The organism is Candidatus Bathyarchaeota archaeon, from assembly GCA_023131225.1.
GTDB lineage: Archaea > Thermoproteota > Bathyarchaeia > Bathyarchaeales > SOJC01 > JAGLZW01.
This window is the reverse complement of sequence record JAGLZW010000029.1, coordinates 1-57,346: the sequence shown is the minus strand read 5'-3', so window position 1 is coordinate 57,346 and position 57,346 is coordinate 1. Positions and strand designations below refer to the sequence as shown.

At 42.0% G+C, this 57,346-nt stretch carries 62 protein-coding genes; 35 read left to right on the top strand and 27 right to left on the bottom strand.

Translation table 11 applies throughout. The features are described from left to right. The first annotated feature begins 384 nt into the window (after positions 1-384). The gene (locus tag KAU88_07690) at positions 385-594 is read left to right on the top strand and encodes a hypothetical protein (GenBank protein MCK4478392.1); all 210 of its coding nucleotides are present in this window, start codon (positions 385-387) and stop codon (positions 592-594) included. 921 nt (positions 595-1,515) lie between these two features. Here KAU88_07690 and KAU88_07685 read toward each other — a convergent pair. The 3 genes from KAU88_07685 to KAU88_07675 all read right to left on the bottom strand — a co-directional run bounded on the left by KAU88_07685 (position 1,516) and on the right by KAU88_07675 (position 6,887). Continuing rightward, positions 1,516-2,013, bottom strand: a complete 498-nt coding sequence (locus KAU88_07685; GenBank protein MCK4478391.1) for a hypothetical protein — start codon at positions 2,011-2,013, stop codon at positions 1,516-1,518. 435 nt (positions 2,014-2,448) lie between these two features. Continuing rightward, entirely contained in the window at positions 2,449-2,811 is a 363-nt protein-coding gene (locus tag KAU88_07680) for a hypothetical protein (protein MCK4478390.1), read from the bottom strand. A 1,004-nt stretch (positions 2,812-3,815) separates the two neighbouring features. Further along, a complete protein-coding gene (locus KAU88_07675; GenBank protein ID MCK4478389.1) occupies positions 3,816-6,887 on the bottom strand; it encodes an N-6 DNA methylase in 3,072 nt (1,023 codons plus the stop codon). Positions 6,888-7,063: 176 nt separating this feature from the next. Here KAU88_07675 and KAU88_07670 point away from each other — a divergent pair, with 176 nt between their 5' ends. Both KAU88_07670 and KAU88_07665 read left to right on the top strand, forming a co-directional pair. Further along, positions 7,064-7,405 (top strand): hypothetical protein, encoded by a 342-nt coding sequence (locus KAU88_07670; protein MCK4478388.1) that lies wholly within the window; start codon positions 7,064-7,066, stop codon positions 7,403-7,405. A 14-nt stretch (positions 7,406-7,419) separates the two neighbouring features. Next, entirely contained in the window at positions 7,420-7,539 is a 120-nt protein-coding gene (locus KAU88_07665; protein ID MCK4478387.1) for a FeoB-associated Cys-rich membrane protein, read from the top strand. A gap of 99 nt (positions 7,540-7,638) precedes the next feature. On the opposite strand, the gene KAU88_07660 is transcribed toward KAU88_07665, so the two are convergent. Continuing rightward, entirely contained in the window at positions 7,639-8,322 is a 684-nt protein-coding gene (locus tag KAU88_07660; protein MCK4478386.1) for a hypothetical protein, read from the bottom strand. A 320-nt stretch (positions 8,323-8,642) separates the two neighbouring features. On the opposite strand from KAU88_07660, the gene KAU88_07655 reads away from it, so the two are divergent. The 7 genes from KAU88_07655 to cdhB all read left to right on the top strand — a co-directional run bounded on the left by KAU88_07655 (position 8,643) and on the right by cdhB (position 16,090). Next, entirely contained in the window at positions 8,643-9,308 is a 666-nt protein-coding gene (locus tag KAU88_07655; GenBank protein MCK4478385.1) for a hypothetical protein, read from the top strand. 59 nt (positions 9,309-9,367) lie between these two features. Beyond that, on the top strand, positions 9,368-9,640 hold the full coding sequence (locus tag KAU88_07650) for a hypothetical protein (GenBank protein ID MCK4478384.1): 273 nt from the start codon (positions 9,368-9,370) through the stop codon (positions 9,638-9,640). 690 nt (positions 9,641-10,330) lie between these two features. Beyond that, positions 10,331-11,179: a site-specific integrase gene (locus KAU88_07645; protein MCK4478383.1), complete on the top strand. Its 849-nt coding sequence runs from the start codon at positions 10,331-10,333 to the stop codon at positions 11,177-11,179. A gap of 39 nt (positions 11,180-11,218) precedes the next feature. Next, on the top strand, positions 11,219-11,998 hold the full coding sequence (locus KAU88_07640; GenBank protein ID MCK4478382.1) for a P-loop NTPase: 780 nt from the start codon (positions 11,219-11,221) through the stop codon (positions 11,996-11,998). A gap of 229 nt (positions 11,999-12,227) precedes the next feature. Beyond that, positions 12,228-12,989 carry an AAA family ATPase gene (locus KAU88_07635; protein ID MCK4478381.1) on the top strand — a complete coding sequence of 254 codons (762 nt, stop codon included), beginning with the start codon at positions 12,228-12,230 and terminating at the stop codon, positions 12,987-12,989. Positions 12,990-13,188: 199 nt separating this feature from the next. Then, complete coding sequence (gene cdhA / locus KAU88_07630; GenBank protein ID MCK4478380.1) at positions 13,189-15,543, top strand: CO dehydrogenase/acetyl-CoA synthase complex subunit epsilon; 2,355 nt, start codon at positions 13,189-13,191, stop codon at positions 15,541-15,543. A 1-nt stretch (position 15,544) separates the two neighbouring features. Continuing rightward, positions 15,545-16,090, top strand: a complete 546-nt coding sequence (gene cdhB, locus KAU88_07625; protein ID MCK4478379.1) for a CO dehydrogenase/acetyl-CoA synthase complex subunit epsilon — start codon at positions 15,545-15,547, stop codon at positions 16,088-16,090. Here the strand turns inward: cdhB and KAU88_07620 are convergent. The 6 genes from KAU88_07620 to KAU88_07595 form a co-directional block, all read right to left on the bottom strand. Beyond that, positions 16,076-16,858, bottom strand: a complete 783-nt coding sequence (locus tag KAU88_07620; protein ID MCK4478378.1) for a tyrosine-type recombinase/integrase — start codon at positions 16,856-16,858, stop codon at positions 16,076-16,078. The genes cdhB and KAU88_07620 overlap by 15 nt on opposite strands. A gap of 191 nt (positions 16,859-17,049) precedes the next feature. After that, a complete protein-coding gene (locus KAU88_07615) occupies positions 17,050-17,418 on the bottom strand; it encodes a hypothetical protein (protein ID MCK4478377.1) in 369 nt (122 codons plus the stop codon). Between the two features lie 8 nt (positions 17,419-17,426). Further along, positions 17,427-17,642 (bottom strand): hypothetical protein, encoded by a 216-nt coding sequence (locus tag KAU88_07610; protein ID MCK4478376.1) that lies wholly within the window; start codon positions 17,640-17,642, stop codon positions 17,427-17,429. A 1-nt stretch (position 17,643) separates the two neighbouring features. Then, positions 17,644-17,817 (bottom strand): hypothetical protein, encoded by a 174-nt coding sequence (locus tag KAU88_07605; GenBank protein MCK4478375.1) that lies wholly within the window; start codon positions 17,815-17,817, stop codon positions 17,644-17,646. A 16-nt stretch (positions 17,818-17,833) separates the two neighbouring features. After that, a complete protein-coding gene (locus KAU88_07600; GenBank protein ID MCK4478374.1) occupies positions 17,834-18,172 on the bottom strand; it encodes a hypothetical protein in 339 nt (112 codons plus the stop codon). Next, on the bottom strand, positions 18,169-18,873 hold the full coding sequence (locus tag KAU88_07595; protein ID MCK4478373.1) for a hypothetical protein: 705 nt from the start codon (positions 18,871-18,873) through the stop codon (positions 18,169-18,171). Before KAU88_07595 ends, KAU88_07600 begins: the two co-directional genes overlap by 4 nt. Positions 18,874-19,239: 366 nt before the next feature. Here KAU88_07595 and KAU88_07590 point away from each other — a divergent pair, with 366 nt between their 5' ends. Then, positions 19,240-19,644, top strand: coding sequence for a hypothetical protein (locus tag KAU88_07590; GenBank protein ID MCK4478372.1), 405 nt, complete (start codon positions 19,240-19,242; stop codon positions 19,642-19,644). A 12-nt stretch (positions 19,645-19,656) separates the two neighbouring features. Here KAU88_07590 and KAU88_07585 read toward each other — a convergent pair whose 3' ends face one another. From KAU88_07585 to KAU88_07575, 3 genes are read right to left on the bottom strand one after another with little or no spacing between them, the layout of a single operon-like run. Further along, positions 19,657-20,022: a hypothetical protein gene (locus KAU88_07585; GenBank protein MCK4478371.1), complete on the bottom strand. Its 366-nt coding sequence runs from the start codon at positions 20,020-20,022 to the stop codon at positions 19,657-19,659. Next, complete coding sequence (locus KAU88_07580; protein MCK4478370.1) at positions 20,012-20,476, bottom strand: hypothetical protein; 465 nt, start codon at positions 20,474-20,476, stop codon at positions 20,012-20,014. Before KAU88_07580 ends, KAU88_07585 begins: the two co-directional genes overlap by 11 nt. Continuing rightward, entirely contained in the window at positions 20,473-20,868 is a 396-nt protein-coding gene (locus tag KAU88_07575) for a hypothetical protein (protein MCK4478369.1), read from the bottom strand. The genes KAU88_07580 and KAU88_07575 overlap by 4 nt, the downstream gene beginning before the upstream one ends. Before the next feature lie 557 nt (positions 20,869-21,425). Here KAU88_07575 and KAU88_07570 point away from each other — a divergent pair. Together KAU88_07570 and KAU88_07565 are read left to right on the top strand one after the other, a co-directional pair. Further along, on the top strand, positions 21,426-21,908 hold the full coding sequence (locus tag KAU88_07570; GenBank protein ID MCK4478368.1) for a hypothetical protein: 483 nt from the start codon (positions 21,426-21,428) through the stop codon (positions 21,906-21,908). A gap of 206 nt (positions 21,909-22,114) precedes the next feature. Further along, a complete protein-coding gene (locus KAU88_07565) occupies positions 22,115-22,360 on the top strand; it encodes a hypothetical protein (GenBank protein MCK4478367.1) in 246 nt (81 codons plus the stop codon). Between the two features lie 529 nt (positions 22,361-22,889). On the opposite strand, the gene KAU88_07560 is transcribed toward KAU88_07565, so the two are convergent. After that, a complete protein-coding gene (locus KAU88_07560) occupies positions 22,890-23,480 on the bottom strand; it encodes a hypothetical protein (protein MCK4478366.1) in 591 nt (196 codons plus the stop codon). A gap of 101 nt (positions 23,481-23,581) precedes the next feature. Here KAU88_07560 and KAU88_07555 point away from each other — a divergent pair, with 101 nt between their 5' ends. From KAU88_07555 to KAU88_07520, 8 genes are all read left to right on the top strand, one after another. Beyond that, complete coding sequence (locus KAU88_07555; protein ID MCK4478365.1) at positions 23,582-24,982, top strand: AAA family ATPase; 1,401 nt, start codon at positions 23,582-23,584, stop codon at positions 24,980-24,982. 10 nt (positions 24,983-24,992) lie between these two features. Continuing rightward, a complete protein-coding gene (locus KAU88_07550) occupies positions 24,993-25,451 on the top strand; it encodes a hypothetical protein (protein MCK4478364.1) in 459 nt (152 codons plus the stop codon). Between the two features lie 150 nt (positions 25,452-25,601). Further along, a complete protein-coding gene (locus tag KAU88_07545; protein ID MCK4478363.1) occupies positions 25,602-26,606 on the top strand; it encodes a hypothetical protein in 1,005 nt (334 codons plus the stop codon). Positions 26,607-26,812: 206 nt separating this feature from the next. After that, complete coding sequence (locus KAU88_07540; protein MCK4478362.1) at positions 26,813-27,178, top strand: hypothetical protein; 366 nt, start codon at positions 26,813-26,815, stop codon at positions 27,176-27,178. Between the two features lie 273 nt (positions 27,179-27,451). After that, positions 27,452-28,825, top strand: a complete 1,374-nt coding sequence (cdhC, locus tag KAU88_07535) for a CO dehydrogenase/CO-methylating acetyl-CoA synthase complex subunit beta (GenBank protein MCK4478361.1) — start codon at positions 27,452-27,454, stop codon at positions 28,823-28,825. Beyond that, positions 28,822-30,072 (top strand): CO dehydrogenase/acetyl-CoA synthase subunit delta, encoded by a 1,251-nt coding sequence (cdhD, locus tag KAU88_07530; protein ID MCK4478360.1) that lies wholly within the window; start codon positions 28,822-28,824, stop codon positions 30,070-30,072. The genes cdhC and cdhD overlap by 4 nt, the downstream gene beginning before the upstream one ends. Positions 30,073-30,085: 13 nt before the next feature. Continuing rightward, positions 30,086-31,567, top strand: a complete 1,482-nt coding sequence (locus KAU88_07525) for an acetyl-CoA decarbonylase/synthase complex subunit gamma (protein MCK4478359.1) — start codon at positions 30,086-30,088, stop codon at positions 31,565-31,567. 110 nt (positions 31,568-31,677) lie between these two features. Continuing rightward, positions 31,678-31,914, top strand: a complete 237-nt coding sequence (locus KAU88_07520) for a phosphohydrolase (protein MCK4478358.1) — start codon at positions 31,678-31,680, stop codon at positions 31,912-31,914. 134 nt (positions 31,915-32,048) lie between these two features. Here KAU88_07520 and KAU88_07515 read toward each other — a convergent pair whose 3' ends face one another. From KAU88_07515 to KAU88_07495, 5 genes are all read right to left on the bottom strand, one after another. Further along, positions 32,049-33,890, bottom strand: a complete 1,842-nt coding sequence (locus KAU88_07515) for a DUF4445 domain-containing protein (protein MCK4478357.1) — start codon at positions 33,888-33,890, stop codon at positions 32,049-32,051. Between the two features lie 138 nt (positions 33,891-34,028). Then, positions 34,029-34,985 (bottom strand): radical SAM protein, encoded by a 957-nt coding sequence (locus KAU88_07510; GenBank protein MCK4478356.1) that lies wholly within the window; start codon positions 34,983-34,985, stop codon positions 34,029-34,031. A 246-nt stretch (positions 34,986-35,231) separates the two neighbouring features. Beyond that, complete coding sequence (locus KAU88_07505; protein MCK4478355.1) at positions 35,232-35,918, bottom strand: thymidylate synthase; 687 nt, start codon at positions 35,916-35,918, stop codon at positions 35,232-35,234. A gap of 62 nt (positions 35,919-35,980) precedes the next feature. Continuing rightward, positions 35,981-37,027, bottom strand: coding sequence for a Coenzyme F420 hydrogenase/dehydrogenase, beta subunit C-terminal domain (locus tag KAU88_07500; GenBank protein ID MCK4478354.1), 1,047 nt, complete (start codon positions 37,025-37,027; stop codon positions 35,981-35,983). 89 nt (positions 37,028-37,116) lie between these two features. Next, complete coding sequence (locus tag KAU88_07495) at positions 37,117-38,973, bottom strand: FAD-dependent oxidoreductase (protein ID MCK4478353.1); 1,857 nt, start codon at positions 38,971-38,973, stop codon at positions 37,117-37,119. A 426-nt stretch (positions 38,974-39,399) separates the two neighbouring features. Between KAU88_07495 and KAU88_07490 the strand changes: the two genes are divergently transcribed. The 3 genes from KAU88_07490 (at position 39,400) to KAU88_07480 (ending at position 41,951) form a co-directional block, all read left to right on the top strand. Next, positions 39,400-40,086, top strand: coding sequence for a methylenetetrahydrofolate reductase C-terminal domain-containing protein (locus KAU88_07490; GenBank protein MCK4478352.1), 687 nt, complete (start codon positions 39,400-39,402; stop codon positions 40,084-40,086). Continuing rightward, complete coding sequence (locus KAU88_07485; GenBank protein ID MCK4478351.1) at positions 40,083-40,997, top strand: methylenetetrahydrofolate reductase; 915 nt, start codon at positions 40,083-40,085, stop codon at positions 40,995-40,997. The genes KAU88_07490 and KAU88_07485 overlap by 4 nt, the downstream gene beginning before the upstream one ends. 120 nt (positions 40,998-41,117) lie before the next feature. After that, positions 41,118-41,951: a F420-dependent methylenetetrahydromethanopterin dehydrogenase gene (locus KAU88_07480; GenBank protein MCK4478350.1), complete on the top strand. Its 834-nt coding sequence runs from the start codon at positions 41,118-41,120 to the stop codon at positions 41,949-41,951. 173 nt (positions 41,952-42,124) lie between these two features. Here the strand turns inward: KAU88_07480 and KAU88_07475 are convergent, their stop codons facing one another. Continuing rightward, a complete protein-coding gene (locus tag KAU88_07475) occupies positions 42,125-42,442 on the bottom strand; it encodes a zinc ribbon domain-containing protein (protein ID MCK4478349.1) in 318 nt (105 codons plus the stop codon). A 118-nt stretch (positions 42,443-42,560) separates the two neighbouring features. Here KAU88_07475 and KAU88_07470 point away from each other — a divergent pair, with 118 nt between their 5' ends. Together KAU88_07470 and mobB are read left to right on the top strand one after the other, a co-directional pair. Further along, entirely contained in the window at positions 42,561-42,965 is a 405-nt protein-coding gene (locus KAU88_07470) for a CoA-binding protein (GenBank protein MCK4478348.1), read from the top strand. Positions 42,966-43,048: 83 nt separating this feature from the next. After that, the gene (mobB, locus tag KAU88_07465) at positions 43,049-43,846 is read left to right on the top strand and encodes a molybdopterin-guanine dinucleotide biosynthesis protein B (protein MCK4478347.1); all 798 of its coding nucleotides are present in this window, start codon (positions 43,049-43,051) and stop codon (positions 43,844-43,846) included. Positions 43,847-43,911: 65 nt separating this feature from the next. Here mobB and KAU88_07460 read toward each other — a convergent pair whose 3' ends face one another. Further along, positions 43,912-44,091: a hypothetical protein gene (locus tag KAU88_07460; protein ID MCK4478346.1), complete on the bottom strand. Its 180-nt coding sequence runs from the start codon at positions 44,089-44,091 to the stop codon at positions 43,912-43,914. 110 nt (positions 44,092-44,201) lie between these two features. On the opposite strand from KAU88_07460, the gene KAU88_07455 reads away from it, so the two are divergent. After that, positions 44,202-44,390, top strand: a complete 189-nt coding sequence (locus KAU88_07455; protein ID MCK4478345.1) for a 4Fe-4S binding protein — start codon at positions 44,202-44,204, stop codon at positions 44,388-44,390. Between the two features lie 39 nt (positions 44,391-44,429). Here the strand turns inward: KAU88_07455 and KAU88_07450 are convergent, their stop codons facing one another. Next, positions 44,430-45,014, bottom strand: a complete 585-nt coding sequence (locus KAU88_07450; GenBank protein MCK4478344.1) for a DUF1684 domain-containing protein — start codon at positions 45,012-45,014, stop codon at positions 44,430-44,432. Between the two features lie 358 nt (positions 45,015-45,372). On the opposite strand from KAU88_07450, the gene KAU88_07445 reads away from it, so the two are divergent. The 3 genes from KAU88_07445 (at position 45,373) to KAU88_07435 (ending at position 48,862) form a co-directional block, all read left to right on the top strand. After that, a complete protein-coding gene (locus KAU88_07445) occupies positions 45,373-48,072 on the top strand; it encodes a bifunctional acetate--CoA ligase family protein/GNAT family N-acetyltransferase (GenBank protein MCK4478343.1) in 2,700 nt (899 codons plus the stop codon). Positions 48,073-48,139: 67 nt separating this feature from the next. Further along, positions 48,140-48,403, top strand: a complete 264-nt coding sequence (locus tag KAU88_07440; GenBank protein ID MCK4478342.1) for a hypothetical protein — start codon at positions 48,140-48,142, stop codon at positions 48,401-48,403. 117 nt (positions 48,404-48,520) lie between these two features. Next, positions 48,521-48,862: a hypothetical protein gene (locus KAU88_07435; protein ID MCK4478341.1), complete on the top strand. Its 342-nt coding sequence runs from the start codon at positions 48,521-48,523 to the stop codon at positions 48,860-48,862. 235 nt (positions 48,863-49,097) lie between these two features. Here the strand turns inward: KAU88_07435 and KAU88_07430 are convergent, their stop codons facing one another. Further along, entirely contained in the window at positions 49,098-50,480 is a 1,383-nt protein-coding gene (locus KAU88_07430; GenBank protein ID MCK4478340.1) for an NAD(P)/FAD-dependent oxidoreductase, read from the bottom strand. 402 nt (positions 50,481-50,882) lie between these two features. Between KAU88_07430 and KAU88_07425 the strand changes: the two genes are divergently transcribed. Both KAU88_07425 and KAU88_07420 read left to right on the top strand, forming a co-directional pair. Beyond that, on the top strand, positions 50,883-51,176 hold the full coding sequence (locus KAU88_07425; GenBank protein MCK4478339.1) for a hypothetical protein: 294 nt from the start codon (positions 50,883-50,885) through the stop codon (positions 51,174-51,176). A gap of 2 nt (positions 51,177-51,178) precedes the next feature. Further along, positions 51,179-51,520: a ZIP family metal transporter gene (locus KAU88_07420; protein MCK4478338.1), complete on the top strand. Its 342-nt coding sequence runs from the start codon at positions 51,179-51,181 to the stop codon at positions 51,518-51,520. A 72-nt stretch (positions 51,521-51,592) separates the two neighbouring features. On the opposite strand, the gene feoB is transcribed toward KAU88_07420, so the two are convergent. The 3 genes from feoB to KAU88_07405 form a co-directional block, all read right to left on the bottom strand. Next, the gene (gene feoB / locus KAU88_07415) at positions 51,593-53,479 is read right to left on the bottom strand and encodes a ferrous iron transport protein B (protein ID MCK4478337.1); all 1,887 of its coding nucleotides are present in this window, start codon (positions 53,477-53,479) and stop codon (positions 51,593-51,595) included. Further along, on the bottom strand, positions 53,472-54,110 hold the full coding sequence (locus KAU88_07410; GenBank protein MCK4478336.1) for a FeoA domain-containing protein: 639 nt from the start codon (positions 54,108-54,110) through the stop codon (positions 53,472-53,474). The genes feoB and KAU88_07410 overlap by 8 nt, the downstream gene beginning before the upstream one ends. Positions 54,111-54,442: 332 nt before the next feature. Beyond that, positions 54,443-54,721, bottom strand: a complete 279-nt coding sequence (locus KAU88_07405) for a UPF0147 family protein (GenBank protein MCK4478335.1) — start codon at positions 54,719-54,721, stop codon at positions 54,443-54,445. Between the two features lie 79 nt (positions 54,722-54,800). Here KAU88_07405 and KAU88_07400 point away from each other — a divergent pair, with 79 nt between their 5' ends. Beyond that, positions 54,801-55,157 carry a hypothetical protein gene (locus KAU88_07400; protein ID MCK4478334.1) on the top strand — a complete coding sequence of 119 codons (357 nt, stop codon included), beginning with the start codon at positions 54,801-54,803 and terminating at the stop codon, positions 55,155-55,157. Beyond that, positions 55,158-55,694 carry a hypothetical protein gene (locus tag KAU88_07395; GenBank protein MCK4478333.1) on the top strand — a complete coding sequence of 179 codons (537 nt, stop codon included), beginning with the start codon at positions 55,158-55,160 and terminating at the stop codon, positions 55,692-55,694. On the opposite strand, the gene KAU88_07390 is transcribed toward KAU88_07395, so the two are convergent. Then, complete coding sequence (locus KAU88_07390; GenBank protein ID MCK4478332.1) at positions 55,691-56,299, bottom strand: dTMP kinase; 609 nt, start codon at positions 56,297-56,299, stop codon at positions 55,691-55,693. The genes KAU88_07395 and KAU88_07390 overlap by 4 nt on opposite strands. 91 nt (positions 56,300-56,390) lie before the next feature. Here KAU88_07390 and KAU88_07385 point away from each other — a divergent pair. Then, the coding region (locus tag KAU88_07385) for an HD domain-containing protein (protein MCK4478331.1) at positions 56,391-57,346 on the top strand (956 nt) is incomplete at its 3' end.

Genomic DNA, 57,346 nt, shown 5'->3' with positions numbered 1-57,346 from the left:
CCCCCCCCCCCCCGATGGACAAAAGCTTATCCAATGAGTCTGTTGGATGCAGCCTAAAGAGTGAGCGATGAATTAGGTCTCCATGAGTGAGGATAAGTGAATAGAAAATTTTTTAAATAAAATAGAAACAGGAGATGTTTAAAATGTTAAAAAAGTCTTTCTTCTTCATTGTCTTTGGTATAAGTTTCTTCTTAGCCTGTGTATTTATAGCATTGACTCTTCACAGTGCTATTACTCAAGATCTACCTTTATTGATAGTAGGCTTAACAGCATTCTTTGCAATGGTATTAAGTGGATCAATCGCATATAATTTTTTGGAAGTATAGAATATGAAAATAAGAGTATAGGAAAAGGAAATAACGTGTGATTAGCTGTGTGACTTGAATGGCGGATCCAAAACCCGCGTTCGCGTTGCTTGTTGTTGTAGGCTTAGTTTCTCTCTTCTGCTGGGTTGCGTTGCCACCAGTGATGAGAAGTGCCACAGTCATTCATGGCAACATAGCGTTTCAAATATCCCTCTATGCTCTGTTGGGTTTTCCTCTCGTGTTGTTAGGATTGATTGGGCTTGTCCTGCTTGTGAAGAATAGAGAGTAACGTTGTCGTTTGGCAACGTCGCGGGAGAATAACCTTTACGTTTGTCCATGTCACAATTATCAAAGTTGTCACAGTATAACATTTATTCATAATATTCTAAATAGAGAGAGAAAAGGGGTCGTTTATGCTTCAATACCCATTCAGTTCACACTAAAGCGTTTACTAAGAACCAAACCAATGGTAAACAATGGTGTTTCTACTTGTCAAACTATGGTTTGCCAAAATTATTTACCAAAAGGATAGTTTTGGTAACAAGCATCCTCTCTCTCTTCTCCATCTAGAAGAGTATAAATTAATGTTATACATTAACCGTTTTAACAGCTTTAACAGTGTTAGGTTCATTATCTTTCTTCTGCTTTCCCTTCCACTTCTTAGTAGGGTGCATATTGGGAAGTGAACGGTTGTTTGTGCATAGAAGAGCCTTTCTCTTCCTTCATTTAAGATACTATAAATAAATGTTATAGTTCAACTAGTTCAACAGGTTCAACATACAAACCTCTGGTCTGTATGCTGACGAAAAAACTCTAACGTTAGAAAAAAGAAGAGGTAAAATGAAAGTTAACACCGTTAAAATTGATGAAAATCTTGTTTACTGGAACACGATTCCAATGATCGCGAGAGGAACATTTCATTCTGAGATTTCGCTTGATTCGTTGTGTCACTTTAGACCTTTTCCATGCTCCTCCATGTGGCAATCTGGACATAGGAAAGCAGAAAGCAAAGGAAAAATGCATGCGCTACTATGATGTAAAAGCATGGGAAACTGTAAAAAAAGTGCCCTATTTCCAGGCTTCTATTAGGATTTCTTTGGAGAACATGGTTTCTTTAGAAATTTGCGTCTTTTATCGCTGTTGTACCCTGTCTTTCCGTGCTTATTAGCCTGGCAACATAGCGCACGCGTGGCTGGCTTAAGATTACTTCCTAATCGAAGTGTATCTGTCCCTCATACCATAGATCCGGGTCCCCAGGAATTTTTATGTCCGATCGCCATCCTGGTCCTCCCCATGTTCCTTGCCCACGGAGATCCGCCAGACCGCCTTCGCCGTTGATGATCACCCACTGACCATACCAATCCTCACCCAATGGCTTCTTACCAACAAGCTGGATAACCAGGGTGCCCGATTCGCCGTTCACAATACCAGTAAAAGTACTTCGAAGCCATACGTTCCAAAAGCCCGCCGAGGAAAACACCTCTACTCTGAAGAAAGCCTCCGCAGTTCCTTCGAAGTCTCCCATCCAGTCCTCCCACTCTATTGCGTAAAGGAACAGGTTGCCATCAGCCTCCCTCATCTCTTCGACAGAAAATGTGTAGTTAACAGTTCCTGACACGGTTGTAGGTGGCGTTGCATGCACTGGGGTCGATAGCGTGAGAAACGCAACAATGCACGTCAGAAGCGCTGCTGATAACATCTTTTTCATTTTATCACCTCCCCTCTTTCAAAATTATACTATTTAGGAATGTATGGTGACCACATTTAAAATTTGTGAAAGAATCTTCTATATTGAATTTCTTTGCATATTACGTGCAGATATGTGCATTTTTGATACGTCGTGCACGAGACAGACAAGTAAACCACGCGCGTTCCCGTTAGGCTGATGTTAGTGAAATGTCACGATTGCATGCATAATTCATGCGCATTTTCCCCTGGTTTCACAACCAACTCCCCTTCGTCAAAATAATTATACAACATCAAGAATATTTCTGTTTCAACTATACAAAAGTTACGAGCTATTTTTAAAATATGCCGAAAGATCTATTCTTTGTCGACAAAAACAATGAACGGGTATCCCTTATTTTTCTTGTGTAAAGTTTCTAACGTTAGAAAAAAGAAGGGGTTTATTGGCGAAAAACCCCTACTCTTGTATTTGCTTCTTTAACTCTTTTACAACTTCACAGAAAATAACGTTAGCCGTTACATTAATCACAGGTATTTTTGCATTTATGTCTTCTATTGGTATTACGTTCTTGTATTGCGGCATTAAAGCCCACGTCACCAAAGTCCAATGTATTTTACCTTCAAGTTGCTCCCTAACAACTTCTCTAGTCGGTGGCATACTTTGAGAATTGAAAGCCACCCCCTCCGCCCATCTTAGTGGTGATGCAAGCCCTCCAGGTTGGACACCCAAGCTTTGGTTCTTTATCAGATCTTCTAGAGAGTAGCGAAGTGATTCGTGAATTATCACTTCTTCCCACGGTTTGAAAGTAATTTTCACCAAGTTTGATACGCTCTCTTGTTTTTAAGTGCTCTGAAAACTTAACATTTGTGCCAAATTTGTAGAAAAAAGAAAAACCACTAATACTCCGATAAATTCCCCCTTTTCTATTTTCCCTATCCCACAATTTTTTTAAACAACTGATTAAGTTTTCAGAAATCAGATTATAAAAATAAAGGTTTCGTAATCTGTATACTATGACTGGTAGTAGTTAATGGGTATTCAAGTTTCCTTTTAGGATGTCTTGGGTTTCAGCAACCTTACACCAGAGGTGGCAATTAAGCCGATTCCTACTATCCCTATCACAATTGCCCAACCAGTATTGTTCTCTCCCAAAATATTTCCTTCAAACATCAAAAAGGCACCAATCAAGCACAATGAGATTCCTAACACAAACGAAACATATTTCCAATGCATTTATGATACCCTCTCCTTTCTAACTAGCATCTCGTTACCTGACTTCAGTTTTTATGACTTGTGGAAGAAACTTCTAGTTATCATATTTAGGAGAGCTTTCTTCCGCATTTTGGACAAGCCGCAGGATATTCTTTCATGCTGACTCCGCATAGAAAGCATATGCAGATGTTGCACTGGAGACAATGCCAATTAGCTCCAGTGATTCTTCGTCCACAAAGATAACAAGGCCTGGTCAAACACGCATCAGACATAGTATCCTCTTTTCACAAGAGGGTATTTAGAGACTTTGAAGCAACGACAAATAGCAAAGCAGAGAGAAGAGTGAAACAGATTTTAGTTCAAGAAGCCATGCATGACTAAATGCTCAAGTTAATAAATACAAAGATATTTCGTTGCAAACTATCGTACCAGCCGTAAATTTGCCCGTGCAAGACTGGAAAAAAGAGCTAATGGCTACTCCAGAAGAGTTCTCAACCCTTAAGAAAACATCTCATGCCACAAACGTCCACATTCTGCCCACAACGAGATGCAAGAAAGAAAGGAGAAAGATACCAGCTTTTGCTTTCTTGATGCACCTGCAAGTCATCCTTTTATTGCGTATAATCTCCTAAATTCTTGTTGCTTTCTTTGAACTCTATGATGTCCTCTTCAACATTTGGGTATAACTTATCTATTTCATCCTGAATTTCAATTGTTCTCGCAAGTGCAGTTGCCACCCTACAATAATGCTTTATGTCTTCAAGTGATAGTTTTCTTCCTTTTCTATCTTTAAGCCATTTGTATAGAATTTGATAGTCCCCTATCTGGTATTCCCAAACACCCTTTTCGATTCCTTCAAAATATTGTTTCTCATTGATGTAAATCAAGCCTTTCTCTTCATTGTACATCGGTCTCTTCACAGAATTATCTCCTTTACCTTGAAACTTAGCAATTGGGTTGCGTAGTTCTTCAGATTTTAGCAGGTGTAAATCTATCAATTTCTTGCCCAGTTTTGCTATTTTAGTGAACACTTTAGAGTTAGTCGTAAAAGGTATCCTGGGAAACTCAATTTTGAGATATTCCCCAAATTTACTCCTGTAAAGGACAGAATGTAAGACAGCGTAAACATAGAAGAAAATTTCTTCAGGTTGGATTTCTTTTCCGAAAGACTCGCTAATCTTTTGGATTATACTTGTTCTTACATTTGCTCTACGATTATGCGAATTGACGCTCGGATAGAGATATAGTGGAAAGACGAACCCTGCTCCTCTATTGCTAATAAAAAGTCTTCTATCTGACAATTTGTCTACAGCGAAAACATAGTTGTAGATTTTCACAAAATCATACAAATATTGTCTCATCACCACCAAGCCCAAATTGTCATTCAGGAAATGCCTCATTATTTGATATCTATCCCTATCAATTATTTCTGGGCGGTAGCAGATGTATCTCTCGTCAAATGGACGATATGAATAGGGTAAGATATCTTCGCTCCAGTCCTGGTTTCTTGACGATTGTCTGGTGGTTTCAATGTTGAAATCATCTGTGTTTCTCAGAGCCAAAATCTTGGTTACCTCTTCATCTGAAAAGTTCCCAGTGAACACTTTCATTCTATTTTCTATTTCCTTTTTGAGAAAACCCACAACAAAGTGGTCCCTGTGAGTTGTTACACCACTGCTATGTCTCTGAAAGATTTTAACAATTGGAACAAACTTTTTGTATTCTTCTTCTGGAAATCTCCTTCCCTCAAAGAAATAGTAAGGATGGGCGGGAAAAATCTCTGTCCATTCGGTTGTGTTTACATCGTAGTTTTCCAGGTAATTGTATTTATCTTTCCTCAGACCCCAGACATCTTTGTGGAAAACCCTTCCCATTTTCTTATTTTCATCGAACTTGACAAATAAAGCAATGGTGACTCCTTGTTGGATATCAAACACATTCTCATCTTTGCCACCATTGGGTGCTTTCTCCCTAATTCTTGAAGAACCGTGCAGATTGAGCACGTAGACCTCGTCAAATGTCTCAAGGAGTTCCTTTCTCATTCCTCTATGTATAATTCCTGTTAGATACGAATTGTTAGAGATGTAGCCAATTACCCCCTTTCCATTTTTTTCGATTTTCCAGTGAGCAAAACGGATGAATTTTATGTAATCATCTGAAAGAGGTTGGATATTTTTTTCATCACGAACATCTTCTTTGTAAAGTTCCATCTCCTTTTCAATGAATTCAGACTTGTTGGCAGAACTAACAGAGTAGGGTGGATTTCCCAGAATGCATAAGATAGGAGTTCTCTTCTTCACTTCTCCTGCTTTTCTGCTTTCCTCAGCCAACGATGCCATTCCAGGCAACGAAGTTTGCTCAATATCCTCTAATTCCAGGGTATTGGTTAGATAGAATCTCACATCTTCATCCTGTATTCTATGCCCTAACTCCTCAAGCAGGAATGATATCTTTACGTGTCCAATAGCATAAGGAGCAATCATTAATTCAAAAGCATAAAAATTCTTCATTATGTGTTCTTTGATGAATCCTTCTTTTCCTCCTTCTCCATATTTTGATGTGAACTCGTTAACCGCTTGCTTGATTGCTTCTGCTATAAACGTGAGTGTCCCAGCTGCAGGGTCTAAAATTGTTACATTACCGTTTGCCAAACCATCTGCCAAACCAAACTTTTCTTTTAGAATTAAATCAAGTGAGCGAACTATGTAGGAGACAATTGGCTTGGGAGTGTAATATACGCCTCTTCTTTCTCTTTCTGCGGGATCATACTCTGCTAAGAAAGTCTCGTAGAAATGAAAAACTGGGTCTTCTCCTTTTTTGTTGTGGTAATACTCTGAAAATATTTTCTTTACATCAACATTTGCTAACACGTTTGAGATTTCATCAACAATCCACTCTAACTGAGGAGGCAAATCTCCCAAAGAGATAAACTCAAACATCTCTCTTAATATCCCTATTGAACGGGGAATGTCATAAACTGCAAGTCTTCTATTGAAATCTCCTTCACAACGCATTCGGGAAGCAAAGAGACCATATGTAATTGTCTGCGAATACAAGTCCGCAAACTGTTCCTTTGTTAATCCCCTAATGAGATATCTCTGGAATGCTTCGTAAAAACCAATTATTTTCCCAATTCCGTTCTTTTCTGCCTCTCTTAATTCTTCAGCAATTACCTCGTCTCGTAGAAATCGGGTTCTTTTTGCCAACTCCACTGCAAGGGGTTGAGCTGACGTAATGCTTGGAAAAGAGAAAGAGAAGAATTTCTCTAATAGGTTCTCAAAAGCCTCTTCATTTGTAACTGATGGAATACCTTTCAAAGTATGGATTGCTATAGGGTCAGCAATTCTTACTTTATCAACAAGAGAGCTACCTCTATAGAACCTGAACTCAAAAAAATTTGTTAGTATGAAATTTGGGAATGTGGTTCTGTAGCGTTTCACTTGTTCTGTCTTTTCAACATCATCAAGGTTTTTGTCTGGTGTTTTTGCTTCTACATATCCTACGATTTTTTGCCTTCCATCCCATACTCTAAAGTCTGGATTGCCTGCATCTGTTTTCTTGGGTTGAGAAGTAACACGAATTTCCTTTTTACGTTTGGAAATCGCAAAGTCACTTAACAAAGTTTCTAGTGCAGAGTAGTAGCTTTCTTCTCTCGCATCACCTTGCCTTGCCACTTTTAACATTTTTCGGAGATACCGAATAAGCGTTTTCTAAGCCTCCACAGACAATAAGACTATCTTCAGATAGGTTATTTGTTTTCTTGTAGTTAAAAATGAAGTTCTGCATGCATGAAGTTAATCCAATTCTGCAAGTAAAAAAGAGTTATATTTATAATTTATTATAGGAGAGAGAGAGACAAGTGAAAGCGAAAAAGGCATACATTCTCCTCATCGCCCTAATAGTCATAGTTGCCTTACTTGTCTTCTTCAAGTTTTATTCCCCCTCACGCGCCTCTGTTGATATGAGACAACAAATAAAAAATGAACTAAGCAACGGTTACTCCATCCGAGAATATGACTGGGGTGTTTGGTCTAAAACAGCTAGAGACTCAGGGCTGATCCTTACCAAAATGGACAGTTGGGAACAATTTAAAGAAAGCTGGAAGCAAAACCCCTATGGAATTGTCATAATGTTAGACGAGCAAAACCATGTTGTGTGGTTCAAGCCATATTACAACCAAGCGATTTATTATCAATACTAGAAAGGTGAAAGTGTTTGAGCTTTAACGACCTATCGCCCAGCTACGTCATCGGCAATGTTATAGGGTACATACTAATTGCAGTAGCTATATTTTATGTGGCTCGTTGGCTCTACCGCAAAAAAAAGAGGGGTTAGCTGTTTCTTCCCTTGCTAATGAGAATCATAGCCATGACCCCCATCACGCAAAGCAGAGCATGCATACCAAGTAAAATAGGGACAAGCGTCATCAAAAAATTAACGGACACTTCGAACGAAGCTGAGAAGCTTTCTATATGCATCTATCTTATTTTCAGCGTCCTTCCTCTGTAACCTTGCATCTTTTAATTTGGCAGTGTACCACTTCAGAATCGCGCTTTTCTTTCCAGAGTTCCTTACTAGTCTTTTAAGTTCTATAGGATCTAACGCTTTGTCAAATCGTTTCCAGAGAGCTTGCTCAAAAAAAGAGCTAAAAAGGTTAACAACGTATTCTTTGTTGAAATGCTGAAAGTTTATTTTCATGCGTAACTCGAACATAGCATCTATAAAGCTAGAAACGATAGCAGCTCTAGATCCCTCCGCTTTCATAATCCTTTGAATAGCTTGCAGTTTAGCAGAATAAAACAGTCTCATAAGTCCGTTTTCTATATCTTTATCTTTAAGGTGATCATTCACAAGCAGGTACACTAAGCCTTTAATAGTTACATCCCATCTTTGCCCTTTTCTTTTATCAGGAGACCCATCCTTTTTAACAGCTTCTTCAGGTAAACGAACAATCATTCCAACAGCTTCAAGTTTCTTTACTTTTCTTAAAAGAGTAGCAATAGGGATTTTCACAGCTTTTGCCAATGCATACTTACTCTTATATGTGCCAAATATCACATTCCTCATTATTTGAACGTCTTTTTCGTTGAACAGTTTTTCCATTTCAAACCAGTCCATGTTTCCATAGCTCTTTGAACATATCTATTCAAACGGTGATTATGTTCCTAAATTGAATATAAGTCAATTACCAATTTGAAGTAATTGACTTGGAATGAAGAAGAAATTCAAACATCCGAAAGTTATGCGTGATTACTGGGCTGAGAGACAACGCATCCACCGCGCTAAAAAAAAGAGGCGCAAAAAGTGACCGTCGCTGACAAAGTTCTCGTAGATCGCGCTGAACTACTCAAAATTCTAGCCAGGCGAAAACGCACTAACAGACATTAAAGAACTAAAACAGAAACTCCAATAAAAAAAAGGTGCGAGGAACACCAAATATGAACAGTCAAGACAAACTAGATAAAACTTTCGCTACACCTACATCACGTAGTAGGACTAAAAAAACGTGTGAAAAGAAGGTTGTTAAGCGCCCTGAATGGCAGAAGCACCTCGCAGAACCCCCGAAACGCAAGAGTCGAAATAGTCCTACTATTCGATGTAGGAGTAGCAGGCAGCGTGCGCCTGTGCGGTTTCGTCCTTGGGTTAGTGTTTGGGTTTTTGTGGATAGGGTTTGGCGTAAGGGTTTGAGTTTGAACCGTGTTTTAAATGAGGCTCTTCTTTTGTGGTTTGAGGAGGGGTGTGAGTCTGAGCTTAAGCTTCGGGCGCAGCTAGCGCGGTTGCTGCATGAGGAGAATGAGCTTCGCCAAAGTATGCGGGTTGTTTTGAGGAGTGGCGCGTTTCTGGATAGTTACGCGGCGAAGTTGGTTGAAGGAGATGAGAAGTTGTCGGTTAAACTTGGTCGTCAGCCTTTAGCTGTTTTAGCTGACAGAAAAGAGGTTGAGATTGTTAAGCGTATTTTGGCACGTCGGGAGGCAATTGTTAAGGAAATCTGCGAGATTGAAGACCAGTTACTTCCAGAAAAGCAGTACGTGCTGAAGGGTTCAAGGTCACGCCAGCGCATGACGTATAAGCGTAAGGGAGGTGAAAAACAACGGCTAAGTTAAAGTTTCTTGGGAAACCGCCTTATTTGCGTCCTGAACACTTGCAGAACGACGATTTAATCATGGTCCTCGAAGAGCCGTACATTAAAGATGGCAAGTATGGACAGCAGGGGTATGCGGTTGTAAAGTTGGAACGTACGGGTGAACTGTTCACCGCGCCGTTTAACACGACAAGCTGGGACAGGCTTGTTCGAGGCTTCGGCGAAGACAGTCAGCTGTGGCTTAACAAGAAGGCGAAGGCTAGTTTGGAAACGCAGACTATACGCGGCGAAGAGAAGCAAGTGGTTTTCTGGACCTGCTACGTGGAGCCTCAAAAAAACTTGCCAAGCGACTAAGATTTTGCTACGGGACCCATTATCTGATTGACGCTGTGATATGCTCAGTGTGCCCTGTAAGGCGTAGTTGCAGAGATCGCTTCTTTGTCACATAAACACTCCCTTTTTTTTGGATTTAAAATTTGCGAGGAGAAATAAAAATGAGTAATCAAGAAGCAGAGAAGAAAATTGAGTTGAAGTGGTGTCCACTGCGGGGCAACGCTTGTATGCGGAAGGGTTGCGCTTGGTGGGTGGAACATCGAAGTCTGTGCAGTTCGATGCTTAGCTGATAGTTTAGAGACTCTCAGAGAAAGGTGATTTCGGGTAGTGGTGGATCTGCAGAGCAGAAAAGCTAGGTGTTCGTCATACAAGTCTCAAGAAAGGCATAGTACGAGTTCGAACGATGCTCTCGCGTCCACCATGCCTAAATGTCCAGAATGTACGTCGCAGCGCGTCTGGAAAGATGGCATACGAAAAACAAACTATGACGACGTGCAACGGTGGCTCTGCCGAGACTGTGGCGTCCGCTTCTCCAAAAACAAAAATAGACCTTCAAGCATAGGTTTTACTTGTCAAATAGGCGCTAAGCCTAAAGCCCATGGGCTAGTGAGAAATTTGACCAAAGTAGAACCGCTTAGAGAAGGGCTTGCGGGAGCCACAAAGCCAACAGAAGCCAATGTCAAAGGAAAGCTTGTTGAATTCGCATGGTGGATGAAAAAGAATGGGTACGCAGACACAACAATCAGAGTAAACACAACCGTTCTCAAAGTGCTTTGGCAAAGAGGCGCAGATGTCCTGAACCCTGAAAGCGTAAAAGAAACAATAGCGGAACAGGAATGGAGCAACGCGAGAAGACACAACGCCATTGCTGCTTATACTTTGTTCTTGAAAATGCACGACCAAACCTGGAAGCCACCAATATGTAAGGTGACACGCAAGTTGCCTTTCATCCCAAAAGGAGAAGAAATCGATGCTTTAATCGCTGGTTGCGGCAAGAAGACAGCAACGTTTCTTCAAATCTTGAAGGAAACAGCTATGAGAAAAGGCGAAGCTAACAGACTTGAATGGAGCGACATCGACTTTGAACGCCAAACCATAACATTGAACAAACCAGAGAAAGGCGGCAACCCAAGAATCTTCAAAGTCAGCAGCAAACTGTTAGGCATGCTTAACACTCTGCAAAGAAAAGATCAGAAAGTCTTTGGACCATCAGCAGCTAATAAGCGATCATCATTTTACCTGGCTAGGAAAAGATTGGCAAAAAAACTTCAGAATCCTAGATTGCTGAAAATAAGCTTTCACACACTCCGCCATTGGAAAGCAACAATGCTCTACCATGACACTAAAGATATTCTCTACGTCAAAGAGTTTCTAGGACACCGAAACATCGAAACAACGCTCCTCTACGTTCAGCTCACGGAAGCAATCTTCAAAGAAACCCGTGATGCTTTCACTGTGAAAGTAGCTAAGACCTCGAAGGAAATTCAGGAATTGCTGGAGGTAGGCTTCGAATATATCTGCGAAAAGGAAGATCTGCTCTACTTCAAGAAACGTAAATAAGCCACTAAGAGAAAAAAGGGTGAAAACGAGGGAAATCGAGTGAAAATAGCGGTTTCTGGGAAGGGCGGAGTGGGCAAAACCTTAATTGCAGGAGCCCTTGCCTGTTCTTTCGCCAGCAAAGGATTAAAAACAATTGCCATTGATGCTGATCCTTCTCCGAATCTTGCCCTAACCTTGGGTCTACCGCTAAAGAAAGCACGAGATTTAGTGCCGATATCAGAAAACAAAGAGCTAGTTGAATCAAAAACAAACACTGGGGTCTCAGGCGTCTATCGCCTTTCTTTCACTGTAGACGACATTGTTCGTGACTTTTCTGTTCAAACTCCTTGTGATGTGAATTTGATAGTGATGGGAACAGTACGATCGATGGGTTCGGGGTGCACTTGCGCTGCGAATGCTGTTATTCGTGCTTTGCTTCGCCATTTGGTAGTGGAGCGGGACGAGGTGGTGCTTCTCGATATGGAAGCAGGTGTCGAGCATTTGGGTCGAGGAACCGCGAAGCATGTCGACACTATGTTGATCGTTACAGACTCTAGCATAAAATCTTTGGAAACTGCTAAGCACATCCATAGACTAGCCAAGGAAGCAGGCATTAAACAGGTTTTTCTAATAGGGAATAAGGTGGCAAGCGAACCGCAGAAGGACGCGATTAAGAAATTCGCTGAAAACAACAGCTTGAACATGCTGGATTTCGTGCCTTTCGACGAACAAGTCATAAAGGCGGAGATGCAAGGAGAGACGCCGCTTAAATATGAAGATTCTTCTGCAGTACGAACTATTGAAAATTTGGGTGCGAGAATCATCCAGATCAGACGGTAGTATGAGATTAACAGCATGTATGCATGTTTATTTGCATGCGCTTGGAGATAATAGATGAGTATTTAATCCTGCTAACCCCGAAAACTGCAAAGGATGCAAAGATTGCTCATATAGCTGTGAGCCAAAGCAATTACAGTAACACACGCTTTTAGAAATACACCAGCGCTAATTTATACAGACGCGCAAAGTATAAGAATTGGCAGAAGAAACACAGAGAAAGATGAGTTAGATGAAAACAATTGTCTCTATGGGTAGAGGGGGAAGCGGAAAAACAACTTTTGTCTCTCTCATGACCAAATACTTCATTGAAATCGGCGAAATTCCCCTCCTTCTTGTAGATGTAGATCCTGATCAAAACTTGGGAGAAATGGTTGGAATAGACCTTAAAGAAGAGGGGAAGAAGACAATATCTGAGTTATTGCTTGAAACTTTTAAGGAGAAAGGAGGCACCACAGTCGGAGTACCTCCTTCAGAAAGAATAGAAAGTACGATCTGGGAAAAGGGACTATATGAAGGAGACTCTTTTGATCTGATCGCTGTTGGTACAAAATTTATGGAAGGCTGTTACTGTTTACCAGACGCTGCGTTGAAAAAAGCCTTGGAAAGGTTAACGAAGACCTACAGATACGTTCTCGTTGATTCTCCAGCTGGACTAGAGCACCTAAACAGAAGAATAACTTCTCAGGTAGACGTCATATTTGACATAATAGATCCTTCCCAGAAATCCTTCAACCACATTGAGAGAGCATACAGAGTCGCCAAAGAGGTTAAGATCGATTTCAAAAATTTCTACGTTATCGCGGGCTATCGAGTTCCAGAGAAACTAGAAGAAGAAGTTAAAAAAAGAATAAAACTGAAATATCTGGGGAAAATCGCCTACGACAAAGACGTCGAAGACTATGTTTTCTCTGGAAAACCTTTACTTGAACTTTCTTCCTCATCCCTTGCATACATTTCAGTGAAAAAGTTCATGGCAGAAGCAGGTTACTAAACTAGTTAAAACGTCTCATTGAAAATTTTTGCAGAACTTATAAACCTAAAAAGTGGAAAAGCAATCGTTGAAAGGAATGAAGATTTCCTCAAAATGGAAGAAAAGAAGCAGGAGATGCATACGCGAAAGGTTAATTAAGATTCTTGGCAATTTACTACACTCTAAATATAGATTGTAAATATGTCAGAGGTCATGGATATTGGCTAAAAAAGACTTGTTTTTGAAAGCAAAAGAATTGAAAACAGATGTTACTGTCTTGAAGGACGTTGAATTGTCCATTGGCAAGATTCTTGACAAAACTTGGACTGAGCCAGTTGGCCCAACTCCTTTACCATCTATAACCGACCTGCGGGAATGGGACTTCAAACTTCTCGAACGATACAAACCCTTCTATCTACCCTTCTGTGATGTCTGCTGCCTTTGCACCTTCGGAAAATGCGACCTTACCGGAGACAAGCGAGGCGCTTGTGGGTTGGATATGGCAGCCCAGCAGTCTCGTATGGTTCTCCTTGCCTGCTGCATCGGAGCCGCCACTCATATTGCACATGCTAGGCACTTAGTTAAACACCTGACAGAGAAATTTGGTCGAAACTGCCCCATTGACGTTGGAGGGATTAACATCGAAGTGGAAGCTCCAGTAACCCGTCTGGTTACCGGTATCAGGCCTAAGACGCTCAAAGATGTAGAGGGCGCTCTTGACTATTGCGAGGAGCAGCTTACGCATCTTCTCTCGGCCACTCATACGGGACAGGAAGGAAGCAACCTAGACTTTGAGTCTAAAGTTCTTCACGCAGGAATGGTAGATCAAGTTGGCATGGAAATAGCAGATATGGCACAGATTTCAGCCTATGGTCTTCCAAAAGGAGACCCAGAAGCAGCCCTAACTGAGATAGGCTGGGGTGTAGCAGATGTCTCTAAACCTGTGATATTGGTCATTGGTCACAACATGCCATCCGCCGTAGGAATAATCGACTACCTAAAAGACAAGGGAATGTATAACGCCGTCGAAGTTGTAGGTATATGCTGCACAGCCATCGATATGACCAGGTACAGTCCCTCTATGGCTAAGATAATAGGCCCGATATCTTGGCAATTGCGTTTTATCAGGAGCGGATTACCCGATTTAATAGTAGTAGACGAGCAGTGTATCCGCGCGGACACTTTGATCGAGGCTCAAAAAATCAAGACACCAGTGATCGCCTCAAGCTCAAAAAGCTGTCTGGGACTTGAAAACAGAACAGACAGCCCCGCAGAGGGAATAATATCAGATCTGGTAGAGAGAAAAGTTCCTGGAGTGCTCATCCTAGACCCAGAGAAGGTTGGAGAAGTCGCGGTTGAAACTGTGACAGCCATTGCCCCAAAGCGAAAGAAATTCAACATTATCCCCAAGAGAGAAGAAATTATTAAAGCTGCTCAAGAATGCACACAATGCAACGAATGTATGCGAGCCTGCCCAAACAATCAACCAATCCCCGAGGCTATGAAAGCAGCAGCAAAGGGCGACCTTAACCCACTTGCTGAAATTCTCGAGAACTGTGTGGGCTGCGCCCGTTGCGATAGCGCTTGTCCCAACGACTTCCCCCTGCACAGCTTTATGATAAAGGCTGGAGAAAAATCGCTGATAGAAGAGAAGTTTAAGATACGGGTTGGACGGGGTGCAATTCAAGATGTGGAAATAAGGCAAGTCGGCGGACCCATAGTTCTTGGCGAGATTCCAGGAATAGTAGCTCTAGTAGGATGCGCCAACTACCCCCGCGGTGGAAAAGAGGTTGCAGAGATCGCTGAGGAGTTCGCTAAGCGTAGGTTTATCGTTGTCACCTCAGGGTGTGCAGCTATGTCCATAGCCATGGTAAAGGATGAAGAGGGAAAGACTCTTTACGAGAAATATCCGGGTAGCTTTGAGGCTGGTGGCATTCTCAACGTGGGTTCATGCGTTTCCAATCCCCACATAGCTGGGGCAGCCATCAAAATCGCAAGCATCTTCGCAAAGAGAAAACTGCGGGCTAACTACGAGGAGATCGCTGATTACGTCCTTAACCGGGTGGGGGCAGTGGGAGTCGCTTGGGGCGCCATGTCTCAGAAGGCTGCCTCAATAGCCTCAGGCTTCTGGAGGCTCGGCGTACCTGTAATCGTTGGGCCTCATGGATCTAAGTATCGTCGTATGCTCCTCGGGAGAAAAGACAAGAAGGAAGATTGGTATGTATATGACGCCAGAACCGGCGATAAAGTTTACGGGGGTCCAGCTCCTGAGCATCTCTTTACTGCGGTTGAAACCAAAGAGGAGGCCATGGTGTTGATAGCCAAGCTTGTTATGAGACCCAACGATACTACTAAGGGTCGCGCCATAAAATTAACCCACTACATCGACCTGCACAGGCGTCTTTACGGCGTTATGCCTGACGACATACACCTCTTCGTCCGAAACAAAGCTGACATACCTATCACCATGAAAGAGGAGGTTCTCAAGGTTCTGGAGGAAAAGGGATGGAAGGAGACGAGAATTCCTGACCCAACGTTGCTACCTAGACTCATCAGAAAGAGGAAAGGTGAATGACATGGGTGTGAAGGCAGAACCGTGGCAGAGAGCTGAGATCGCGGGTCCCAAGAAAGCTCTTATCATCTTGAAGCCTGAGGTGGTGGTTGCAATGGTGCATAGAGCAAAGCGTCCCATCCTCGTCGTCGGACACCTGGCCGCTGAGGATTATTCAGATGATGTCAAAATGATTGATTACGTAATCCGCATGAGCAAGACTGCTGGAATCCCTGTGGTAGCCACAGCGCACGTGACAATCGAATTTATCAAGAGAGGCTTTCAACCCGCTGCTTGGATGTCTGCAATGGACATTGGTAATAGGATTAAGGACCCAGAATGGAAAGGGTTAGACGGAATGGGCCCGTATGACCTCGCAATGTTCATGGGGCTCCCCTACTACATGGAATTTGTAATATTAGCCGGGCTAAAACACTTTTGCACAAACCTTAAGACCATAAGTCTGGACAGATTTTATAATCCCCATGCAACTTGGTCATTTCCAAACCTTATGGTTAAAGATTGGAATGAAAGTTTTGAAACGATAATAAGTAAGTTAGGTAGTCAGTAGCCAATCCTTAACTGAAAGGTTGTAGCTTATTTCGGGGATTCTTTTTTTCATGTCTTCTATGCTTTCGTGAACGTAGCGTCTTGCTGTTTTCTCAGACTCCCACGCGAAGAACCGCATTATGTCTCTTGTTCTATATCCGTATTCGCTTCCTAGTTGACTAGCGCGTTCTGATCTTAGTCGGTGAGGCCACATATCGAAGCCTGTTCTCTCTGCTAAATCGCATACTATTTGGTAGGCGCGTATCGGGCTTAGGTGTTTTCGGTGTCGGTGAAACTTTGAGGGGAATAGGTAGTCTTGCACTTGATCTAGCCATTCTATCAATATTTCGCTTAAGGGTTCTCTTCGGGGAAAAACTATCTCGCGCGTTTTCTTTAGGGTCTTTGTTCTAGGCTTTTCTCCACGCGCTTGCTTTTCCACTCTTGTTTTCTTGCTATCCACATATCGCCACGACTTGACAACTGGAATCATTTTCCCGTATATCCATGCTTCGTCGAAAGTAAACATAGACTTCCTTAGCCTAACAACTTCGTCGGCTCTAGCTCCCGTCAAGAATAGTATGGCGATTAACGCTCTGTCTCTTTCGCATAGAAACTGTTGCTCCCAAGTGTACCGTGAAGTGTCCATAGCAGCTTCGCACATCTTAGCCAATGCTCCCCAACCGCAGAACTCTTTGCCATTTAGGTCAACCACTGCGCGTCTTGAGTATTGATGTGATGCCCAGTATCCTTTTCTTCCAGTGCTTCCTCTTTTCATTTTCAGACTTTCCATTTTATCGCCTTCTACTGGCTAGTTACCTAGCCGCGAAATACATAGGCGTTCATGCTTTATTAAAGCTTTCGTGCAAAAGGTTAAACACCCATGCTTTACAAGCTTTTGATTCAAAAGAAAGCCTATTTCTCTCTTAGATAGAGATAATATATATAAATGGTATAAGTAGCAGAGTTTGACAATTTCAACGATTATGGACGCTTTCTTTCTTTAACAACTGCCTCAAGGTCATGCTTACCCCAATCAGTCACGCCCAACGGTCTTCCAGCCTTACCTCTTAGCAAGCTTTCATATCGCTTAGTTAAATAGTGCAGCGCCCGCGAGAACGTAAACATCTTAATGAAGTTTTGTTGACTTTTCAAATAAGCAAGTCGAGCCTTCATAAAATTGAAGCCATCTCGAAACTCGAAATAGGAATAGTTAATCAACCTCCACCTCCATTTTTTAACCCAAACTTCCAAGAGGTCTATCTCCTGTCGCAGGTCTTCCATTTCAACGTCATGCCTCTCCTTCTCTTTTTTCAGCAAGTCCAATATGAAAAGAACATCATTTCTCTGCAATCGCGCTCTCAATCTGATTCCCTACTCTTCACGAATAGAATAAAACCAACCAAGCCAACTAGCAACAGGGGAACAGCAAACAAGACGTAAGTAGATATTTGAAACGCTACGTTGCCGTGAATCGTTGTGGCGCTTCTCATCACCTGAGGCAATGCGATCCAACAGAAGAGAGAGACTAAGCCTACAATGACAAGCAACGCTAACGCGGGTTTTGGATCCGCCATCTTACTCTCTCCTTTTCACTTTGAAAATCGTAGCTGTCTTCTTCTTCCCCTGACGCACAAGCTCCACATCCTTCACGCTAACATAGGCCGAGATGAAGCCTAAATACTCAAGCTTGTAGGATCGCCCCGTACTAGCAAGTTTCAATATGCCAACATTCTCAAAAGAATCCGTCATGTTAAGTCACCTTCCATTACTTCACACCTTTAAGATGCGCATCAACCTCGCACGCACAAGCCATAAGGAAATCGCGCACTTCACAACTGAGAGGAAGGATAATTTCAGAACGGCCATAATTGCGGTTACTAGAACGTGCCTTCACAACTGGGTAGCTGTAGCTCCACACAGCGAGAACAGCCTCATTATCATACCTATACGAATTCTTGTGAAAATCTAAGACCAAGATACCAGTGAAAGCAAGCTTAGACCTGCGATCTATAGTTGTGGTGACTGGAACTTTCACACTTAGCTTAAGAACCTCAGTGAAGTCCAAACCGAAATAAGGCTTCTTACGAACAACCTGCCTACTCACGTTGAAGCCTCCTTTTTGGCAGCTTCAAGAATCATGTTTTCTTCATCAGAAAGCCGATTACTTTCACTTTCACCTTCACTATCTTTGGACTTTTTTCTCTCTCCCCCTATGAGATTATTATTATTATTATATTCTCTTATAGTAGTAGACATATCCCTGTCAACCAAACTCTCCCCAGCCTCTTCGTTTCCTTCCCCTAAAGGAGAGAGAGAAAAGTTCTTTGAACCACACACCAATTCATTATTGTTGCCCAATACGCGCAAAAAATCAGTCTGTACCTGATGATTCCACACAACCGAAACAGAACCATTCCCATCTTTCTCAAGATGGCCTTGCTCAAGAACAGCTATGTACCCTTCTTGCTCATGTAAAGTACGCCTAAACGTGTGCTTCTTTGGAATAAGCTGTCCTGATTTCTCATACTTAACCGTGTGGTCTATCACAGTCTTTGTTACTGTGTCAGTACGTCCCAAATAATTCAAAATTGTCTTACAGTCACATAGACACATCTGTTTCATGCGGCGTACAACTGCTACATATGGCACTCTTACAGTTGGAAAGAAGCTTTCCCGTAGCTCAATAACTCGTCTCTTCACTATTCCTAGCTTGCGGTTTTTCCTTCGTGTTTTTGGCTCTGTCGTGAAAGGTCTTTCTATCGTGAGCTTCTTCTCAAGGGTGATTTTCTCAGAATGTTCAGTCATGGTTTGCACCTTACGAGCTTGCCGTCGGGAAGGCGGTGATGCCACGTCTTCGACCTGAACTTTGTCTTGTCCACGGATTTTTCCTTCAATTCTTAGTTACCTTTTTGGGTTTGGTATCAAACCAAGTAACCACTACCGAAACTGTTTAATAAAGGTTTGGTATCAAACCTAATGAGAACGCATGCCTTACAAGAGTAAAAATAATCAAAAAAAGTATCAAAGGAAGTATTCTAGTTTTAGGTCGAAAAGAAACAGCGATATGCGAAAAGCTGTTCTGAAAGGTGACTTTGGTAAAGCTAGGCAAATTGCACAAAGGAAACCTAAGATACACCTCAAGAAGAAGAAGCGTAAGAAGGGGCGTAAAAAGTGAAGTTTCCAAAACTGTTCAACCGCAACCACGTCAACGTTATAAAAGCCAAACAAGTCACTATCCCACAAGATTTCATTTCTGTCTTCGTAAGCAAAAAAGAAATCTTGAAGCAACCACACGTTTTCAACTTGAAAGACCGAATAATTGCTATGAACGACGACGTTGTTCTTGTCCACTTAAAACGCAATGCTACACCTGAGATTTTTCCAGCGTACAGCGTTGAAATGGATTGGGCTAGGCACGAGAAAGTTGAGTTACCAATGTCAGCGCTCTTCGCGTTGGCTTTGCGGGATGATGTGCCTTTGGTTGAACTGGAAGACCGTTTTATGAGTTTAACGAATCCGATTTTTTACGCCTTAAAGGAAGAAAAAGAAGTTCAAGTCTATAGCGGTATACCCTAAAGATACCGTAGACTAAATATTTGCCCTAACAAAACTCTCTACATCAGCAAGATCAAATTGAACTGATGAATTTGCTTCATCACAAGTGGGAGCATCTTTTAACGCTTTGTATCTCGAATTAAACGCATAATCGTAAAGGCGATAGTAAGCCGAGAAAATTCTTTTGGGAACACTGTGACTCAGAAATGTATGTCTCTCTTCGTGATGTTTAAAATCTAAACCGTGGTTTTTCTTTAGAAAAGCTTCTATAAAATGAAGGGCACAATAGAAAGCCACAATAGAAACCCAATCTGGACACTTATCAATGATTCCCATCAAAAATTTATGTAAGAATGTCTTATTTCGATCCGCTTTCAAAAGATGGGAATCAACATTCATATCGCCAAAATCCTTCAGGAGTAGCTTCTTCTTGCTTCCGACCTCTAAGTTTGATTATGTGAAGATCAAATAATAATGGGCGAGATTTTCTTAAAAGCTCTCCAAAAGCGTCATATATCGCACATTCAATATCTCGGTTGCTTTCGGGAATAATCACTCTAATCTCGGTAATATATCCAGATGGTGTGCGGTTGTAAACTTCCCTCATATTAAGATAAAGACCTTCTATCCCTCTAATCCCATATATGATTTCACTGAAATTGCGGATAGTTTTTTCAGTTTTGATCAACCATGGTGTTCTATCTGATAAAATTCTAGCTAGAAGTTTGGTTCTATCATTTAGTATTATAAAAGGATGGGTTATACCAGTTTCCAGTAGCCTAATGTTGCCTGCCATTAACCCATGTGAGACTTTCTTAAACGGTTTTTCCAATTCTTGGATTTCTAACATCATTTTTCTTCCATCTTATCAATCCATTCTAGCAACTTATCAAGGTCTTTAGCCAAAGTTTTGAGGCTTTCCCCCAACTTTATTTTTTCATCTGCTGATAAGGTCATTAGCTTATTTATCCTAGGCATGACGGTCATCATTCTAATAAATATGCTAGTATATAGTTTACCCATTTCAGGGGCTTTTTCAACCATCATGCTCATCATTTCTGGTAGTTTTTCAGCAGATTCAAGTGAAAACATGGAATCAAAAGCTTCTTTATGAGACTTTTGGATTTTTCCCAGCTTCTCAGCAAAAAAACCATATGCATCCATCAGATACCTAAGCATCTCAACTAAATTCTTCACTTCTTCTTTTGAGAGCTTCGCCTTATTTTCTTTTTCACTATTTGTCATAACTTTCACACTATGTAAAGTGAAACAACTTATTAGGTTTTAAGTTTCTGAACTCGTAATTCAGTTTTTAGGTTGGTCAACAGACTTAATAGTATCCGCCCTTCAACCCCTTCTTTTTTTGTGGAGTTCATAAAAGAACACACGAAAATCTACGGATATTCCCAAAAATCCCTTAAACAAACAAAGAATTTCAACTTCAGGAAAAACTTGGCAACTCACAAAACTTATACCAACAGGGGATTGTGTCTTAATAATGGAAGTGTATACGAAACTTGAACGGTGAGAGTTCACCTTTACGCAACGGTGTGATTTTCCGTAAGAACAACGAACATGAGAAAACTTTGAGAGCGTCCCGACTTAATAGATTAGCATCTTTAAAATTGCCTGATTTTTCTACCTTTCGAATAGCTGATTATTGTGAAGAAGCAAAGAGTTCCTTTATATATGGATGTTTCAGAAGCTGCATCATTTGCTCTGCAATTGCAGCCGAGCTTACGCTTAAGCATACTTTGATTTTCCTTTCAGAAGATTGGGAACAAACATATTGGGAGATAGAAGTGAAGAAATTTAGCTTCAAGAAGGTCATTGAGGAACTAAGAAGAACAAACGATAAGTGTACTAGCTTGCTCAGAGATGCGGATTGGTTGAGAAAAACTCGAAACGAAATTGTCGCTCATCCGCTATATATTGGTAATCCTTTTGAAATAAAACAGCCAGGGACACTCACACCGCGAGAACCAGAGCTAGAAATTTGGGCAAATAGGATAATGCTTAGAGATATTCGTAAGCTTCTTCAGTTTGTTGAACCAGATAAAAGAAAGACGATTGAGGAAAAAACATTCTCAAAAAGAGATACAAAGGGCAAAATATTGGAGGAGTTCTCTGTTTTGGACTATCTTGAGCAGCGTAAACCCGTTCGTTATGAACCGTTCGACTTCACATACTGGAGAATCATACAGAATGAACTAATAGAAGAGATAGCTTTTCAAGCATATAGAAGAATGATAAAGGTATTAAATGCTCTTTTTCCAAACAAGTAAATTCTATTCGTCTAAATGCAAGCACATAAAAAATGGAGAGAATGCGGGAGATGTCTCCACTACTAACCTAGAAAAGCACATCCATTGCATTTCTCGCTTCTATGTTGTGCATGCATACATAGGGTCCTGTTACAACGCTCAAGGATGTACGCCGCCAATAAACATAAAAAGTTAAACGAACCTTTCAGAATTGAGGATGTAAGATAATGCGTGTTTTAGCATTTCTCATTTACCTTGCAGTTTTCTTCGCAGAACTTGTCGGATTGTCCTTTATACCTAATAGCGTATGGAACGAAACATACCTCTCTATCTTCTTTTTAGCGCCTATACTTTTCACATTTCTAAACGTGTTAATGGCATGGTGGCTTTATTCTGATGAGGATGAAATCTACGCTTTGAGACAACAAATCTTCGAGTTAGAAAATAAGCTACGTGAAAAAAAGGTGATTTAGTACGTCTTCTCAATGCATGCATGGCTTCTGGAACTTGGAACTTTCACTCTTCTCTCTGCTTTGCCATTTGTCGTTGCTTCAAAGTCTCTAAATACCCTCTTCTGAAAAAAGGACACTATGTCTGATACGTGTCTAACCAAGCCTTGTTATCTTTGTAGACGAAGAATCACTGGAGCTAATTGGCATTGTCTCCAGTGCAACATTTGTATATGCTTTCTGTGCGGAGTCAGTATGAAAGAATATCCTGCGGCTTGTCCAAAATGCAAAAGAAAGCTCTCTTGAATGTATGATTTAGAAGTTTCTTCCACAAGCCATAAAATCTTGAAAAGTAGCTTCTCTTTTCTTCTCGCTCTAAAGAGTAGATGTTTTATTTTACGTTTCTTTCTTCTTTTGACTTGCACGCCTTTCTAATGTCTTCAGATATTTGGAAACATCAGAGGTTCTAACAAGTCCCTTACGTATTGTGGAGACTTTTCTTGTTTTTACAGCAGTTTCTTTGGCAAAATAAGGACCTTTTTTCTTTTTTTCTTCAGGCAGCTTTTTCACCCTTAATAATAGAACGTATTTGCCTCCATCTTAACCATTTCGGTCTTTTCATTGTTGTTCTTCTTTTCAGACCCAGTGACTCTTCAATCATATCCATAATCCTTTCTGAGCGCATAACGAAAATCGGTAGTTCCTTTTCTACTTCTTTCCAATTATTTTGCCTTTTGAGAAAACTAGCAAAAGCCCAGAAGACAGCCAATTCATCAGCTAAATCTGGAGGTAGAAAGATTTCAAAACCCTCCTTGGCAGCTTTTGACCAAAGTTCAATTCCCTCCTTGTATGCATTCTTGTACTCTTTGACTATTTCTTCTCGTAAGACTCTCTTATAGCCCACTTTAGATAGCATTAAAGGTTTGTCAATATCTTCTTCAGTATAAGATCTCATAAAATCAGTTAGACGACTAACGATACCGTACAAAGTTTGAAAAAAGTGTCTTGCCTCTTTTCGCATTGTAAACTCTCTGGAAATACTTTGCTCTTTTATTCTAAGAATATAGTTTAGATAATAGGTTACAACCGAAGACAAAATGGCAATGATTCCACCTAGGAGGAGAATAAGTAAATCACCATTCAATGCAAAAATCTACCTCTTCCAAGTTCAACTAGTTCCTTTAGTTATGCTATAACTTTTCCGCATTTCAACTATAGTGATTTACTAGATGTTGATGCGTCGAAATGATAATCAACAATTCCTCTATAACAAAATTTTATCTAGTCCTAGCCTTATTGACAATTATGTTTCTTTCGAGAATAGAAATCAAAAACTTTCGATGTTTGAAAGACGTCAAATTAGAACTAGCTCCTATTACTGTGATTTACGGTGAAAATGGCTCTGGGAAATCAAGTGTTCTTGAAGCAATTCAACTTTTAAGGCAGGGGATGGGATATATGATGAGACTTGGACAAGACCCATTCAAATCTCCTGTTGACTTTGGCTCTTATACGGACATTGTGTCTAATAACAATGAAGAAGAATGGATTACAATTGGACTCGGGATTAATCTAACTTCTGAAGAACTCATTAACAATCTTATTTATTCGGATTTTAAAGTAATAAAGGAGTATCTCCCATTTCCAATAAAATTCAAAGAAATTGGATATGAACTATCCTTCAGACAATCTAGGAAAAACCAGCCTTTTGAGACAAAGCAAACCCTACTGCTGAATGATGAAACATTAGAAAGGGTTGAGTTCGTATCACAAAAAGGTACACATAGAAATCATGTTTATGTGCCGAACAAAAAAGTTGCTGGTAGAGTAGAATGCACTGGTGATCCAAGGTCTTTGTTGATTGACAATACTTTCAGTTTTTCAAAAAGTGGGAAACCAACGGATGAAGTGCGACAAACAACAAATGTTTACAATAGATTTTCGAGAGATCTAGTTAGAATAATAAGAGAGATGATAAACAAATATTTTATTCTACGTCCGACAAGAGCAACTCCTCGTTTATTAACAGATACTGCGGGAAAGGCTGAGTGGGTTGGTGTTGAAGGAGAGGATTTAGTAAGGGTATTGTCTCTGATATTTGGCAATGTGGAGTTAGAAAGGTCACGAGACTATGTGACTGAGTGGGCTAGAACTTTTGGTTTGGACAAATTGCATGCGGGTTATGTAGGAAACAATCGTGTTAAAGCAACATTCAAGGATCCAATTATGGACGCCAACAACGACATAGTTTTTGCTGGACATGGGTCAAAACAGATACTTGTAGTCTTAACTCAGATATTCCACTCAAAACTTGACAGCACTATTGCAATAGAAGAACCTGAAATAAGTCTACATTTGAATCTTCAACTAGAACTCCCAAAGCTTTTTGCTCATGCGAAAAGATTGCAGAAGCAGATTATTGTGACTTCTCATAGTGGGGATTTTCTGACAGCATTTAAGCCACTTTTCTCAGAGAAAGCTTTAGGATATAGTTTAACAAAGAATGAATTATCTGTATATCATCTGAGGAAGAGCCAAAAAGGATCATCAATTGAAAGACTAACCGTACTTTCTGATGGAAGAGTAAAGGGCTTTGTACCAAGTATAGTAAAAGCAGAGAAGAAAATGGTTTCTAGCGCACTTTAGAGGATGAAGTTTGCCACATCATTATAGGAATGCTAGAGTCCTGTTAGATGCAAATGTATTCCTAGATATTGCAATTTCAAGGGTGAAAGGTGATAATTGCCCAGAATTTGAAAAGATAAGGAGAGAACATCAGTACATCATCAAATCTACTCGACTCCAGAAGCATTACATAGGTGCGATTGCTAAGAGGCTATCGATGAAAGCTCAACCTTTTCTAAGAAGTGTATATGATGAAGTTCTTGTTAAGGACATAAACGACAAAAATGCAAGTAGACATCAACCAGTATTTAGAGTTTCTAGGAAAGACAGATTTCTATATGGTCTAGCTATCGAAGCTAAGGGAAACAATAGACATCAAGTTCTGCTTATATCCAATGACCCTGACCAAACTGAGAACTTTGCCAGAATGCTGAGTAGTGAAAACATTCAGATAGTTGATGCTCAAACATACGTACAAGAATACTGTTAGAAGCCTAACATTTACATTAAGATCATTACTATAATACAATTTATGCCCAAAAGAAGCGATTTTACAAGGATCGTCCTAACTTCAATCGTGGTCTTAGTCCCTTTACTGCTTTTATTTTCCTTTGTCTATGCCCAAGTTGAAAATGATGATTTGGCTAAGGTAAGGTTAATCATTCACATTTTGGACATAGATCAGTCACAGAAAACTGTAGATCTAAAGATAATTGTGTGTATTAGTAACTTTCCTTATAATGAATCGAGAGTAGGTGTATGGGTCATTGGTGCTGGAGACACGATTATTTGGTGCAACAATACAGGAGCACATATGGTTAGCACATGGTATTATCAAGGAGAGTCTGAGCAGACAACGTGGCTCTTAGAGGGGATGGGTGAACATTTTCCTTTTGATTCTTATAATTTGCGTTTTGAAGTATATGATGTATATTTTATTAACCATAATTTCACTCTGTCATCTGAGGGGCATCAAGCTTTCTTTACTGGGTCTAAAGCTTACTCTTTAAAGGATTTATGGAAAACAGATAATGGTTTAATTCCCATTGAGTACATTAAAACCGAAGAAATAGCCTTTGCTATTGGAAGAAGTGATAACGCTTTATCTATTGCTATTCTGCAGTTCTTGATTCCAATTATTGGATGCTATTATCTTCTTGGAGCTACTTTGATGTTGAATCCTAAAGAAAAACTAGCTGAAAGATTAAGAATTCACCTGTCACTCTTTGTTTTTGTTCCCACATTCTTAATAGCAATCCAAAAATTCCTACCCTATCGTTCTTCATTATCTTTTCCAGAGTTTCTTTTAGTTAACTTGATAGTCAGTAACACACTTTTTGGGATTTTCAGTATTTTTGGGAATCAGAAGAATTCTCGTAAGCAGAAGGTAACTTACAGTAGATGGGATTTGATAGCCTCAAATCTCTCTTTAGTACTCTTCATGATAATTTATCTGTTTACCTTATTTGGCAGAATAAATATACCCGCTTCACTAATCTTTACGTATATTGTAGTTCCTTCCTACATATGCTTCTACTTTGCCGTGATGTCGAAAGAGCAAATTAAGAAGCAAATCCTTGGAATAGCAGTTTTTATTATATTGGCTCTCATCCCCTTGATTTTCATTCTCATTTCAACTCTATAAGAGATTCGACACGCAAGATACGAGCACTTCCTATTAGACGAAGGCATAATCTACGTTAATGACAGCAAAGACAAATGTCTCTATCCCCTGCCACTTGAATGGGAAGTTGCTAAAGAGTTTATGAAACTTGAAAGGCAGCCTAACGGGTATGTTTTGCAAAGAAAGAATAAATGGAAGAAAATCGCTGGGAAGCCTATAGGTAAAAAGTGGTTCTGGCAAAAACTGAAAGATTGGGTTGCAAGGCTGACGTTCTTAACTGGGAGAGTTTCACGCCTAACCATCTACGCTCTTTCTTTACGAAGGAATGGGTACGGCAACGCTACTTAGTACAGGATGATCCGAATATCCCTTTACTTTCAAAAATAATGAGACACCGCGACGTAGTTTACACTTGGATTTACCTAACCAAATTCGTTTACATTGAAGACTTACGGAATGAAATAAACCGATTCCAAATACCCATAGAACAAGCCTACAAAAAAGTTTTGAATGCGTCACAAAGAGCATGGATTGACAGAAAACAGTGGATAAGAAGACGTATACAGGCATCCAAAGGAGCACAGAAGCTTTAGGTGGGAAGAGGCTCTTAGAGAAACTGAGAGAACTCTTGCAGAGGGGAATAAGACGGATCGGCTGATAGAGTTGATTTGGCACAGCAATGCTAACTAACCCCTTCTTTTTTCTCTAACGTTAGAACAGTTTTCATGGACTCCACAGAAGAACAAGCTCGAAGCTGCGACTTCAGCAACACATAAAAAAGGGGAGGATATAGAGGTTGGTTAAAGATTGGAATGAAAGTTTTGAAACGATAATAAGTAAGTTAGGAGGCGAGTTAAAAAATGTCCATGTTTGAAGACATTCCAGTAGACGTTGGAGTGATATACGAAGGAGAAAGAATTCGAAGAAACAAAATGCACGTTGAACTTGGAGGCCCAAAAGTAGAATCGAAATTTGAGATTGTAAAATGCAGGCCAATGGATGAAATCGAAGATGAAAAAATAACAGTGATAGGACCAGACCTCAAGGACTTAGAGCTTGGAGGCAGCTACCCCTGTGGAATCTGGATCGATGTCGCAGGAAAGGAAGTTGAAGAAGAACTTGAAGGCGTTATAGAAAGAAGAGTCCACGAATTCTGCAACTACATTGAGGGATTCATGCACTTGAATCAGAGATACGACATATGGCTGAGACTAAGCAAAAAATCCTTCGAAAAGGGATTAAACAACTTCGAATTGATAGGGAAAGTCTTGCATAGACTGTTCAAAAGCGATCTACCATTCATCGAAAAGATACAGACAACCTTCGTTACGGAACCCGAAAAAGTGAAAGAAATGATGGAAAAGGCGATTAAGATCTATGATTCTAGAGATGCTAAAGCCAGAGGTTTAAAGGATGAGGATGTCGAGGAATTTTATGGATGCACTTTATGCCAGTCCTTTGCTCCAACTCACTGCTGCGTGATCACACCTCAAAGGTACGCTAACTGCGGAGCCATCAGCTGGTTCGACGGCAGAGCTGCAGCACGAGTGGACCCAAAGGGCCCGATCTTCAAGATCGAAAGAGGCGAGTGCCTCGATGCTTTCAAGGGTGAATGGTCAGGGGCTAACCAAGCTGTAAAAGAAAGGACGATGGGAGAAATCACACGAGTTTGGCTTTACACAGCCTTTGATTATCCTCACACATCTTGTGGATGCTTCGAGGGTATAGCCTTCTACATCCCTGAGGTGGATGGCATGGGAATCGTTCACAGAGGTTTCAGCGAAAGAACAGTGAATGGATTACCCTTCTCAACCATGGCAGACTCAACGGCTGGAGGGCGGCAAGTAGACGGCTTCCACGGACTATCCATCGAATATATGAGATCCCCAAAGTTTCTCCAGATTGACGGAGGTTGGAACCGTATAGTTTGGATGCCATCCAGCGTCAAGGAACGCGTCAAAGACTTCGTACCAAAAGGTGTAGTCGATAAAATAGCCACAGAAAACGAGACAAAGTCAATTGATGAATTGAAGGCCTTTCTTGAGAAGATGGAGCATCCAGTTGTCGAACGATGGAAGGCTTTACCAGTTGAAGTGGCACCCGAAGCGGAGGAAGTGGAAGTTGCGGTACCAGAGATTCCTCTTCCTGGAATACCCACTGCCGCTGGAGGGTTCCAGATCATTCTCAAAGACGCAAAGATCTATGCTAAGAAAGTTATCATTCGAAGAGTGGAGAGGTGAAAACCTTGGGAGAAGAAGAGAAGGAGAAAAAGGCTGCCACCGAACTTGCTGAGCTACTGAAGCTTCTGGGTTTGGAGGGTGAAAGTGAAATTGAGCTAGAGGATGTGGAGCTAACTATAGGAGAACTTATCCTTCAGCCATCGGTTTTAGCCTCTGCCAAACTGAGAGCTGCTGTACCACCCACTCCATCCGCACTCGCACCGCCAAAAGTGAAGCCCACAAAGATCTTGGAAGCCTCCTTCACTCCTTTTGTCCAAGAATATCCTGGACAGATTAGAGAGGTAACGCTTGGGGCTACCAAGAGTGAGGGAGGTAGTCGCGGCAAAACCATAGCGATCGGAGGCGCAACAACCCCTGCATTCTACCTATTCGAGAAGACCCCGCCACACCTACCCGCCATTGCCGTAGACACATTCGACATGAAGGTGACGCTTCCGAAGGCGATAAGAATACATGTCGAGGAGGTTTGGGAGGACACGGCTGCGTGGGCCAAGATGGCAGTTGACAAGTGGGGAGTAGACGTGGTCACAGTGCATCTGCTGAGCATAGACCCGCTTATTAAGGACACACCACCATCCGAGGCTGTGAAAACTGTAGAGGAGGTGCTGCAAGCAGTGGATGTCCCCCTCATCATTGGAGGCTGCGGTGATCCAAAGAAGGATGCCGAGGTTTTCACTAAGGTTGCCGAGATGGCTGAAGGCGAGAGGGTTTTGCTCAGCTCCCTTACGTTGGACATGGACGAAGCTGGTGTCCTCGAAGGCGTGGCGAAGGCAGCCGGGAAACATGGACAATTAGTCTTGGGATTCACAGCCTTAGACTTGAACCGAGCTAAGGAGCTGAACAGGAAACTCTACGATTACATATCCGAAGATAACATACTAATGGACCTCACGACGGCAGCCCTAGGCTACGGACTTGAGTACTCATTCACCATCCACGAGCGCGCTAGGATGGCAGCGCTAATGGGAGACTCAGAGCTTCAGTACCCAGTCCTAGCCGGAACAACGAACGCTTGGGCTGCAAGAGAGGCTTGGCTGAAGTTGGGCCCTGAGTGGGAGCCGAGGAGACTCAGGGGACCATTATGGGAGACTACAACCGCGCTGGCTCTACTCCTAGCTGGGGTTGATGTGTTCATGATGATGCACCCGGACGCCATCAGGACCATGAGAAAGGTCATACAGCAGTTGATGACTAGGGGTAAGGCTAAGCCCGAAAAAATAGCTAACTGGGTCAATACAAGAATATAGGGAAGAGATGAACATGACCGAGAGGGAAATTAAGAAGGCTGCAACGAAACTCAGCCCCATCGATGTGTACATGCTGCTTCCTAGAACAAACTGTAAAGAGTGTGGAGAACTAAACTGCATAGCCTTCGCGGCCAAACTGGTTAATAGAGAGGCTTCCTTGGAAAAGTGCCCCCCGATCCTGAAAAAGGAGCACGAAAAGTCGTACAAGAAACTCCAAGAGATACTAGCGCCAGTGATTAAGAAGATCACTATCGGCACGGGAGAGCACGCGGTCAAAATAGGCGGCAAACTTGTCATGTATCGCCACGAGTTCACTTACCACAACCCAGTGGCACTAGCCTTCGATGTAACCGATGAGCTGCCGATGCAGCGTAGATTCTCCGAAGAGGAAGAGCTCACAGACAGAGTGAGGAAGGTTGAGAACTTCTTGTATAATTACATAGGAAGGGATCTTAATCTTGATATGATAGCCGTCAGGTCAACATCAAATGACCCGGCAACTTTCAAGTCAGCCGTTGAAAACGTTGCCAAAGTCACAGACCTGCCGCTGGTTCTATGCGCGTTCAACCCTAGTGTTATGGAGGCTGGACTGGTCGCGGCTTCAGGTAGGAGGCCACTAATTTATGCGGCAACCAAGGACAATTGGAGAGAAATGGCTGATCTGGCGCTGATGTACAGCTGTCCATTAACCATCTTTGCCCCGAACGACCTCGGCCTTCTGAGGTCTCTATCGCAGACCATGATCGAGTATGGGGTTGAGGATTTGGTGCTCGACCCTGGGACACTCCCTGGTGAGGGATTATCGGACACCGTCAACAACTTCACTATGGTGAGAAGAAATGCGTGTAAAGGCGGGGATGAGCTATTCGGTTTCCCGCTTATTGGGACGCCCATCACAGTTTGGTCTGGCGAGAAGGATTCAAAGGAGATGCTGGCGTGGGAGGAAGCATACATTGCTTCTATGCTAATCTCCAGATACGCCGACATATTAATAATGCATAGCCTCGATGGATGGGTTCAATTACCAACTGTCATATGGAGGTTTAACATCTACACAGACCCCAGAAAGCCGGTTTCAGTTGACTCACAGTTGTATACATTTGGGAAGCCTGATGAAATGTCGCCGGTGATGCTGACCACCAATTACGCCTTAACGTACTTCACCGTCGAGTCTGACATTAAGAAATTTGGGACAGACTGCTATCTAATTGTTGCCGACACCGAAGGAATCAGCGTTGAAAGCGCCGTAGCCGGGAGATACCTCACGGCAGAATCAATTGCAGAGGCGGTTAAGAAGTCAGGCGTAGCAGAGAAGGTTAAACATAAGTACCTAATTATACCCGGTATGGCTGCTAGGCTAAGCGGAGAGACGGAAGACGAATTGAAGAACGTTGGTTTGCCTGGTTGGCATGTTATGGTAGGTCCAAGAGATTCGTCTGGAATAGCGAAACTTCTGGAAGAGAAGTGGCCCCCAAAAGAGGAAGAAGAGGAGTAGAAACAAAAAGATGTTTGAGAGTAATCTATCGTCTTTTTCAAAAAGCTCCCATGATGAGTACACAATGCAAGGCAATGCGCGCACATTACCATTAGAGAAGCGAGGATTTTTTGTTTAGGAAAAGCTTCAAAACTTGTCCGGGCATAAGGAAGTTTGTTAGACCTGTCCCCGAATATATTAAATGCCCTAACTGCAGTGGAACGGTGGAGATTTGGAGCGACGAAGATGTTGGGATATGCGACACATGCAACAAAGAATCTGGTAGACCCGAAAAGGAGCAGTCGTGCCTAGACTGGTGTGAGTACGCGGACAAATGCAGAGAAATAATCAAGTGTATGAAGCGTTAACAAGAGGTTTTTGAGACACCTGCGCGTGTATCATAAAATCGAACCGCTTTCCTTTTCCAGATTCCTGAAATAAAGCACGAAGCGAGATTTTTGACGTTAAATAGTGCCTCTTTAGGCCCTTAACGCTACGTACGCTAGGGGTTATAGCTTGGGAAGAGTTCCTTAGGACCCGGGATGTAAATCGACTCAGAGTACGTTTCCGCGAACACGACATCTGCAAGAAGATCTATGTACAGCATATTCTGTGCTATAGTATTCGCGTGGTTTTGCTTCTTCATCGACAAGAGTGTAGCGTACGCGCCTGAAAGTGAACCATTTCCAATTGAGCGTATCTTTGCATTCGGGAACTCAGGGAAAACCCCAAGCTTTGTTGCGTTCTCCAAATTAGTATACGCCCCGAAAGCTCCTGCAAGGTAAAAGTTCTTAACGTCGTAGATGGAGAGGTTAAATTTCCTCATCAAAACCATTATTCCTCCGCAGGAGGCGGCTTTCGAGTCCATGATATAATCCATATCTCGCTGCGTTATTACTATGTCTCGGCCAATCGTCGTCTTCTCTGCAGGAGCTATGACATACTCCAATCCGTCTCTCCCTTTTCTAACGAGCGCCGCTCGTCCCACGACGATCTTTCCACTGAAATCAAGGATGCCGACACGAAACATCTCTGCTGCGGCGTCGATTATGCCTGATCCGCAGATTCCCATTGGACGCTTGTTCCCGATGACCGTGTATTCCGCCTCGAGGGATTCAAGGTCGATTCTAACATGTTCTATTGCGCCGTGCATAGCCCGCATCCCAAATCTGGTGCCTGCCCCTTCGAAGGCGGGACCAGATGCGACGGAGCATGATACGAGCCAATCCTTGTTCCCGAAGATAATTTCCCCATTTGTTCCCATGTCAACTAAAAGAGAGGTTTCGCCAGATTCGTGCATACCAGAGGCTACTACGTCACCGACTGCGTCTCCTCCCAAGAATCGGCTCACGTTGGGAAGGCAGTAAACATAAGCTTCCAGATTTGTGTTGAGTCCGAGTTCCTTTGCTTTTTTGATGACTGGGGTCCTAGGAACTTTGTCGTTTGCATCCACATACCAAAGGTAGTCTACGTTCACCCCTGCTAAGAGGTGATTCATAACGGTGTTTCCGCCCGCAGAAACGCTTGTGATTTCTTCTTTCTTGATTTCAGCGCTTAGTGTAAGCCTGTTCACAAGATCATTTATGGTTCGGACTACCGCTTGCTGGAGCTTGTGCAATCCACTCTCGGCTTTACGTGAAAAAGCAATTCTCGTGATGAGTGTTTCACCGTAAGTGATCTGCTTGTTCAACCCCGAGGCTCTGCCTAGAATCTCCCCACTTGACAAGTCAACGAGGAGAGCGACGATTGTCGTGGTTCCAATGTCGATGGCAAGACCATAGTTTGAACTGGTTCTGTCGCCTGACTCAACGTTGATAATCTCAGGAGTCTTCATCATACTCAAAGTCGCGGTTATCGGTTCTCTCATTAAAAGAAGCTTGTTATAGATTTCGTCGCTCACCTTTGGGCTTAGACCCGAGTAGTCATGAAGTCTGATTTGTCGATGTTCATCATCTCGGATAGGCAGTAAGGACACCAGATATTTCTTTGACGCAGGATCCAGTTTATCAATGGTCATTTCTGCACTGAGAAGTATTTTAGGGTTGGCAATTCGACTTTCAACAGGGATAGTAAACTCACAGTCGCTTAGGACGCGCGTTTGACAAGCAAGACGGTAGCTTTCAGATATTTCCTGAGGAGATAGCCACTTTGTATATTTAGTTGACACATCGGAGACTTCACCTTTGTTAAGAATCACCTTGCATGTTCCACATTCGCCTTCGCCGCCACATATGCTTCTAATGTCTATACCCGCCTCTCTGATCGCATCGAGCAGTATCGTCCCTCCCTCTACCTCAATCACCTTGTCCATCGGATTAAAGACTATTCTTACAAGGTCACCCATTTCCTAAACTCCGCAAGTATAATATTGTCAAGTCTGTCACCCATGCTTCTTCAATTACTTGTCTCCATTCAACATATACTACTTACGTGCTCATAAACGCTCTCAGTCCTGTAATTACCCCCGGTTATCTGAGAGATTTTACTCTCTGCTTGGAATTTTTCTCATGTAGTATCTGTTTCCCTCATATTCAAGCTCTATAAGCTTACCCTCCTGTAAGAGTGTCTCAATGACACGACAGTCCGCACCAGCCTTCCTCAAAAACTCAATAACTGCCGTTTCACGCATGGGATGCACCGCCGTTATGCTCAGTAAGTCTTCTTCAACTTTTCCAGTGAAGGCGAAGGCGTTGCCCTCGTAACCTATCAAGTACTCAACTCTGTTGACGCCAAGTTTCTCGGAGAACACTTGAAAAGCAGTGTTTACGATTTCTTCCTCAGCTGGCTTAGCCCACTTTTCTGTTAGCGGTCTTGTTGGAATGGCAATATACGCCTTATCCAACCTTTTCAATTTTTTCAGAAACTCTGCTATCTTTTCAAATTCGTCTCCATAATTCACGCCATCTATAAGCATTGTTTCACTGATAATTGTTCCTTTAAACTCTTTTGCAAACTCCGTTATCCCTTCTAAAATGATATTTAGTCTTAGATTCTTATGAGGTCTGTTTATTCTTCTCCATAAATCTTCGCTGACGGTGTCTACCTTTAAAGAGACCAAGTTTGCCTCCAGCAAATCTTCCTTTACGTCATCCGACCAAATTAGCGAGGCATTTGTTAAAACAGCTATCGGAATCTCGATTTGCTTTAGCAAGGGTATTTCCCTGCCTAGGCTAAGGTCTAAAGTTGGTTCTCCATCCGGAACAAAGGTCAGATAATCAATCTTTTCGTTCCTTGAAGTTGCTTCAGCAACTTTTCTTTTAACTTTTTTGAAAATGTCTTCCGGCTTATAGAACGGGTGCCTTTCTATTGACATGTTTACGGTTTTTCCTAACTGGCAGTAAACGCATGAGTAAGAGCAAGTCTTTGCCGGGATATTATTTATTCCCAAGCTTCGGCCTAGACGTCTTGACGGAACAGGACCGAAAGCTATGCTTTCCAAATCAACCACTTCCACATGTTATAGGCTGAAAGAGTTTTTCTCAGTCTTTTCTATATTTGTCACCTTAAAATAAATTAATGTATGTTGCTGGTCCTCTTTCAGAACTTAATTTGTGCCCGTAGCGTACGCCTCTTTTAAAGGCTGAGAATAAGAAAGGAGATTTTGCTTCCAAAATTTCAAATGAGGCAAAACCCTCGTAAAGGTAATGAAGATAATGCGCGTCTTCTGTGATGTCACTTATCAAAGCTATCTTGTGCTTGGTTTTGCTTGTATCTCTTCCCACCACTTTTTGGATTCGATTTTTCTAATCAACAGTTCTTCAGCAAACTTCAGTTGTCTCTCGTAAAGGTGAAGATTTTTTGAGTAGGTGACTGTTTTACCTGTTTTTACGCCTATTTCTTTGGCCATGTGTTCCTTTAGAATCTGTATCCCAGCTAGATTGGCTGGTAAACCTGCATAGCAGTCCCAAGATCGGAAGTAGGGGAAGAAGTGTAGTTGATCATCGGATACTTCCGTGTCAATTATAGTTAGACAGGGCGGGGCCTCTAGGTTTAGGTCTTGGGGTAGCCTCAGCACCATGGTGTTTTGTCTGTCACTTTTGAATTCTTTGTATTTCTTTATGACTTCCTCTATTTGATCAACGGGTTTCCTCAGTCTTTCTCCGTAGGTGTAGCTTTCTTCGGGGCTTTTTTCTGGGAGGAAGAGGTAAGATAGGTAAACCTGTTCAACATATTTTATGTCGCACGGAGCCTTCTCATCGATCAAAGGTCGATGCTCTGGGTGAGCTATTTCAAGGGTAACTGACAGTTTCTTTGTTAGGGAGATCTCGGAACCTCTTTCAACCCTAAACGTGTCCCCTTCTCGATAGACTAGATTTACTGCCCGATACCAAGCGCTGGGGAGGTCAAATGCCTTTATCAAGACGTGCTTCATACGTTAAGAATGGATGTTTTGGGTTAAAACCGTTTTGCAGCCACCAAAGGGAGGAAAAAGCGTCAACTTCTCGGAGAATTTTTTCGCTTCTTCTTTGAAAGCCTAGTCAAGAGAGTCAGCGCAAAAGGCTCCTCGTCCACCGCTCTTGTTCTCAGCATTCCAGCTTCCACCGCGCCGTCAAAAATCTTTTTGCCTTTTTCAGTTCGAAGAATTACGAATGTCCAGCCACTAAGTCCTAAGCCACCAGCGGAAATGTCTGCTAGTTCGGCGCTGAAGTCGCTGCAAAGATGGCAGCTCTCCCTAGTATACTGCTTTGCCTCAGACAAGGAAACACTCTTTACTTCGCCTGATTTCAGAGAGACAAGAACTTTCCCTTTAATGTTCATCTTTTCAATGTTGCTCAGGTCGAGACCCATGTTTTCTTTGAGATGCTTTTCAAAAAACCCGTCGTACGTGAAACTTTCTGTGCACATTAATCCAACAGTGAATTGTAGCGGGTTGGAATACTTCTTTAGGGGAAGCATCTGTATTTTCCGAATTGCTTGAATCTGACATGGAGTGCCTACAAAAGCCAAACTCTTCTTTTTCTGTTTCACTCCTTCTTGCAGCGCTAACATGTTTGGCGAGTAAGAGTAGCGGGTTCCGGCGTTTTCCAAAACTTCTTTCGGAGTTGTCGCCAGTTTAGGCATGGGATAAAGAGGCTTGTGTGCTGCGAGTCCTGAAAGGGCTACTCCTTCAATTATGCCGTCTCGCAAGGCGTAAATAAGAATGGCAGTGACAGCACCTCCGTCCTGACACTTTTCTAATACTTTCTTATCAGTTGCTTGAGCTAGAATAAGACGGCGATAGATGCCAAACTCTTCACTTTCCCCCTTTTGTCTTTCAAATACAAATTCTTCTGCCTTAGACCACGACCAATCATATTTTGGGCAGACTTGAGGGCAAATGCCGCAGGTTTCACATTTTTTCACTAGTCTCGGTTGTCCTTCGTTATAATCCAAGCAGTTGAAGGGACATACTACTACGCAAGTGGCGCAGCCTACACATTGGCGACTAGAAACCACATCTTTCTTTAAAGATTCCTCGAAGCCCAACTTACGAGTCTGCATGTTCAACCCTTAAGGAGTGTTATTGTTTAAGGCAGGATCTACATAAATTTCTCGGAGAGGCAAGAAATTTTTTGTGGCTCCTTTTTTTCTCAAGCTTCTTTAAGTGGAGTTGATCCAATGCTTTCCAGTTTGGCTGCAAAACTTTTGAGAACTTCGCTGAGATGCTTTTCGTTGCCCACCGAAGACCGTTCCATCTGTAGCCTTCCAGACTCGATTCCCACAGCTTGAAGCCACTCTTTCATTTGTTTGACGCGTTTCTCAGCAGTGGAGCCTCCAAAAACGTAATGACAATCTTTAGAGTCACAACTTATAACTAGAACTCCATCGGCACCAAGCATGAAAGCGTGGAGGACATGTAGGGGGTCAACTCTGCCGCTGCATTTTACTGGGACAACATGAGTGTTTTGTGGCCATTCAAACCCGTTTGCGTTGTAGGACCAGTTGCAAACAAAAGCTAAGGTTTGAGGTCCCTTTTTAGTTGCCCATGAGGTTGCAGCGTCTTTTATTTGGGCTGAAATTTTCTCATCAGAAAAGTTCTGCATGGTGATCGCTTCTGCTGGACATTCTACAACGCACGTCCCACATCCCTTACACAGGATTAAGTTCACTTTTGCGACAGACTTTTCCACTTTTATCGCGCCATATTCACATACTTTCTCGCAGTTGGCGCAGGCGATGCATCTGTCCTCATCTACAAGTGCGTCATCTGCTTCGCAAAGTTCTTCCATCTCTAAACATTCTGAGCAGGGACCACAGAAGAGACATCTACGGGCTTCTAACAGTCCAGCATCAAGTATCAAACCTAATTCAACCTCTTCAAAGCAACTCACTCGCTCCTCAGGTGCTAGACAACGCATTGTTTGTCTCGGCTTTTTCTTCAAAACGCTTTTCTCTGAAACCCATGTCATCTCAGGAACCTCATTTGTCCTCCCAGCCTTGAGGTCAACTCCTCTTATATAGCGGTCAATAGACACTGCTGCTTTTTTACCAGCAGCGATGGCTTCAATAACAGAGGCGGGGCCAGTGACAGTGTCGCCGCCAGCAAATACACCGGGCGATTTTGTTTCAAGCGTAACTTCGTCTACAATAACTCTGTTTCCTCTCGCCACTTCGATTTCTTTGGGCAAGAAAGAAATGTCAGGCATTTCACCAATGGCAAGCAGCACGGAGTCAACTGGAACGACAAATTCTGAGCCTTTTACTGGTACAGGACGCCTACGACCGCTTTCATCTGGTAGTCCCAGAGCAGTCCTGGTGCATTCTATTCCAATGACCTTGCCATCTTTTCCAAGAATTTTTTTAGGCGCTGCGAGAAAATGGAGCTTTACGCCTTCCAGTTTTGCCTCTTCAACCTCTTTTTGATGGGCAGGCATCTCCTTTTCTGACCTTCTATAAATTATCGTCACTTCATTTGGGCCAAGGCGTCTAACTGTCCGAGCAGCGTCGATGGCAACGTTTCCACCCCCTATAACAGCAATTCTACTTCCGAGCTCAACACGGTTCCCAACATGCACTTCTTTTAGGAAATCGAGAGCATGAAAGACGCCATCTAATTCTTCGCCTTCTAGGTTTATGCTGATACAGTGGTGAGCGCCTGCAGCTATGAAAATTGCGTCGTATCCTTGTCTTTTAATTTCGTCAATGGTCATATCTTTACCAATCGTTGTGTCAACGCGAATTTCCACTCCAGTTTCCCTAATATAGTCAATTTCAGCATCCAACACCATTTCAGGCAACCTATACTCCGGGATGCAGAATCTTAAACTACCCCCAGGCTTTGACGCACTTTCAAAAACTGTTACTGGATATCCAATTTTAGCCAGCTCGTAGGCAGCAGTAAGCCCTGCTGGCCCCGAGCCTATGATAGCGATTTTTTCGCTATGGGTTTTTGGTACTGGCTTTGGTTTTTCTCTAATCCCTGAAGTAAACTCGTAGTCAGCAACCAAACGTTTAAGGGCACGAATTCTGAGCGGTTCGTCAATGTCTTTTCGAGTACACGCATCTTCGCAAGGACTGAAGCAAACTCTGCCGCAAACAGATGGAAAAGGAATAGATTTCCTGATAATTCCTAGGGCTTCTTTGAGTTTTCCTTGAGCAATAAGTGCGATGTAGGCTTGAACGTTTATTCCAGCTGGGCAAGCTTTACGGCAAGGGGGATATTTTTCATCAAGCGTTTTAGAAATGGTAGCCGTAACAAAGTCCTCCTACATTGGTTATTGGATTTTTAGTCTTAGAGAGAATGCTAAAAGGAAAGGAAACAGCAATATTAAACTTGCGTACAAACCACAAAAAGCATGCCCAGCGTTCTCTTATAGGAATTTTTATATCACTGATTCAGCTTTCACTGATTTTCTCTAAGGAGTGACTCTTAGTTGATTATAGTTCAGCAAAAGCCGCTAAAAGAAATTTTTGAAATGACGAAAACCCTCGGGAGTCTTCTAATCGTAGGCTGTGATGGATGCGCTTCCGTAATTCAAGCAGGAGGCAAGAGACAAGCAGAGGTGTTAAAGTCTTTGTTGGAAATGGAGCGAAAAGTGAAAGGAGAAGAAGCACCTAACGTGAAGGCTATATCCATTCTACGTCAATGCGACCGACAGATCACCTCAACAGCCCTTAATCCCTTAATAGAAGACTATGACGCAGTTGTTTGCCTAGGCTGTGGAGTTGGAGTTCAAACTCTCGCAGACCTCTACAAAACGAAGCTGATTATCCCAGCAAACGACACAAAATTCCTCGGGATGCACGACACCAAAGTAGACAAATTCTATGAAATGTGCAGAGCATGCGGCGACTGCATCCTCTTCGAAACAGGCGGTATATGTCCCTTAACTCGATGCGCAAAAAGCCTACTAAACGGCCCCTGTGGAGGACAAACAAAAGGCAAATGTGAAGTAGGCGGATGGAAGAATGACTGTGCGTGGATTCTCATATACAACCGCTTGAAAGAGCGAAACTGTCTGGAGCTATTTACAAAGTTTAGACCTCCAAGAGATTATCAAGTTTCAGAGCATCCCCGCGAACTCGGTGGCGAAACAGAAGAAGAGGAGGCAACAGAATGACGAGAGAGGCATATGGCGAGTTAATGAGGCAAATAAACGCTGGCAAATTCGTTTTTACAGGCGAGCTTGAGCCAGTTAAAACCACAAGTCTCAACGAAGTCATTGAAGGGGCAAAAGTTTTGAAAGATCACGTGGTTGCTATAAATATTACTGATAACCCCACAGCATTTGGCTACATGAACGCACTTGTGCCCTCTTATATGATTCAAAAAGAGGCTGGAGTGGAGGCTGTCTATCAGATGACAACTCGAGATCGAAACCGCTTGGCTTTAATTTCAGATGTACTGGCTGCTGGAGCTTTGGGAATAAAAAACATCTTGGCCCTGACAGGCGACCACACAACAGTCGGCGATACCCCTCAAGCCAAACCAGTTTTCGACCTAGACTCAGCTACCTTCGTATACATGCTAAGAAAAATGATGGATGAAGGCGTAGACCTAAACAACAACGAAATCGAAAAACCCCCGAAATTCAACATCGGCATCGCTGCGGCCCCAAATGCAGATCCGTTAGAACCTGAGCTTCTGAAAATCGAAAGAAAAGTAAAGCTGGGAGTAGATTTTATTCAAACTCAATGTGTCTACAGCGTTGAGCAGGCTAAGAACTTCTTAGATGCTGCTTCTTATCTAAACACTCCGATACTTATCGGCATTGCTCCGTTTAAATCTGTTTCTATGATGAAGTGGATGGTCAAATTTGTGCCAGGTGTAAAAGTTCCGGAGGAAATTCAAGAGACCATTCGCAAGGCTAAAAAGACTGGCGGAAAACAGGCGGTGTACGAGGTGAACATTGATATTTTTGGAGAAATGTTGAGGCAAATTAGGAAAACAACTAATGCTGCGGGTATACATACCATGGCAATTGGTTTTGAATGGATTGTTCCAAAGATAATGGAACGCGCTGGACTCTAGCGAACAGCAATATTTCCAAGGAAGCGTCAAGCAAGAAAAGAATAGTCGCAATTCTAACGTTGCCTTTAACAATATATATTATATAGACCATAGAATAAGCTTGATTAAGCTGGGGTTTGCTTGAACAAAGTTAAGATAGGAGTTTTTAAATGTGGCAATATCGGAACAGCCCCACTACTAGAACTACTTCTTGATGAATTAGCTGACCGCAAAGACATAACAGTGCGAACAGTGACAACTGGTTCCAAAATGAACGTTGAAGCCATTGAAGATGCCATAAAAAAAATCTTTGAATTCACCCCTGACATTGTGCTCTTCGTTTCACCAAACACGTCCGCGCCTGGACCGACCAAAGCCAGAGAGGTTTTATCAAAGAAGAAAGTACCTGCCATTGTTTTCACGGATGGACCTGGAAAACGTGTAAAAACTGAGATGGAAGCACAAGGATTAGGCTACGCAATAATCATGGGCGATCCGCTCATTGGCGCACGAAAAGAATTTCTCGACCCAATAGAGATGGCGATTTTCAACGCAAATGTGATTAAAGTTCTTGCAAGCACCGGGATTTTCAGGTTAGTATTCAAAGAAATCGACAAGTTAATCTCAGCTCTAAAGACCGGATCAAGCCTTTCTATGCCGAGGTTAATAATTGACACCGATAGTGTTCGAGACTCTCAAAGCTTCAAAAATCCGTATGCGAAGGCCAAGGCGATGGCTGCCTATGAATTACTAAAGAAAGTTGCTGAAATCAATATTCGAGCGTGCTTTATCGAGAAAGACAAGGAAAAGTATATCCCCCTTGTCGCGTGTGCACACGAAATCGTTCAAGCGAGTGCCAATTTAGCTGAAGAGGCTAGGGAAATCGAAAAATATGCTGACACGCTGTTAAGAACGCCTCATGCTAAGGATGGTAGACTCAAGACGAAAGATAAATTAATGTTTCCACCAAAGTGAGGGAAGCAAAGAAGAATACAAAATTTTCTGAGGAATGTCCATTCTTGCCGCCACAGTTTATCAAAATGGCTTTTGGATTTTCTTTTTGTCGAAGCTGGGAGATTCGAATAATATTTCTTTTGCGCGCAAAACGGTTGCAGGCGTCCGGCAAAAAACAGAAAAAGAAGGGTAGGTTATTGTCTGCGGGTAAAGCCGTACAAAACCCCAGGGACAATCAATACACCAAAAATGACTATTATACATGGCCAAAACTCAAAATCTGCAGGCAGCAGCCCAGGCAGTTGGGAAAGCTCCCAAAGTATTATTATTATGCCAATGAGCAGACCTACAATTACGCCGCTATGTGGCAAACCAAAGCATTCATCTTCTGCACGCCTTTCCCTTCGACTTCGTCTTCTTTCGGCGCGAGATATATGAAGAGACGCTCCACATTTACTACATACCTCGGCATCATCCTCGTTCTTGAATCCACCGCAAGTCGCAGACTGCATAGAAGTCTTATCAGAATTAGAAACCGAAGAGAAATAAGCAAAATCTAAAATGTAGAAAGCAAAGCTAATACAATCCCTATAAGGTAGAGTTTGTAGAATAAGCGGAGGGGGAATAGGTATGGATGAGAATCTGATTAGAGAGTTTCTAGTTAAGAAGAACATTTTTGCAGTGTTAGGCGCCAGCAGAAACCCTGAGAAGTATGGCCACCAAGTTTATGAAGACTTGCGTAAAGCTGAGTATAGGGTTTATCCAGTGAATCCGAATGCAGGTGAGATTTTAGGGGACAAGTGTTATTCAAGTCTTGAGGAATTGCCTGAAAAGCCAGATGTTGCTAATCTGGTGGTTCCACCAAAAGTATCAGAGCAAGTGGTTAAGACTTGCAAGAAGCTTGGGATAAAGAAAGTGTGGATGCAACCAGGGTCAGAATCTGAAACAGCGATAAACTTCTGCAAAGAGAACGGCATGGATGTCGTCCATGGAGTCTGCGTAATGGTTGAAAGGAGAAGTACACAAAATAGTTGAAAAGTAACAGATGTTTCTCAGTTTTCGCAGAAAGATACGACAAATACGTATTGTTCATCCTCTGTTATGTCAAGGGTTGAAAAATGACACTGATTATCTGCGTTGTTAGTAAAGCAAGGGCAAGAGGAAAAACGGCATTAGTCGAGCGGCTAACTAATAGGTTTAATAGCGAAGGTTTCAGTGTAGCAACAGTCAAGCATACAAGCGGGTCTTTTGACACAGCTAAGAAAGACACTTGGAGACATCTAGAAGCCGGAGCGGTTGTAACAGTAGCCTCCACACCGAACGAGATAGTAGTCATAACCAGAAGGAAAAAACCCTCGCTTGAAAAAGCTTTAGACGCCATTCACGTTGAACCGGAAATAATACTTGTGGAGGGATACAAGAGATCTTCATATTCCAAGATTTTATGTGCAGATACGGCTGAAGAAGGACAAGCCATAATAAAACAGATTTCAAACGTCGTTATGGTCTCAGGCAGAATTTCAGGCAGTGTCAAAGAAAAGGAAAGATTTCAGACAAAGTTTCCTGACATACCAGTATACGATTTTGAGGAGATGGTCTCTGCATTGAAAGGGATGCTAGTCAAATCAATCCTAAGAAGTCTTCCAGGCTTAAACTGCGAGCACTGTGGATACGACTCCTGCCTGGATATGGCGAAAGCAATCGTAGAAGGAGAAGCCACCAAAAAAGACTGCGAAGTGCTGGCTACGAACATCACCACGCTCAAAGTAGACGGTAAAAACATCCCAATAGGAAAATTTCCCCAGCAAATCATCAGAAATCTAGTTATGGCAGTTCTAGATACCCTGAAAGGTGTAGGAAAACATCCACAACATGTAGAGATCACGGTTAAGGCGCCGGAAAAAAATCACAATTAGGACAAAAGTTTTCCAACATAGCAAGGTGATGTCTTCTTTGCTAGAGAGGTGTCTCTCAGAGATTGTTATCCACAAGTCGGGCAAGAGCTGCTGCTTGAGCCTGTGCTGCCGCCCACAAATTCGTTTTCACCGTAGAGTTTCTCCCAACACTCTGAGCACACCTCGATGTGCCCCAACTCTTTGTGGTTGGCTCCCAACAAGGATAAATCCTTTCCATTCTTACCGCAGATATCACATTTCGCCATCTTACTTCTACTCCGACCAATAAACGGAGAAAACGCAGTTCTTAAATCTTTCTCTTGAACTTACGGTTGTAGACATCACTATCTGCTAAAGGATTGAACAAGATTTGACCATGAGGTTTAGAGTGAGTATTGACTATGACAAGTGCGTTGGATGCGGTGATTGTGTAAAATCTTGTGCCTATGGTGTTTTGGAAATTATAGATAATATAGCATATCCGGTCAAACTTGAAAACTGTAAAGGATGCAAAGACTGCTCACAAGAATGCGAAGCAGAGGCAATTAGAGTAGTTCATATATAAAGTTTTAATCAAAACCATGTCCTTTGCCATCCAACTTCACTATTTTTTCTTGAAAGGATAACTTTTCTCGCCAGCTCTAATCGGTACTTCCAGCCAGTTTTCTGGAGGAATGAAAGGGCAGGTGTATGCTTCACTGTAAGCACACCATGGATTATATGCTCTGTTGAGATCGAGAATCCATTTTCCTTCATCCGTGCGGTGTCTCTCCTGTTCTACATCAAGGTATCGACCCGCACCATACGTTTCCTTGCCTGAGGTTTTATCTCTGAAAGGAACCCAAAGTCTTTCCTCTTCACGGGCACTCTTATAGGCCTGAAGTACACATTGCTTCCCGTCAACTTCAAATTTGAATTCGCCCCAACGGATAAATTCTTGTTCTCCACCTTTTGAAGTTGCTACTATTATTTTCTTCTTCTCGTCATGCTCGTCAAGTGCCAGCTCAAAGCGTAAATCTGGATCTGGAGGAAAATAGCTGAGGCCCTTACCAACAAGACTTCTACGTTCTTCACGAGGTACAGGTGATTGAGGATCTAACATAAAAAACCTGTTTTTCTCCTCACGTTCCCTTTCCAGACGGGCTTTCCACTCGGAAATATCCAAAGCGAATTCACCTCTTTCATTCATGATTCTATCGTCTGATAAGATTTAACACTTTGTCTGAAGCACACCTCCTATCAGCCGATTTTAGAAACGCAGGATCATAAGTACATGCATATGTTTTACGAACACATTTTCTGGCTGGAGGGCCGAACATACATTTAGCAAGAACCTGCATAAGAAGTCAGTATGGAGTGGGAGTGAAAAAGAAGGGGAAACCTACGCTGCGCGCGCTACGCAGACACACAATTTCAACCCTTTCTTTTTTTAACAGGAAGAGCGCATGAATGGACAAATATGAAATCCTATCAAATTGCTTTGCGTGCAATGCTTAAAACGGAATTTATTAGGATGAAGCTGCTCTTAAATAGTGAAGAGAAGTTTTGTGGAATGGAGGCAGTTTCAGAGGTTGGGCGTCGAAAACTTCGACAAGCTTTTTAGTCCGAGAAGAATTGCTGTCGTTGGGGCAAGTGACAAAGAAGGATCTGTAGGCTCCAAACTGCTTCGAAACTTGATTGGGGTGGGGTACAAAGGAGCAGTTTACCCCGTTAATTCTTTCAGGCGTACAGTGCATGGCATAACCGCCTACCCAACAATAGAACGAATCCCGCGACAAATAGACCTTGCAATCGTGGCGACACCAGCGCACACTGTTCCACAAATTGTAGAAGAATGTGGAAGGGCAGGAGTTTCAGGAATCATAATTATTTCAGCAGGCTTTGGAGAAGCTGGAGAAGAAGGAGAGAACTTTGAAAAACGAATTCTTGAACTCAGAAATCGTTATAACATGCGTATAATTGGACCTAACAGCCTCGGAGTGATACGCCCAAGTATCAAGCTAAATGCCACCTTTGCCAACAGAGCAGCTAACCTGGGAAAAATAGCTTTTATTTCGCAAAGCGCTGCGTTGTGTACCTCTGTTTTGGATTGGGCTTCCGAAGCTCAAGTAGGATTCAGTGTTGTAGTTTCGGTGGGTTCTATGTTGGATGTAGACTTCGGAGATTTAATCGACTACTTTGGAACTGATGCCCAAACAAGAAGTATCGTGCTTTACGTTGAATCCATCAAGAACGCGAGAAAATTCATGAGTGCAGCAAGAGGTTTTGCCAGAGCTAAACCAATCGTGGTGGTGAAAGCTGGAAGGTTCCGTGAAAGTGCAGAAGCAGCCATATGTCATACCGGTGCCTTATGCGGAGAAGATGCCATTTACGACGCTGCTTTCAAAAGAGCTGGGATCGTCCGTGTTGAAGCGATAAGCGACCTCTTTAATTGTGCTGAAACATTGGCCATGCAGCCGAATCCTAAAGGTTCAAACCTTACAATAATCACCAACGCTGGTGGACCAGGAATTATGGCGACAGATTCTTTGATAGCTAAGGGGGGAAAACTTTCGCCTTTAAGCGATGAAACTGTCCAAGCTTTAAATGAAGTTTTACCTTCTTACTGTAGCAAATTGAATCCCATCGACGTCCTAGAGGAAGCCACCACTGATAGGTTTAGAAAGGTTATGGAAATCTGCTTTAGAGACCCAGCCACTGATGGCTTTTTAATTATTTATACTCCTCAAGGAGCATCCGACCCGGTTGAGACTGCAAAGGCGATAGTGGAGCTTTCAAAGAAAACTACGAAACCGATTCTCACTTCCTTGATGGGTGAAGATAGCTGTTGGAAAGCAAGAAAAATTTTGCGTAAGAACGGTATTCCAGCCTTTACGACCCCTGAACAGGCGGTCTCTACTTTCGTGTACATGTGGAGTTATGCGCAAAATTTAGAGCTTTTATATGAAACCCCTGAAGAACTTTCAATCGAGCTGTCAATCCCAGTATTTCTTAGAGAGGTGTTACAAAAGGCGTTTGAGGAAGGACGCACGGTCTTAACAGAGCCGGAATCAAAACAATTTCTTCAAGCATATAAAATCCCAACAATAAAATCTGTAGTTGCCAAAACTTCTAAAGGAGCTGTTGACGTCGCTTCAAAAATCGGGTACCCTGTTGTAATGAAAGCTTTCTCACCGCAGATAACTCATAAATCAAGGGTTGAAGGAGTTATTCTGGATGTGCGTTCAAAAGAAGAGGTTGCGAAATCTTTTAAAGATTTGGCTCAGAAAGTCAAAAAATACATGCCCCAAGCAGAATTTCAAGGTGTAATACTTCAACCAATGGTTAAGAAGAGAGGATACGAACTGTTAATTGGGTCTAAGAAAGATCCGTATTTTGGTTCTGTCATTGTATTTGGAATGGGGGGCGTGGCTGCCGAGTTACTGAAAGATGTAAGCATAGGGTTTCCGCCGTTAAATCAGGTGCTCGCAAGAAGGTTGATGGCGAAAACAGCAATATACAAACTCGTTTCCGACAAAAATGACCACCGTGTCAACATAAAGCTCCTTGAAGAAATCTTGGTGAAGTTTTCTCAACTTGTGATAGACTTTCCTGAAATAAAAGAAGTTGACATAAACCCTTTAATAGTTGACGAGGACGACGCTGTAGCTGTAGACACTCGTATAGTGATAGATACCGACAGAATTTCAGCTGAAGTTCAACCCTACGAACATCTAGTGATTGCTCCTTACCCAAAAAGGTACACCACTCAATGGAAACTAAAAGATGGAGAACCCGTTGTTCTTCGCCCTATAAAACCTGAAGATGAAATCCTCCTCAACGAGTTATATCAATCCTTTTCTGAAGAAACGATGCGTTTCCGGTTCTTCCAAATAATTAGAGAAATGTCCCATGATACTTTGACCCGATATTGCAACATAGATTATAACCGAGAAATTGCCATAGTAGCTGAAGTTGAAGAGGGCAAGAAAAGAAAAATTATCGGCGTGGCTCGACTTATTCTACAGCCAGGTCGTAAACTTGGAGAGTTTGCAGTTGTTGTAGGAGACCAGTGGCAAGGGCTTGGCTTAGGGTCTAAGCTAGTTGACTACATAGTTGAGATTGGCAAAGATATGGGGCTGGAAAGCGTCTGCGGCGACATTATGTCAAGGAATCTTAAAATGTTTCATTTGTGTACGAAGAAAGGGTTCAAAATGGAGCCCCTAGATGAAGAAGTTACGAGGGCAACGCTTGACCTGAAAACTTGATTGCACGAGTATCTGCAAAGGAAAACGTTGGCAAGATAACTACAACGCCAGAATCTTAAGAATAGGTTTGCACACTCTACGCAACTGGAAAGCTACAACGGAATATCATAAGGCAAAGGACATAATCTGCGTCCAGCGAATGCTTGGATATAGAGACATAAAATCAACAATGCTATACATCAACCTTGAACACGCCTTGTTCCAAGGTATAAACGATGAGTTTCATGTGAAAACTGCAAAGACTGTTGAAGAGGCTTGTAAGCTGGTAGAAGTTGGTTTTGAATACGTCACTATCGTAGATGGGGTTCAAATCTTTCGGAAGCGCAAATGACTGTCGAAAATTATACTGTATTTCCACAGTATTATTACATATATCGTAATATAGGTTAAATCTTTTAAGTACAAAGACATACACAAGTAACAAATAACTATGACAGGCGAGATTTCAATGGGAGAAAAAGTAAAGGAGAAGCAACTGGAAGAGCAGATTACAAAGGTCCTTACAACCTCCGAAATTGCAGCAATTAAAAAGATGCTTGAGAAAGACCACGCTATTGATTGTCTGTTTCTTTTGATTTTGGACAAGGGAAAATGGAAGAAGGCCAAGACCTACATGAATAAACATAATCTCACACTGAGTGACGGTACATATAGGTCCCGTATGATAGAAATTACTCAACTGGGCTTGGCGAAGGCTATTCCTATCGATCCTCTCAAGAAGAAGTACGCTATCACGAAGAAGGGTAAGAAGCTTGCTTTAGCGTTGCTTGAGTTGCTTCAAAACGTCTAGTTGAAAACGATAATTTTGTTTGTTCAATGTTGGGAACGGTGCCTTCCTACTGGGCGTTGCGTAGTTTGCAGTTTCTGAGAGATGTTCTTACTGGTATCGATTCAAAAATAGACGTTTCCTTTCTGGACATTAGTATTGAAAAGATTTGAGTAAAGGTTTCTTGCTGCTTAGGCGTTTGAAGCGTTGGTATAGTTGTAAAGCATGTACTCAGCTTGATGTGTCTGAGCGGGCGTCTTTAGCTTTTCCCTTTTTGTCTTTTCACTATTTGTCTAGCTGCAATTACGCCTGAAACCGATGCTTGAACTAGTCCTCGCGTCAATCCCGCCCCATCCCCAATAGTAAATAAGTTATGAATCGGCGTCTCCAAACATTCATTTAACTCTAGTCTTGACGAATAAAACTTCACCTCAACTCCATACAACAATGTATCCCTCGAAGCCAACCCCGGCGCAATTCTATCCAAAGCCTCCAACATTTCCCGGATATCCACCAAGTACCGATATGGCAAAACAAAACTCAAATCCCCAGGTGTTGCACTCTTCAATGTAGGCACTACTGTACTGCGACTAATCCTCTCCTCGGTTGACCGTCGCCCCGCCTCCAAATCCCCTAACCGTTGAATAATAACTCCTCCACTCAACAAGTTAGTCAACCGCGCAATATACTTACCATACGCAATAGGCTCCTTGAACGGCTCAGTAAAACTCGTGCTCACCAGAATAGCAAAATTGGTATTCGCGCTCCTCCTCTCCGAATAGCTCTGCCCATTCACCGTTAAAATACCATCATAGGACTCCGTGATAACCTCTCCATACGGAGCAACACAAAAAGTCCTGATAACATCATCAAAAAATTTTGAATAGTAAAAAAGCTTCGGCTCATACAAAACCCTCGTCAACTCCTCCAGAACCGGAGCTTGAACCTCCACCCGAACCCCCACATCAACAGGGTTGTTCAACGTTTTCAAACCCAAAGCCTGAGCCTCACACTTCAACCACTCAGCTCCACTTCGTCCGGGCGCGACAACTACATACTTCGCAAAAAACCTCTCGCCGCTAACTGTTTCAACGCCCTCAACATGTTTATCCCTGACAATAAGCCCCTTCACCTCACTCCTAGTTCTCACCTCCACTTTAGTATCCAAGAAACTCCGCATTTTCCGAAGCGTCTCAGCACACTTCTCGGTCCCCATGTGACGAACCTTTTGTCGAACCAGTTTCAAACCTGCAAGAGACGCCTTCCGCTCAATTTCCTCAATTTGATTCACGTCAACTCCATAAACGTTGTTCGGAGCACCAAATTTAGTGTAAATTCCATCAACATACTCAATCAGCCCTTGAAGCTCCTCCTCAGTAATGAATTTGCCGAGCCAACCACCCACCTCCGTAGAAAGCGTCAACTTCCCATCACTGAACGCGCCCGCACCACCCCAACCATGAAGAACATGACATGGATCACAGTTAAGACATCCAAGCCCTCTACTAGCAGGACACTTACGCTTTTCAAGATCTACGCCTTTGTCGAGAATCAGAATATTCAGCGACGTATTTTCCATAAGCTCTAAGGCTGAGAAGATACCAGCTGGCCCAGCACCCACAATTACGACGTCATATTTCAAGAGCCATCCACCAAAGACCTTACACAAAATAGCCTAACTATAATAAAAGTTTATAGATACTATTTCAGTTTGTGAACGTCTACTACATATTCAAAGAATAGTAAAATCAGAGCAACTTTATTATTGAGAATAGAAATCCTTCGGTTACCGTTTGTAGTCTTTTAATTATATATCATTACTAGCCTTTCTTATTTGAGAGTTGGTGGGGCTATCGCGAAAGTCAGTTTATGGGCATATGATAATGCGTACAAAGAATACGTGCGCGTTATAATCAGTTAAACATGATACAAACCATTTAAGCTCAGAACATTTAGTCTTCAATAACCAGATTCATTGGGACTTGTGGCAATGTTTGGCATCGAAATTTTCTAGTCTTCTATTCTTAGTTGGAGAGTCCTTTTGGTGGCGGGAAGTCTTCTCTATATTCAAGGTCCCAAAAGATATCTGAATTTCGAGGATGAATACTTGGGAGGCTGGAGCAGAAAGATAAACGCCCAAGAACAGAAAGAAGTGGTGTGGTACAACCCAGGGAAGTTTTATCTTTATGGTGAAAATCTGACAGTTTTAGTGCAGTTATATGCACCATCAATCTCAGAAGGAGATAGAGTCTGCTTATATATTCTTAATGAATCACTGTTGACTCTATGGAAGGAAAAAGAGATTCGTCAACAGTGTCGTCTCTCAGAACCTGAGTAATAATGCATGCATTCGATAATCGCGCAGAAATTCCCCAAGAAGTAGGCGATTTTGCAATACTTCTTCATGGCGGCTATTCAAAAAGAAAAGCCCTACTGTTGAATGTTCTATCTAGTTTAAGCACTGTACCGGCAGCAATTTTGGCTTATTATGCTTTAGAGATTATGAGTTCTGCTATTCCTTACGTTATGGCGTTTTCAGCAGCGAGTTTTCTTTATATTGCCTTAACGGATTTATACCCCGAACTACATCAAAAAGTAGGATTCGGGTCTGCTATCCGACAATTCTTTATGATTATGGCTGGAATTGGAACCATGATCCTGTTCCTTCAATTTCGCCCTTGAGTTAATTGAGTCGGAGTCTATCATCGGTGGAAAAAGAAGCAAGGACAAGAAGCCAAAACTGCTGAATGTTATTCAAACAATTGAAATTATTCTCCAAGCTAAACCAGCAAATAGAAGACCGTAGACTGTTGACGTTATTGTTAAAATTATCGCTCTTTTGAATCCAAATTCTTTGATAAGCATTCCTAAAGCAATCATGCATGGAATCCCAAGGGTAGTTGCTACACCAAAAGTATAAATTTGGAGAGGAGTTAAAACAAAAGATATTTTACTGCCCAAAACCGACAAAAGCATTGCCCCAGTTAAGTCTTTTTGTAAAAATCCAAATATCATAGGGATAATGGTTATAGTAGGCAATCCTAACCAAGTAGTGATTGGCGAAAGGGGTTCTACTACAATTTGGGTAAGGCCTGATATATCCAAAATTCCATAAGCTATTCCCCCAAGTGCCAACAGTGGTATAACTATATACACAAAGTCCTTCATTCTAATCCAGCTTTTAGCAAAAACATTTTGGATCAAGGGTTTCCGATAAGGGGGTAGTTCTAAGAGCAAGGGTTCACTCTTTATCTGAATAACTTTCTTAATTGCGAAAGCCCAGATTAGACCAGCAACAAACGAAGTAGCGAAAACAGAAAGAGCCAACTTAATACCTCCATAAAAACCGACTATACCCATTATTATGGCGATCCTGCTGGAGCAAGGTACAAAAGCAAATAATGAGGCGGTATGAAATTGTTCTTTCTCAGATGACAAAACTCTGGTAGCTCTAGTTGCTGGTGCGGTGCAACCCAAGCCTAATGCCAATGGAATAAATGATTTCCCAGGGAGACCCATTTTCTTCAAAAACCATTCGGCATTAACAGTAAATCTGGAAAGAAGACCTATGTCTTCTAATAAGCCTAAGAGCAAATAGAACAAGAAAACATAAGGCAAAGCAATGGAAACACCAATTGTAATTCCAGTTAAACCATTAACTAATACTATAGTAAGAATAGAATGCTCCGCTGTAGTAAGGGAGGATAAAAGGCTTTCTGTAAAGTTCGTAAGAACACCTTGTATCAGGTTGCCAAGATATAATATCATTCCAAATATAGCGAGAAGGAATAAACCTGTAGTCAGTGGACCCCAAATTCTATGCAGGAGAACTCCGTCAACCTCGTCTTGTAATTCCTTTTCTTTTTCTAAAGGAATTATTCGGGTAACTTTTGCTGCAATAAATGAGGCTGTACCATATCTGGTTATTGCTATATCTTCTGCAGTTTTTGGGTGCTCTTCCAAACTTTCTCTGACTTCTGCAACGATTCTTTCATCCTTCAAAAACTCATAAAAATCTTCGTCTCCTTCTAAAATTCTTATTGCTATGAACCTACTCGGTATAGACGTTTCTTTCATCTGTGAGGATATTTCATCTATGGCGTTTTCTATATGATCATTATATTCAAGAGTGAAAGCCCTCTTCGATATTTTTTTAATTTCTGCAACTGAATCCACAAGTTTACCTATTCCCTTTTTTGTTAAAGGGTTTACAGGAACAACGGGAACATGAAGAATCCCTTTCAGTTTTTCACAGTCAATTCTTATTCTTTTCTTTTCAGCATCTTCTACAAAATTCAAAGCTAGAACAGTGGGAATTTGGGCTTCTAGTATTTGCAACGCCATATAAAGGCTTCTTTCAAGAGAGATCGCATCAGCAATTACTATTACCCCATCAGCTTCTTCTTCAAACAAAGCCCTTTCAGTTACTTTTTCTTCTTCACTTCTGTCGGAAATAGAGTATATTCCAGGAGTATCTACAAACTCTATTCTTATTTTGTCAAAACTTTTTTTGGCTTTTGTTATCTCAACAGTAGTTCCAGGGTAGTTGGATACTGTAACTCTTGGACCAACCAGTGCATTAAGTAACGAAGACTTCCCTACATTTGGCTGGCCAATCAAAAGTATTTTAAGATTATTCATATTCCACCGCTTTAATCTCTTTTGCTATATTTTTGTCCATGGCAAATTTTTTGTTTTTTATTTTCACAACAATGCCATCAGGAATTTCATTTGTTACTATTACCTTTTCCCCTAGAAATACCCCCATACTGACTATTCTCTCGAATAATCCATAATCGGAAAACGTGATGTCGGTGATCATGCCTTCTTTGTTAAGTTCAAGTTTTGTTAGAGGAACACCTTCCTTTTTCAAGGTTGACAACTTCTTTATGTTGTTAATAACTTCTCCAGAAACGTAATGTTCAAGAATGTTAGCTGCAGTATGTGCTCCAATTTTGCTTCCTGTTTTTTCAAGATAATCCTCAAGAACAAAATATTTATCTAAAATATTCTTTGCATTTTCTTGTCCCAGTTCAGTTAGTGAAATAAAATTTTCTTGGATTGCTATTAAATCGTCCCTTTCAAGTTCTTCAAGTGCTTCAGATATAAGGGGATGGGCGACCTTAATTTCATCTTCCATAATTTCTAATGAAGTCTTCTTACTTCTTTCACCTAATATTCTTAGGATATCCTCTTTCACTATTTTTAAAACATCTGGTTCCTTGGGCGTATTACCACTAAGATTATCGAAGGTTCCCTCGTAGGCTATCATTTAATCCCCCCTTTGATATGTAGGAACAAGCAGTTAGCCTTTTTCTAAATATGCCTTGTGCACGCGCAATTAAGAGCTTTCCATAGTGCTTCCAGAAATTGACAGCCTTTGCGAGAAAAATGATTTGAATGAAGAACATTATTATTGACAAATCTAGTAATACGTTGTGAAAATCGGCTTAATAGAATAGAAGTGATTAATTCCCAGACTAGCCTAACTACAATATATCTTTAGTGTCTTTCAAATTCGGGAATAAAATTTAGTTTGTCCACTAACAAAACCCGCAAGTACAGGTTTTCTCAAGCTTCTGGCTCCATGAATTTTGCATTCCACTAGTCTTTGATGGCCTCTAAAAGGCTCATCACGTTCCAAAGCTTAACCCGAGTATAAGGCGGCATGTTTGGGTCTTGAAGAATCTCGTCAAGAATAGAAATCGCATTTGAAGCCTTCACAGCAGGAGTTAATTCTCCACTCTGAAGTGTCGCCATCGACTCTTTGGCAGCCCGCCTTATGTTCCGTGGAGTTGTTGTGTCTTCAGAAATCTGACCTAGCACTACCATAGCTTGTCCCGTTCTCTCTTCATATTCCTTTAATTTCTTCTTACTCACCATAAGCTGTGCCTCCACTCGACAAAATTGAGAGCAAGCCTCAAATTAACCAGCAGTAATATTACTATTTGAGGTTTTAAACTTGTCTAAGAAGTCCAGTGACATTCAACACATGGTTGACATGCTAAAGCAAGGCGCCACGCTTACGGAGCTTGCTTGTCCAGCGTGTGCGTCCCCCTTGTTTAGGTTTAAAGGCGGGGAGCTGTGGTGCGCCAAATGTGAAAAACGCGTCATTGTCGTGAAAGAAGGTGAAAATGCGGAAAAGGTGACGAGTCAGGTGCGGTTAAGCGCTCTTGAGAGTACGATACTAGTGAAGATACAGGCTGTTGAAAAGAGGATTAGGGAAGAGGAGAATGTGGAGGAGCTGCAAAAGCTTAATGCGGCTTTAGCTTCGCTTTTGGAGAATCTCGAAAGGTTAAAGAAACTGAAGGAAACCTAAGTGTCAAGCATGTTGGGGCGTTACGAGAACTTTCCAAAGATTATTCACGGTGTCGCTCGTTTTTCTTACAGAGCTTCGTCGAAGAAGGTTCAACAGGTGATAGTGTCGGTTTTTCATCGGCTAAACCAAAAAAGGTGTAGGCTTGAGGAAATAGCTCATTCTTCTCCAGCAGAATGCGAGGTAGATTTTGAGTTCGGCGTTGGAGACGGCAATGTGTTCACTTTTCTGGATAAAAGCGAGTTAGCTGTGTTGGAAGCCGAAATCGCTGGGAAAGCGTTGATTTTTCTGGATTTTTTATGCGTTCTTCAGTATCACATTGTTGATAAGTTAGGGAAACGTGCCCCATTGAAGTTTGATTATTATCTGATGCGGTTTGCGTTTGGAAGGAATTATATGGAGTTCTTGATTTCTTATGAGCGTGGACCGCAACGGGTTCATGTTGAAGATTTGATAGGCTTTTTAACGGTGCATATCAGGAGTAAACTGACTGACCGGCATTCTGTTGCTCTAAGACTTGAAGATACGAGGACAATCTAACGTTTCTCTAGAAACCTCAAAACAATGTTTTCGATTGTTTGTGCCACTTCTCTTATTGAGGCATTTCCATAGACCTTTATAAGCTGCTTATCCTCCACCAGCTTTAGGTAGAGCTCTCTAACATCCCTCTGTGTCTGAAGTGTCTCCATAACCGTTTTTCTTCGTTTGATGCGGTTGATTACGATATCTGGTGGTACGTCGATGTAAATTGCGAGGTCAGGTTTGATAGCATGCTTGTTGATTTCTTTTATCCACTCTATGTTGACATCTGCTGCTCCTTGGTACGCGAGGGAAGAGTAAACATAGCGGTCGCAGACTATGATTTTTCCTGCTTTGAGAAGTGGTTTTATTTCGTTTTCGATGTGATAATCACGGTCTGCTGCGAAGAGCACAGCCTCTACTACTGTTGGAACACGGATGTTTCCTTGAAGTATATTTTTTCTTATTATATTGCCATAGATGCCTTTGCTTGGTTCAGTGGTGTAGACGGCATCGTAACCTTTCCTTGTCAGAGTTTTTACAAGGCGGCGTGCTTGAGTGGTCTTTCCACTGCCATCGATGCCCTCAACGCATATGAACACGCCATGACGCTCAGCTGCCGCCACTTAAATCAATCCTCTGCTGCCTAGCATTGTTGATTCTAAAGCTGACTGCTTAAATAGTAATAACTAAGATAAAAATTGGAGCGTTACACTCATGGGTCAACGCTGGGGCGAAATAAAAGACCCGGTTCACGGATACGTCTACATAAACGAGACAGAGAGGGATATTATAGATTCCTTCCCAATGCAACGTCTCCACAGACTTCGTCAACTCGCAGGCGCGGAATATGTCTACCCGGGCGCCAACCACACCCGCTTTGAACATTCCATCGGCACCATGTACCTAGCTCAAAAACTGACAGAAAACTCCAACCTCTCTCAATACCTATCGAAAGAAGAAGCTCAAACGATTCACTTCGCAGCTCTACTTCACGACGTAGGACACGGGCCATTCTCACATGTCTTTGAGCATTTACTTGAGAAATTTCTCGATAAAACTCACGAAGAAATGACCGTTTGGATAGTTCAGAAATCTGAACTAAGTGACATCTTAGAAAAAGCAGGATACGACGCAAAAACAGTAGCAAAACTCGCTACAGGCTCGCTACACCTAAAAGGAAAAATGTTCATGGACCAAATAATCCAAAGCGCCGTTGACGTTGACAAGCTTGACTTCATCGTCAGAGACTCCTACCATACTGGCGCAGAATATGGAAACGTAGACGTTTTCCGCATAATCCACATGCTAGACGTCCTCAACGACAACATAGCAGTCGACTCTGGTGCTCTCTCCGCCCTCGAATCTTTCATATTAGCCCGGATAGAATCCTTCAAAAGCATCTACTTCCACCGCGTAAGCAGAGCCGCCCAAATAATGCTCGCAACAGCCATGGAAAAAGCAAAAGACGAACTAAACCTAATCAATTTCAAAACACCCGAAGAATACCTAGCCCTAAACGATTACACCGTCTGGACAATGCTGAAACTGTGCAAAAAATCCAGCAAAATCATGAAAAACCTAGAAAGGCGGCAGTTGCTCAAATGCGCCTACGACCAAACCTTCCATGTCAAAGACAAAACAGTTTCAAATCTTTTCAGCGCTGAAGAAAT

What these genes read in the sequence shown, in the direction of transcription:
- KAU88_07475 (MCK4478349.1), bottom strand. Translation starts at nt 42,442, where the DNA reads ATGCAGTCTGCGACTTGCGGTGGATTCAAGAACGAGGATGATGCCGAG.
- KAU88_07635 (MCK4478381.1), top strand. Translation starts at nt 12,228, where the DNA reads ATGAAAACAATTGTCTCTATGGGTAGAGGGGGAAGCGGAAAAACAACT.
- KAU88_07485 (MCK4478351.1), top strand. Translation starts at nt 40,083, where the DNA reads ATGACGAGAGAGGCATATGGCGAGTTAATGAGGCAAATAAACGCTGGC.
- KAU88_07515 (MCK4478357.1), bottom strand. Translation starts at nt 33,890, where the DNA reads ATGGGTGACCTTGTAAGAATAGTCTTTAATCCGATGGACAAGGTGATT.
- KAU88_07500 (MCK4478354.1), bottom strand. Translation starts at nt 37,027, where the DNA reads ATGCAGACTCGTAAGTTGGGCTTCGAGGAATCTTTAAAGAAAGATGTG.
- KAU88_07675 (MCK4478389.1), bottom strand. Translation starts at nt 6,887, where the DNA reads ATGTTAAAAGTGGCAAGGCAAGGTGATGCGAGAGAAGAAAGCTACTAC.
- KAU88_07645 (MCK4478383.1), top strand. Translation starts at nt 10,331, where the DNA reads ATGAAAAAGAATGGGTACGCAGACACAACAATCAGAGTAAACACAACC.
- KAU88_07555 (MCK4478365.1), top strand. Translation starts at nt 23,582, where the DNA reads ATGATAATCAACAATTCCTCTATAACAAAATTTTATCTAGTCCTAGCC.
- KAU88_07585 (MCK4478371.1), bottom strand. Translation starts at nt 20,022, where the DNA reads ATGAATGTTGATTCCCATCTTTTGAAAGCGGATCGAAATAAGACATTC.
- KAU88_07470 (MCK4478348.1), top strand. Translation starts at nt 42,561, where the DNA reads ATGGATGAGAATCTGATTAGAGAGTTTCTAGTTAAGAAGAACATTTTT.
- KAU88_07620 (MCK4478378.1), bottom strand. Translation starts at nt 16,858, where the DNA reads ATGGAAAGTCTGAAAATGAAAAGAGGAAGCACTGGAAGAAAAGGATAC.
- KAU88_07650 (MCK4478384.1), top strand. Translation starts at nt 9,368, where the DNA reads ATGGTCCTCGAAGAGCCGTACATTAAAGATGGCAAGTATGGACAGCAG.
- KAU88_07685 (MCK4478391.1), bottom strand. Translation starts at nt 2,013, where the DNA reads ATGAAAAAGATGTTATCAGCAGCGCTTCTGACGTGCATTGTTGCGTTT.
- KAU88_07405 (MCK4478335.1), bottom strand. Translation starts at nt 54,721, where the DNA reads ATGGTGAGTAAGAAGAAATTAAAGGAATATGAAGAGAGAACGGGACAA.
- KAU88_07580 (MCK4478370.1), bottom strand. Translation starts at nt 20,476, where the DNA reads ATGATGTTAGAAATCCAAGAATTGGAAAAACCGTTTAAGAAAGTCTCA.
- KAU88_07410 (MCK4478336.1), bottom strand. Translation starts at nt 54,110, where the DNA reads ATGATAGCCTACGAGGGAACCTTCGATAATCTTAGTGGTAATACGCCC.
- KAU88_07655 (MCK4478385.1), top strand. Translation starts at nt 8,643, where the DNA reads ATGAACAGTCAAGACAAACTAGATAAAACTTTCGCTACACCTACATCA.
- KAU88_07420 (MCK4478338.1), top strand. Translation starts at nt 51,179, where the DNA reads ATGCATGCATTCGATAATCGCGCAGAAATTCCCCAAGAAGTAGGCGAT.
- KAU88_07525 (MCK4478359.1), top strand. Translation starts at nt 30,086, where the DNA reads ATGACCGAGAGGGAAATTAAGAAGGCTGCAACGAAACTCAGCCCCATC.
- KAU88_07595 (MCK4478373.1), bottom strand. Translation starts at nt 18,873, where the DNA reads ATGACTGAACATTCTGAGAAAATCACCCTTGAGAAGAAGCTCACGATA.
- feoB (MCK4478337.1), bottom strand. Translation starts at nt 53,479, where the DNA reads ATGAATAATCTTAAAATACTTTTGATTGGCCAGCCAAATGTAGGGAAG.
- KAU88_07505 (MCK4478355.1), bottom strand. Translation starts at nt 35,918, where the DNA reads ATGAAGCACGTCTTGATAAAGGCATTTGACCTCCCCAGCGCTTGGTAT.
- cdhB (MCK4478379.1), top strand. Translation starts at nt 15,545, where the DNA reads ATGGGTGTGAAGGCAGAACCGTGGCAGAGAGCTGAGATCGCGGGTCCC.
- KAU88_07660 (MCK4478386.1), bottom strand. Translation starts at nt 8,322, where the DNA reads ATGGACTGGTTTGAAATGGAAAAACTGTTCAACGAAAAAGACGTTCAA.
- KAU88_07460 (MCK4478346.1), bottom strand. Translation starts at nt 44,091, where the DNA reads ATGGCGAAATGTGATATCTGCGGTAAGAATGGAAAGGATTTATCCTTG.
- KAU88_07435 (MCK4478341.1), top strand. Translation starts at nt 48,521, where the DNA reads ATGGGAGAAAAAGTAAAGGAGAAGCAACTGGAAGAGCAGATTACAAAG.
- mobB (MCK4478347.1), top strand. Translation starts at nt 43,049, where the DNA reads ATGACACTGATTATCTGCGTTGTTAGTAAAGCAAGGGCAAGAGGAAAA.
- KAU88_07690 (MCK4478392.1), top strand. Translation starts at nt 385, where the DNA reads ATGGCGGATCCAAAACCCGCGTTCGCGTTGCTTGTTGTTGTAGGCTTA.
- KAU88_07575 (MCK4478369.1), bottom strand. Translation starts at nt 20,868, where the DNA reads ATGACAAATAGTGAAAAAGAAAATAAGGCGAAGCTCTCAAAAGAAGAA.
- KAU88_07455 (MCK4478345.1), top strand. Translation starts at nt 44,202, where the DNA reads ATGAGGTTTAGAGTGAGTATTGACTATGACAAGTGCGTTGGATGCGGT.
- KAU88_07605 (MCK4478375.1), bottom strand. Translation starts at nt 17,817, where the DNA reads ATGACGGATTCTTTTGAGAATGTTGGCATATTGAAACTTGCTAGTACG.
- KAU88_07610 (MCK4478376.1), bottom strand. Translation starts at nt 17,642, where the DNA reads ATGGCGGATCCAAAACCCGCGTTAGCGTTGCTTGTCATTGTAGGCTTA.
- KAU88_07450 (MCK4478344.1), bottom strand. Translation starts at nt 45,014, where the DNA reads ATGAATGAAAGAGGTGAATTCGCTTTGGATATTTCCGAGTGGAAAGCC.
- KAU88_07565 (MCK4478367.1), top strand. Translation starts at nt 22,115, where the DNA reads ATGCGTGTTTTAGCATTTCTCATTTACCTTGCAGTTTTCTTCGCAGAA.
- cdhC (MCK4478361.1), top strand. Translation starts at nt 27,452, where the DNA reads ATGTTTGAAGACATTCCAGTAGACGTTGGAGTGATATACGAAGGAGAA.